The organism is uncultured Tateyamaria sp. (assembly GCF_947503465.1).
GTDB lineage: Bacteria > Pseudomonadota > Alphaproteobacteria > Rhodobacterales > Rhodobacteraceae > Tateyamaria.
Genome location: NZ_CANNDN010000001.1, coordinates 1 through 56,579 on the forward strand (window position 1 = coordinate 1; position 56,579 = coordinate 56,579).

53 protein-coding genes, 1 tRNA gene and 1 riboswitch (1 of these 55 running past the window's edge) are annotated in these 56,579 nt (G+C 62.5%); of the genes, 33 read left to right on the top strand and 21 right to left on the bottom strand.

What is annotated here, in order from left to right; all coding sequences use genetic code 11:
- From ftsY to Q0844_RS00015, 3 genes are all read left to right on the top strand, one after another.
- On the top strand, nt 1-1,146 hold a 1,146-nt coding region (gene ftsY / locus Q0844_RS00005), incomplete at its 5' end, for a signal recognition particle-docking protein FtsY (RefSeq protein ID WP_299040848.1).
- A 48-nt stretch (nt 1,147-1,194) separates the two neighbouring features.
- Nucleotides 1,195-2,097, top strand: a complete 903-nt coding sequence (locus tag Q0844_RS00010; RefSeq protein ID WP_299040849.1) for an EamA family transporter — start codon at nt 1,195-1,197, stop codon at nt 2,095-2,097.
- Nucleotides 2,098-2,110: 13 nt separating this feature from the next.
- Entirely contained in the window at nt 2,111-2,719 is a 609-nt protein-coding gene (locus Q0844_RS00015) for an inner membrane-spanning protein YciB (protein ID WP_299040850.1), read from the top strand.
- Here the strand turns inward: Q0844_RS00015 and Q0844_RS00020 are convergent.
- Genes Q0844_RS00020 through Q0844_RS00030 form a run of 3 tightly spaced genes read right to left on the bottom strand, consistent with a single transcriptional unit; the run spans nt 2,716 to nt 5,112 of the window.
- A complete protein-coding gene (locus Q0844_RS00020; RefSeq protein WP_299040852.1) occupies nt 2,716-3,432 on the bottom strand; it encodes a cyclic nucleotide-binding domain-containing protein in 717 nt (238 codons plus the stop codon). The two genes, Q0844_RS00015 and Q0844_RS00020, sit on opposite strands and share 4 nt — an antisense overlap.
- Nucleotides 3,433-3,462: 30 nt before the next feature.
- The gene (locus tag Q0844_RS00025) at nt 3,463-4,149 is read right to left on the bottom strand and encodes a glutathione S-transferase N-terminal domain-containing protein (RefSeq protein ID WP_299040854.1); all 687 of its coding nucleotides are present in this window, start codon (nt 4,147-4,149) and stop codon (nt 3,463-3,465) included.
- A gap of 24 nt (nt 4,150-4,173) precedes the next feature.
- Nucleotides 4,174-5,112 (bottom strand): alpha/beta hydrolase, encoded by a 939-nt coding sequence (locus Q0844_RS00030; protein WP_299040857.1) that lies wholly within the window; start codon nt 5,110-5,112, stop codon nt 4,174-4,176.
- Between the two features lie 115 nt (nt 5,113-5,227).
- Nucleotides 5,228-5,305: riboswitch (SAM riboswitch) on the top strand.
- 70 nt (nt 5,306-5,375) lie between these two features.
- Here Q0844_RS00030 and metZ point away from each other — a divergent pair.
- From metZ to Q0844_RS00055, 5 genes are all read left to right on the top strand, one after another.
- Nucleotides 5,376-6,563, top strand: coding sequence for an O-succinylhomoserine sulfhydrylase (metZ, locus tag Q0844_RS00035; RefSeq protein WP_299040859.1), 1,188 nt, complete (start codon nt 5,376-5,378; stop codon nt 6,561-6,563).
- 152 nt (nt 6,564-6,715) lie between these two features.
- The gene (folE2, locus tag Q0844_RS00040) at nt 6,716-7,819 is read left to right on the top strand and encodes a GTP cyclohydrolase FolE2 (protein ID WP_299040860.1); all 1,104 of its coding nucleotides are present in this window, start codon (nt 6,716-6,718) and stop codon (nt 7,817-7,819) included.
- Between the two features lie 193 nt (nt 7,820-8,012).
- On the top strand, nt 8,013-8,240 hold the full coding sequence (locus Q0844_RS00045; RefSeq protein WP_299040862.1) for a hypothetical protein: 228 nt from the start codon (nt 8,013-8,015) through the stop codon (nt 8,238-8,240).
- Nucleotides 8,241-8,338: 98 nt separating this feature from the next.
- Nucleotides 8,339-9,787 carry a TrkH family potassium uptake protein gene (locus Q0844_RS00050; RefSeq protein WP_299040864.1) on the top strand — a complete coding sequence of 483 codons (1,449 nt, stop codon included), beginning with the start codon at nt 8,339-8,341 and terminating at the stop codon, nt 9,785-9,787.
- Nucleotides 9,787-11,466, top strand: coding sequence for a thiamine pyrophosphate-binding protein (locus Q0844_RS00055; protein ID WP_299040866.1), 1,680 nt, complete (start codon nt 9,787-9,789; stop codon nt 11,464-11,466). Before Q0844_RS00050 ends, Q0844_RS00055 begins: the two co-directional genes overlap by 1 nt.
- A 93-nt stretch (nt 11,467-11,559) precedes the next feature.
- Here the strand turns inward: Q0844_RS00055 and Q0844_RS00060 are convergent, their stop codons facing one another.
- Both Q0844_RS00060 and Q0844_RS00065 read right to left on the bottom strand, forming a co-directional pair.
- A complete protein-coding gene (locus Q0844_RS00060; RefSeq protein WP_299040867.1) occupies nt 11,560-11,832 on the bottom strand; it encodes a hypothetical protein in 273 nt (90 codons plus the stop codon).
- A 131-nt stretch (nt 11,833-11,963) separates the two neighbouring features.
- Nucleotides 11,964-13,700 (bottom strand): serine protease, encoded by a 1,737-nt coding sequence (locus tag Q0844_RS00065; RefSeq protein WP_299040868.1) that lies wholly within the window; start codon nt 13,698-13,700, stop codon nt 11,964-11,966.
- 175 nt (nt 13,701-13,875) lie between these two features.
- Here Q0844_RS00065 and Q0844_RS00070 point away from each other — a divergent pair, with 175 nt between their 5' ends.
- From Q0844_RS00070 to glmM, 9 genes are all read left to right on the top strand, one after another.
- Nucleotides 13,876-14,817 (top strand): glycine--tRNA ligase subunit alpha, encoded by a 942-nt coding sequence (locus tag Q0844_RS00070; RefSeq protein WP_299040869.1) that lies wholly within the window; start codon nt 13,876-13,878, stop codon nt 14,815-14,817.
- On the top strand, nt 14,814-15,173 hold the full coding sequence (locus tag Q0844_RS00075; RefSeq protein WP_299040870.1) for a glyoxalase superfamily protein: 360 nt from the start codon (nt 14,814-14,816) through the stop codon (nt 15,171-15,173). The genes Q0844_RS00070 and Q0844_RS00075 overlap by 4 nt, the downstream gene beginning before the upstream one ends.
- Nucleotides 15,170-15,685 (top strand): DUF6446 family protein, encoded by a 516-nt coding sequence (locus Q0844_RS00080; protein ID WP_299040871.1) that lies wholly within the window; start codon nt 15,170-15,172, stop codon nt 15,683-15,685. The genes Q0844_RS00075 and Q0844_RS00080 overlap by 4 nt, the downstream gene beginning before the upstream one ends.
- Nucleotides 15,685-17,913, top strand: a complete 2,229-nt coding sequence (glyS, locus tag Q0844_RS00085; protein ID WP_299040872.1) for a glycine--tRNA ligase subunit beta — start codon at nt 15,685-15,687, stop codon at nt 17,911-17,913. The genes Q0844_RS00080 and glyS overlap by 1 nt, the downstream gene beginning before the upstream one ends.
- 171 nt (nt 17,914-18,084) lie before the next feature.
- Nucleotides 18,085-20,661, top strand: a complete 2,577-nt coding sequence (locus tag Q0844_RS00090; RefSeq protein WP_299040873.1) for a putative PEP-binding protein — start codon at nt 18,085-18,087, stop codon at nt 20,659-20,661.
- Between the two features lie 190 nt (nt 20,662-20,851).
- On the top strand, nt 20,852-21,457 hold the full coding sequence (locus tag Q0844_RS00095) for a cell wall hydrolase (protein WP_299040874.1): 606 nt from the start codon (nt 20,852-20,854) through the stop codon (nt 21,455-21,457).
- A 94-nt stretch (nt 21,458-21,551) separates the two neighbouring features.
- Entirely contained in the window at nt 21,552-22,481 is a 930-nt protein-coding gene (locus Q0844_RS00100) for a dihydroneopterin aldolase (RefSeq protein ID WP_299040875.1), read from the top strand.
- Entirely contained in the window at nt 22,481-23,458 is a 978-nt protein-coding gene (gene folP / locus Q0844_RS00105) for a dihydropteroate synthase (protein ID WP_299040876.1), read from the top strand. Before Q0844_RS00100 ends, folP begins: the two co-directional genes overlap by 1 nt.
- A 1-nt stretch (nt 23,459) precedes the next feature.
- Entirely contained in the window at nt 23,460-24,812 is a 1,353-nt protein-coding gene (gene glmM, locus Q0844_RS00110; protein WP_299040877.1) for a phosphoglucosamine mutase, read from the top strand.
- A 44-nt stretch (nt 24,813-24,856) separates the two neighbouring features.
- Here the strand turns inward: glmM and Q0844_RS00115 are convergent, their stop codons facing one another.
- From Q0844_RS00115 to Q0844_RS00125, 3 genes are read right to left on the bottom strand one after another with little or no spacing between them, the layout of a single operon-like run.
- Entirely contained in the window at nt 24,857-25,774 is a 918-nt protein-coding gene (locus tag Q0844_RS00115; protein ID WP_299040878.1) for a DMT family transporter, read from the bottom strand.
- A complete protein-coding gene (locus Q0844_RS00120; RefSeq protein WP_299040880.1) occupies nt 25,764-26,111 on the bottom strand; it encodes an antibiotic biosynthesis monooxygenase in 348 nt (115 codons plus the stop codon). Before Q0844_RS00120 ends, Q0844_RS00115 begins: the two co-directional genes overlap by 11 nt.
- A complete protein-coding gene (locus tag Q0844_RS00125; protein ID WP_299040882.1) occupies nt 26,108-26,431 on the bottom strand; it encodes an NIPSNAP family protein in 324 nt (107 codons plus the stop codon). The genes Q0844_RS00120 and Q0844_RS00125 overlap by 4 nt, the downstream gene beginning before the upstream one ends.
- Nucleotides 26,432-26,501: 70 nt before the next feature.
- Between Q0844_RS00125 and Q0844_RS00130 the strand changes: the two genes are divergently transcribed.
- The gene (locus tag Q0844_RS00130) at nt 26,502-27,188 is read left to right on the top strand and encodes a winged helix-turn-helix domain-containing protein (RefSeq protein ID WP_299040884.1); all 687 of its coding nucleotides are present in this window, start codon (nt 26,502-26,504) and stop codon (nt 27,186-27,188) included.
- Nucleotides 27,189-27,219: 31 nt separating this feature from the next.
- Here Q0844_RS00130 and ilvC read toward each other — a convergent pair whose 3' ends face one another.
- The gene (ilvC, locus tag Q0844_RS00135) at nt 27,220-28,242 is read right to left on the bottom strand and encodes a ketol-acid reductoisomerase (RefSeq protein WP_299040886.1); all 1,023 of its coding nucleotides are present in this window, start codon (nt 28,240-28,242) and stop codon (nt 27,220-27,222) included.
- 132 nt (nt 28,243-28,374) lie between these two features.
- Here ilvC and Q0844_RS00140 point away from each other — a divergent pair, with 132 nt between their 5' ends.
- From Q0844_RS00140 to Q0844_RS00155, 4 genes are read left to right on the top strand one after another with little or no spacing between them, the layout of a single operon-like run.
- Complete coding sequence (locus Q0844_RS00140) at nt 28,375-28,830, top strand: Lrp/AsnC family transcriptional regulator (protein WP_299040887.1); 456 nt, start codon at nt 28,375-28,377, stop codon at nt 28,828-28,830.
- Nucleotides 28,827-29,285 (top strand): Lrp/AsnC family transcriptional regulator, encoded by a 459-nt coding sequence (locus Q0844_RS00145; RefSeq protein ID WP_299040889.1) that lies wholly within the window; start codon nt 28,827-28,829, stop codon nt 29,283-29,285. The genes Q0844_RS00140 and Q0844_RS00145 overlap by 4 nt, the downstream gene beginning before the upstream one ends.
- A gap of 47 nt (nt 29,286-29,332) precedes the next feature.
- Nucleotides 29,333-29,659, top strand: coding sequence for a hypothetical protein (locus Q0844_RS00150; RefSeq protein WP_299040891.1), 327 nt, complete (start codon nt 29,333-29,335; stop codon nt 29,657-29,659).
- A gap of 57 nt (nt 29,660-29,716) precedes the next feature.
- On the top strand, nt 29,717-30,844 hold the full coding sequence (locus tag Q0844_RS00155) for an aminotransferase class V-fold PLP-dependent enzyme (RefSeq protein ID WP_299040893.1): 1,128 nt from the start codon (nt 29,717-29,719) through the stop codon (nt 30,842-30,844).
- Nucleotides 30,845-30,873: 29 nt separating this feature from the next.
- Here the strand turns inward: Q0844_RS00155 and Q0844_RS00160 are convergent, their stop codons facing one another.
- Nucleotides 30,874-32,079 carry a UbiH/UbiF family hydroxylase gene (locus tag Q0844_RS00160; RefSeq protein WP_299040895.1) on the bottom strand — a complete coding sequence of 402 codons (1,206 nt, stop codon included), beginning with the start codon at nt 32,077-32,079 and terminating at the stop codon, nt 30,874-30,876.
- A gap of 63 nt (nt 32,080-32,142) precedes the next feature.
- Nucleotides 32,143-32,790: a pyrimidine 5'-nucleotidase gene (locus tag Q0844_RS00165; protein ID WP_299040896.1), complete on the bottom strand. Its 648-nt coding sequence runs from the start codon at nt 32,788-32,790 to the stop codon at nt 32,143-32,145.
- A 104-nt stretch (nt 32,791-32,894) separates the two neighbouring features.
- Here Q0844_RS00165 and Q0844_RS00170 point away from each other — a divergent pair, with 104 nt between their 5' ends.
- Nucleotides 32,895-33,548, top strand: a complete 654-nt coding sequence (locus Q0844_RS00170; RefSeq protein WP_299040898.1) for a GntR family transcriptional regulator — start codon at nt 32,895-32,897, stop codon at nt 33,546-33,548.
- Here Q0844_RS00170 and Q0844_RS00175 read toward each other — a convergent pair.
- Complete coding sequence (locus tag Q0844_RS00175) at nt 33,545-35,443, bottom strand: glycosyltransferase (RefSeq protein ID WP_299040900.1); 1,899 nt, start codon at nt 35,441-35,443, stop codon at nt 33,545-33,547. The two genes, Q0844_RS00170 and Q0844_RS00175, sit on opposite strands and share 4 nt — an antisense overlap.
- Before the next feature lie 81 nt (nt 35,444-35,524).
- Nucleotides 35,525-36,673, bottom strand: coding sequence for a glutamine-hydrolyzing carbamoyl-phosphate synthase small subunit (carA, locus tag Q0844_RS00180; protein WP_299040902.1), 1,149 nt, complete (start codon nt 36,671-36,673; stop codon nt 35,525-35,527).
- Nucleotides 36,674-36,879: 206 nt separating this feature from the next.
- Between carA and Q0844_RS00185 the strand changes: the two genes are divergently transcribed.
- Nucleotides 36,880-37,347 carry a GatB/YqeY domain-containing protein gene (locus Q0844_RS00185; protein ID WP_299040904.1) on the top strand — a complete coding sequence of 156 codons (468 nt, stop codon included), beginning with the start codon at nt 36,880-36,882 and terminating at the stop codon, nt 37,345-37,347.
- On the opposite strand, the gene Q0844_RS00190 is transcribed toward Q0844_RS00185, so the two are convergent.
- The 4 genes from Q0844_RS00190 to ctaD all read right to left on the bottom strand — a co-directional run bounded on the left by Q0844_RS00190 (nt 37,344) and on the right by ctaD (nt 41,169).
- Nucleotides 37,344-37,826, bottom strand: coding sequence for a DUF2244 domain-containing protein (locus tag Q0844_RS00190; protein WP_299040906.1), 483 nt, complete (start codon nt 37,824-37,826; stop codon nt 37,344-37,346). The genes Q0844_RS00185 and Q0844_RS00190 overlap by 4 nt on opposite strands.
- An 87-nt stretch (nt 37,827-37,913) precedes the next feature.
- The gene (locus Q0844_RS00195; protein WP_299040908.1) at nt 37,914-38,519 is read right to left on the bottom strand and encodes a peptidoglycan-binding domain-containing protein; all 606 of its coding nucleotides are present in this window, start codon (nt 38,517-38,519) and stop codon (nt 37,914-37,916) included.
- A 304-nt stretch (nt 38,520-38,823) separates the two neighbouring features.
- Entirely contained in the window at nt 38,824-39,372 is a 549-nt protein-coding gene (locus tag Q0844_RS00200; protein ID WP_299040910.1) for a hypothetical protein, read from the bottom strand.
- Nucleotides 39,373-39,495: 123 nt separating this feature from the next.
- Nucleotides 39,496-41,169 (bottom strand): cytochrome c oxidase subunit I, encoded by a 1,674-nt coding sequence (gene ctaD / locus Q0844_RS00205; RefSeq protein WP_299040912.1) that lies wholly within the window; start codon nt 41,167-41,169, stop codon nt 39,496-39,498.
- A 375-nt stretch (nt 41,170-41,544) separates the two neighbouring features.
- Between ctaD and Q0844_RS00210 the strand changes: the two genes are divergently transcribed.
- Nucleotides 41,545-44,025 (top strand): Hint domain-containing protein, encoded by a 2,481-nt coding sequence (locus Q0844_RS00210; RefSeq protein WP_299040914.1) that lies wholly within the window; start codon nt 41,545-41,547, stop codon nt 44,023-44,025.
- Between the two features lie 93 nt (nt 44,026-44,118).
- Here the strand turns inward: Q0844_RS00210 and lipB are convergent, their stop codons facing one another.
- On the bottom strand, nt 44,119-44,775 hold the full coding sequence (lipB, locus tag Q0844_RS00215; RefSeq protein WP_299040915.1) for a lipoyl(octanoyl) transferase LipB: 657 nt from the start codon (nt 44,773-44,775) through the stop codon (nt 44,119-44,121).
- Nucleotides 44,776-44,779: 4 nt separating this feature from the next.
- On the bottom strand, nt 44,780-45,439 hold the full coding sequence (locus Q0844_RS00220) for a DsbA family oxidoreductase (protein ID WP_299040916.1): 660 nt from the start codon (nt 45,437-45,439) through the stop codon (nt 44,780-44,782).
- Nucleotides 45,440-45,598: 159 nt separating this feature from the next.
- Here Q0844_RS00220 and Q0844_RS00225 point away from each other — a divergent pair, with 159 nt between their 5' ends.
- The 4 genes from Q0844_RS00225 (at nt 45,599) to Q0844_RS00240 (ending at nt 49,738) form a co-directional block, all read left to right on the top strand.
- Nucleotides 45,599-46,963: a peptidoglycan-binding domain-containing protein gene (locus Q0844_RS00225; protein ID WP_299040918.1), complete on the top strand. Its 1,365-nt coding sequence runs from the start codon at nt 45,599-45,601 to the stop codon at nt 46,961-46,963.
- Between the two features lie 123 nt (nt 46,964-47,086).
- Nucleotides 47,087-47,173, top strand: a tRNA-Leu gene (locus Q0844_RS00230).
- 271 nt (nt 47,174-47,444) lie between these two features.
- The gene (locus Q0844_RS00235; protein ID WP_299040920.1) at nt 47,445-48,563 is read left to right on the top strand and encodes a CaiB/BaiF CoA-transferase family protein; all 1,119 of its coding nucleotides are present in this window, start codon (nt 47,445-47,447) and stop codon (nt 48,561-48,563) included.
- Complete coding sequence (locus Q0844_RS00240) at nt 48,560-49,738, top strand: FAD-dependent monooxygenase (RefSeq protein ID WP_299040922.1); 1,179 nt, start codon at nt 48,560-48,562, stop codon at nt 49,736-49,738. Before Q0844_RS00235 ends, Q0844_RS00240 begins: the two co-directional genes overlap by 4 nt.
- Here Q0844_RS00240 and Q0844_RS00245 read toward each other — a convergent pair.
- Together Q0844_RS00245 and acs are read right to left on the bottom strand one after the other, a co-directional pair.
- Nucleotides 49,735-50,742 carry an AraC family transcriptional regulator gene (locus Q0844_RS00245; protein ID WP_299040924.1) on the bottom strand — a complete coding sequence of 336 codons (1,008 nt, stop codon included), beginning with the start codon at nt 50,740-50,742 and terminating at the stop codon, nt 49,735-49,737. The two genes, Q0844_RS00240 and Q0844_RS00245, sit on opposite strands and share 4 nt — an antisense overlap.
- Nucleotides 50,743-50,824: 82 nt before the next feature.
- Entirely contained in the window at nt 50,825-52,777 is a 1,953-nt protein-coding gene (gene acs / locus Q0844_RS00250) for an acetate--CoA ligase (RefSeq protein WP_299040925.1), read from the bottom strand.
- A gap of 396 nt (nt 52,778-53,173) precedes the next feature.
- Between acs and Q0844_RS00255 the strand changes: the two genes are divergently transcribed.
- From Q0844_RS00255 to Q0844_RS00270, 4 genes are all read left to right on the top strand, one after another.
- The gene (locus tag Q0844_RS00255; protein WP_299040927.1) at nt 53,174-54,190 is read left to right on the top strand and encodes a C4-dicarboxylate TRAP transporter substrate-binding protein; all 1,017 of its coding nucleotides are present in this window, start codon (nt 53,174-53,176) and stop codon (nt 54,188-54,190) included.
- Nucleotides 54,191-54,302: 112 nt separating this feature from the next.
- Nucleotides 54,303-54,932, top strand: a complete 630-nt coding sequence (locus Q0844_RS00260; protein ID WP_299040929.1) for a TRAP transporter small permease — start codon at nt 54,303-54,305, stop codon at nt 54,930-54,932.
- Nucleotides 54,932-56,329, top strand: coding sequence for a TRAP transporter large permease (locus tag Q0844_RS00265; RefSeq protein WP_299040931.1), 1,398 nt, complete (start codon nt 54,932-54,934; stop codon nt 56,327-56,329). The genes Q0844_RS00260 and Q0844_RS00265 overlap by 1 nt, the downstream gene beginning before the upstream one ends.
- 18 nt (nt 56,330-56,347) lie before the next feature.
- Nucleotides 56,348-56,579 carry the beginning of a Tm-1-like ATP-binding domain-containing protein gene (locus tag Q0844_RS00270; RefSeq protein ID WP_299040932.1) on the top strand. 1,001 nt of this gene lie beyond the right edge of the window, so the window shows 232 of its 1,233 coding nt (coding positions 1-232); its start codon is at nt 56,348-56,350; its stop codon lies beyond the right edge, outside the window.

Consider the following 56,579-nt stretch of genomic DNA (forward strand, 5'->3'; position numbering starts at 1 on the left):
GAGCCAGAGCCAGAGCCAGAGCCAGAGCCAGAGCCAGAGCCAGAGCCAGAGCCAGAGCCAGAGCCAGAGCCAGAGCCGATCAACGTCCCCGACCCGGAACCGGAGCCAACGCCGCGTCCCACTGATGTGGCAATGGAAACGCCCGCCGCGGCAGCAGCAGAGTTGCCCGAGGCGGTTGATCCCGAACCGGCCCCCATACCTGCGGCCGTCAACCCCTCTGCGCTTGTTGAAACGACCCCGGCGCCGGCGCAACCCAAGCGCGGCCTGCTTGGACGCCTGCTGGGCCGCCGCGATGCGACCCCGGTCATGCGCCGCACCCTTGACGATGACATGCTCGAACAGCTGGAAGAGCTGTTGATCACCGCCGACATGGGCGTCGATACCGCTTTGCGCGTGACCGCCAACATGGCCGAGGGACGCATGGGCAAGAAACTGTCGGTGCAGGAAATCAAGGAACTGATGGCGCAGGAAATCGCCCGCATCATGGAACCCGTTGCGAAACCCTTGCCGCTTTATCCCCAAAAGCCCCAGGTGGTGCTGGTTGTGGGCGTGAATGGGTCGGGCAAGACGACGACCATCGGCAAGCTGGCCAGCCAGTTCCGCGCCGCAGGCAAATCGGTGGTGATTGCTGCCGGCGACACGTTCCGCGCGGCGGCGGTCGAACAGCTACAGGTCTGGGGCGATCGGGCAGGGGTGCCGGTGCTCACCGCGCCCGAAGGTACCGACCCTGCCAGCCTCGCGTTCGACGCATTGACCAAGGCGCAGGCCGACGGCGCCGACCTCCTGATGATCGACACCGCAGGCCGTCTGCAAAACCGCGGCGACCTGATGGAAGAACTGGCCAAGATCGTCCGCGTCATCCGCAAGATCGACCCCAGCGCGCCGCACAACACGCTGCTCGTTTTGGACGCGACAACAGGCCAGAACGCCTTGGCGCAAGTGAAGGTCTTCCAGGAGGTCTCCGACGTCTCCGGCCTTGTGATGACCAAGCTTGACGGCACCGCCAAGGGCGGGGTGCTGGTGGCGCTGGCCGACAAGTTCGGCCTGCCGATCCACGCCATTGGCGTGGGCGAACAGATCGATGACCTGTCCCCATTCGACCCCGAGGATTTCGCGGCTGCATTGACCGGCTTGGAAAATGAATAGTAAAATAGATCAATGGGTTAAGCCTGTCCCCGCGGGGACAGATCCTGAATGACCGCTTGGTTGGCAAGCATCGAGGGCACCGAAACCGGTCACAATGTGGCCCTGTGTCTGGCGATCCTTGCGGCTTTTCTACACGCGGTGTTCGGGGCCTTGCAGAAGGGCCGGCACGATCCCTGGCTGACGCGTGGCGCAATCGACGCGTCCTATGGCGTGATGGCAGCGCCATTTGCCCTGTTTGTTGTGCCATGGCCCGAACCGCATATGTGGCCCATTTTCGGCGTCGTTTTCGTGATCCACGTGGCCTACAAGGTGTTGCAGGCTTGGGCCTATACCAAGGGCGATTTCACGGTGGTCTACCCGGTTGTTCGAGGCACCGGCCCGCTCTTTACGGTGATCGGCGCGTATCTGCTGTTTTCCGAGACATTTACGCTTGTGCAATGGCTGGGTGTCGGGGTGCTGCTGACAGGTATCTACGGGCTTGCGCTGTACAATCTGCGGTATCTGCAGACCAACCGTGACACGCTGCCCATGGCCCTCGGCCTCGCGGTCATCACGGGCCTATTCGTGGCGCTTTACACCACTTATGACGCCTATGGCATCCGGGCCACGGAAAATCCGTTTACCTTCCTTGCGTGGTTTTTCATGATCGATGGGATCTTCATGCCGCCCGTCGCCTACATGCGCTGGCGGCGGATGGCGAACCCGCCCGCTGTGCCGCCGCTGATGTTACGCGGTGTGATTGGCGGCGTCGTTGCCTTCTTCAGCTTCGGTTCCATCATGATGGCCACGCGTCTTGACAAGGTGGGCGAGGCGGCGGTGCTGCGGGAAACGTCCACCGTCTTTGCTGCAATCATCGGTTGGCTGGTGCTGAAAGAAACGGTAGGACCGCGCAGAATTGCCCTGATGGCGCTGATCGCCGCCGGGGCCGTGATCGTCGAGATGGGCGGATAACAAAGGGCAGAGCATGGCAGACGCACGCGAGATCAACCCGCTTTTGAAACAGGTCCTCGAACTGGGCCCGCCGCTGGTCTTTTTCCTGATCTACCTGCGCATCCGCGACAACACCTATGAATTTGCGGGCACCGAATATTCCGGCTTTATCGTTGCGACACTGATTTTCGTGCCGATCATCCTGATTGCCATGGGCGTTCTTTGGGCGCTGACGGGCAAGCTGAGCCGGATGCAGGTCTTCACCGCCTTCATGGTCATTTTCTTCGGCGCGCTCACGGCATGGTTCAATGACGAACGGTTCTTCAAGATGAAGACCAGCATCGTCTACGGCATGTTCGCCCTGTTGTTGGGGATTGGCCTGTTGCGCGGGCAAAGCTGGCTGGCGTTTGTTCTGTCCGATGCGGTGCCGATGCGACGAGAAGGCTGGATGATCCTGACCCGGCGGCTGTGTGCGATGTTCGCGACACTGGCCGTCGCAAACGAGATCATCTGGCGCACCATGTCCACGGACACATGGGTCAAGATCGAAACCTTCGGCTTTCCCATCGCGATGATCGCGTTCATCTTCCTGCAATTTGCGGCCCTTCAGGACCACATGATTTCAGAGGAAGACGAAGCTTAGGCCCGCTTGGGCCGCGCATTGGCTGCATCCTCGTTCCAGTTTTGGGAATGCGGCGCCACGGCAAAGGCCACTTTCAAGGCGAGGTCCTTGGTGATCATCGCCTCGATCGCGAGGGCAAAGCGCGAATTTTTCCTGGCGCGTTTGCGCAGGCTCGCCACGTCCCATTCCAACACCTCGCTGCCTGCATCAAGCCGTGTGGTGGCGGCGCTGGTCTGCTGGGTGGCATAGGCGACCTCGCCCACAAACAGGTTCGGGGGCATGGTGAACCGCTCGCCCCGCTTGGTGATGTGGATCGGTCCCGAGATGACGTAATAGAGCTTGTCCGGCTGGACCCCTTCGGTGGTGACCTGGATGCGCTCTTCCAGAACATGGCGGCGGGCGCGTTTGACCAGATCGCGGAAATCACCGGGCGGCAACCCCTCGAACAGGGGGTAGATGTCGCGGTGGGCCGCGGGGACTGCAAATCTCGACCGGTGCCAGAGCAGACTGCCCAGCCCGATCAGGTTGGCGGTGCCCATGACCAGGGAGGTATAGATCGCCTCCCACAGGGGCGTGTCGGCGGCGGTCAAATAGTAATAGATGTAAAGACATGTCCCCAACAGGATCATCAGCCGCAGCACGATCTGGTTGGTGATCAGATAGCCGATGGTAAACACCGCACCCGCCGTCAGAATCACCGCCTCCGGTGCGACATAGTCGCTGACCATGAACATTCTTTTCCACTCCAACCCGTGACCCTACGGTCAAGTCTTGGGCTTGAATAGCGTATCCTGAGCCGATTTGTCTTGTTTCGTCGTGCGCAAGTCGAGGTGCAGGGCGTGGCCGCGCTGCACGGCCGGGCGGCTGCCCACCAGATCAAGCCAGCGGGCAAGGTTGGGTTTGTCATCCAGACTTTGCTCTTGCCCTTCCCAAAGCGATGCCCAGGGCCAGATCGCCATGTCGGCGATCGAGTAGTCGCCCGCCACATATTCGCTGTCGGCGAGTTGCCGGTCCAGCACGCCATAAAGCCGCGCGGTCTCGTTGCGATAGCGGTCCTTGGCGTAAGGAATGTCGTGGCCCATTTGCGGGGCGTATTTCAAAAAGTGATGCGTTTGACCGGCCATCGGACCGACCCCGCCCATCTGCCACATCAACCATTGATCAACGGCGATCCGGTCGCGTTCTGTGCGCCCACCGAACTGGCCGGTCTTTCGTGCGAGGTATTGCAGGATCGCGCCGCTTTCAAAGATCGAGACCGGCGCGCCGTCAGGCCCGTGGGGATCCGTGATCGCGGGCATCCGGTTGTTGGGGGAGATCCTGAGAAAGTCGGGCTGAAACTGGTCCCCCTTGCCGCTGTTGATCAGGTGCACCTTGTAGGGCAGCCCGAATTCCTCCAGCGCGATAGAGGCTTTCCAGCCGTTGGGCGTGGGCCAGTAGTACAGGTCGATCATCAGGTCCTCCGGGCAGTCCGGCGGTCATGATGCGGTTTTCTGTCCTTCAAACAAGGGCACAGGCAGGGGCGGCACAGCAAAGATACGTGACCAGCGCGGGGCCGGACGGTTGGGCAATACATCCTGCAACCCCTCAAGCGGCACGCGGTCGGCGTGGCGCAGGGCGCGGGCGTAAAAGCGCAGCGCACCCGGGCGGGTGTATCCCGACCAATGGCAGACGCGGCGCTGCGGGGCACTGATATGTCCGCCAAAGCGGGTCAGCGCACCCAGCGTGTCCGGGCAATCCAGTTGAATATTCACGGCATGCGGCAGGCAAAGGCCCGCACCCAGCGCGCGATCGCCCGGCACATCCGGGGCGATCAGCCGTTCGAACATCAGATCGAACAGGTCGTTTTCGCGGCTGATCACATTCAGCACCTCGGCGCTGCGACCTGCCGGGGTCTGCAATGCCACATGCGCTGTGCTGGTATAGCTTGCGCCGGTAATGGCCACGATCCGCTGGATCGCGTGCGCGGGCAGATGATGCAGCGCTTCGAAGATGACTTCCGAGCCCATCGAATGGGTGATGGCATGGATCGGGCGTGTCGGTGCAATGGTGCGGATGGTCCGGATAACCTCGGCCAGCGCCGCCCCGGCACAGCGGGCCGACCGCTGGGCCCGCCACAGGTTGCCGCGCGCACGCCAGCCAAATGCGATGGCCAGCCCTTCGTCCGGCTGGCCGGTGCCAAATCCAAGGTGGCGCAGCCATTGTGTGCGGTTCGATTTGTCCTGATGCGGCACCCGGCCGAAAATTGTGCTGTGGGGTGAGCAGGTCGTTGATTCGGGGTCATATTTGAACCCGTGCACCAGGATCATCACCGGGCCGGTGCCTGCGGCGGCGGCCCGCGTGGCCGACAGCGCCGAAGCGGGTGAGCCGTGGACCCGCAGACCGGCGGGCCCGGCGTTCAGTCTCAGGATGGGCATGTCTGCGCCTCCTACCACATATTGTGGTGCCGCTATGACGTAGGCATATGACGAAGCCATGAATTTTAGGTTACAGCACCGTGACGGTGTTGACGTGCAACACCCCCGGGCGTACTTCATGCGGCGTGGCGATTTGTTACCGGATTGCGGGCCACGTTAAACACTTCCGCTAAAAGGTCAGGATGAAAGCCCCCTTTCGCTTGACCCGCGTCTGGGGGTTTTTTGTGGCCTGACCCCTTTCAGGCCCGCGATGGAGTTTGAACATGTCCGACACATGGAATGCCCGCACCCGCGCTGTGCACGGTGGGGTCCGCCGCAGCCAGTATGGCGAGGTCAGCGAGGCGATCTTTCTGACCCAGGGTTTTGTCTATGACAGTGCCGAGGCCGCCGCGCAGCGGTTCGAGAAGGCGGGCGAGGACGAATTTATCTATGCCCGTTATGGCAACCCGACCGTGCGGATGTTCGAGGAACGCATGGCGCTGCTGGAAGGGGCCGAAGACGCCTTTGCCACAGCCTCCGGCATGGCGGCGGTGTCCGGCGCGCTGACCGCGATGCTGAAGGCGGGCGATCGGGTTGTGTCGGCCCGCGCGCTGTTCGGGTCCTGTCTCTATGTGCTGGAAGAGGTGCTGACCCGCTACGGGGTCGAGGTGGAATTTGTCGATGGTACCGACCTGGACGCGTGGGCCGCGGCCATCACGCCCGACACGACGGCGGTGTTCTTCGAATCCATCTCGAACCCGACGCTGGAAGTGGTGGACATTGCGGGGGTGTCGAAACTGGCCCACGCGGTCGGGGCGACTGTGCTGGTGGACAACGTCTTTGCCACGCCTGTCTTTTCCAATGCAATTGCGGATGGCGCGGATGTGGTGGTCTACTCCACCACCAAACATGTGGACGGGCAGGGCCGGGCGCTGGGCGGCGTGATCATGGGCCGCCAAGAGTTCATCCGCAAAACCGTTGAACCCTACATGAAGCACACGGGCGGTTCGATGTCGCCGTTCACCGCATGGGTGATGCTGAAAGGGTTGGAAACGCTGGACCTGCGGGTCAGGGCACAGGCGGCGACGGCGCTGCAACTGGCGCAGGCGTTACACGGGCACGCTGCCCTCGCGCGCGTGATCTATCCCGGCCATCCCAGCCACGCCCAGCACGACCTTGTCACCCGTCAGATGGGCGGGGCAGGGGGCACGGTGCTGTCGCTCGACCTGAAGGGCGGGCAGGCGGCGGCCTTCAAGTTTCTGAACGCACTGACAATTCCGGTGATTTCCAACAATCTGGGCGATGCGAAGTCCATTCTGACGCATCCGGCCACCACCACACACCAGCGGTTGCCGCAGGATCAAAAAGATACGTTGGGGATCACGCCAGGGCTGGTCCGCATGTCCGTGGGCATCGAGCATGGCGATGACCTGGTGGCGGATATCCTGCAAGCCTTGGAAAAAGCACAATAATGCACAATAACGGCGGATTGTTAAAAGACGCCCCGATCGCCCCCCTTTAGTCATCCATGTTGCAGGTTCACACGTAACCGTTAGCGATATTGGAAATGTGCCGCACGACGTTTACCTTCGTCTGGCACGCAAACAGAAAGGGGGGCTACTTTATGAACATTCATACGCCCGACATCACCGCAATACCCGAACGTGACGAAGCCGAAGCAGCGCTGGACCTTTTGCGCCGCTGGGCCAAGAACGCGACAACCACAGACATCATCGAACTCGACCCGTCGGTGGCGCGGCTTGTGCCGGGCGGCGATGGAGTCGATTACCCGGCCTTTACGCGCGAATACCCCGAAGGGTTCCGCGTGGATGCCGATTACAAGGACACGCTGCCCGACCTGCAAAACGGGCCATCCAGCCTGATCCGCGGTGCCAAGACGCGCATCCAGCATGTGGGCATCTCGAATTTCCGCCTGCCACTGCGCATCGAAAGCCGCGATGGCGCGCCGCTGACGCTTGAGACATCGGTCACGGGCACTGTCAGCCTGGAGGCCGACAAGAAGGGCATCAACATGTCCCGCATCATGCGGTCCTTCTACAAACACGCCGAGGAAACCTTTTCCTTTGGTGTGATCGAAGCGGCGCTGGACGACTACAAGGCAGACCTTGAAAGCTTTGACGCCCGTATCCAGATGCGGTTTTCCATGCCTTTGCGGGTGGACAGCCTGCGTTCGGGCCTGTCGGGCTACCAGTATTATGACATCGCTCTGGAACTGGTCGAGCAGGCGGGTGTGCGCAAGCGCATCGTGCATCTCGACTATGTCTATTCATCGACCTGCCCCTGTTCGCTGGAATTGAGCGAACATGCCCGCGCCACCCGTGGGCAACTGGCGACGCCGCATTCGCAGCGGTCTGTCGCACGGATCTCGGTGGCGCTTGAGGATGGCACGGATACGCTGTGGTTCGAGGACCTGATCGACGCGTGCCGCCGCGCCATTCCCACCGAGACGCAGGTGATGGTCAAGCGCGAGGACGAACAGGCCTTTGCCGAGTTGAATGCCGCCAACCCGATCTTTGTCGAGGACGCCGCGCGACTGTTCAGCGAACAGCTTCTGGCGGATGTGCGCATCGGCGATTTCCGCGTGGTCGCAAGCCATCAGGAAAGCCTGCACAGCCATGATGCCGTATCGGTCCTGACCGAGGGTGACACGTTTGCGGGAGAGAGCATCGACCCGCGCATGTTCCAGACCCTGTTCCATACCGGGTAAACCCCCGGAGCGCGGCGGACACCGCCGACATAACCGTGCAAAAACGCGCCCCATGGGGCGCGTTTTTCTTTTGTGATCACAACGCGCGTGCAACCCCGCCATGCACGAATGGCATTGGTCATTTCGGGGTGCACCCCTTATGTACGGGGCAACGGGAGGACAACAATTTACGCATGATTTGCGAGGTACTCCAATGGCTTACGTCACACACTCGAACACATCTTTCCTGAGCGCGCTTCTGGACCGCGTCACCGCGTTCCTTGCGGCACTGGGTCATTCCGCGTCCATGTCCGCCGCGGCCGAAAACCGGTTCCGCCGGATCGAAGCCCTGCGCGCCAAATCCGACGAAGAACTGGCAGCAATGAACCTGCGGCGCGAAGACATCGCGGCCTACGTGTTCCGCGACCTGATGCACCTCTGACACGCAAGCGGTCCAACCGTGGGCCACATGCACGCCGGGCCGGTGGTGCGGTGTCTCCTGCTTGACACCGCCCGCGCGGCCCGCCAACGCTGAGCGCGATGATCGACCTGCGCCCTGTTGGATATGTGATTGGCCTGTTGGTGGCCGTGCTTGGTCTGGCCATGATCCTGCCGATGCTTGTCGATGTGGCCGAAGGGCGGGGGCACTGGCCCGTATTTGCCGAATGCGCGCTGGTCACGGTCTTGACAGGCGGCATGATCGCGCTCAGCTGTCAGAACGGCGTGCGCGAAGGTCTGACAATCCAGCAAACCTTCCTTCTGACCACCGGCGTATGGTTGGCCCTGCCCATCTTTGGCGCGTTGCCTTTTGTCGTCGGCGCCACCGAATCCCGCTTTGTCGATGCGTTCTTCGAGGCGATGTCGGGCCTGACCACCACCGGGTCCACGGTGCTGTCCGGTCTGGATACTTTGCCCAAGGGGCTGCTTTTGTGGCGCGGCATCCTGCAATGGCTGGGCGGTATCGGCATCATCGTGGTGGCCATGGTTTTCCTGCCCGAATTGCGGGTCGGCGGGATGCAGATTTTCCGCACCGAAGCCTTTGACACCTTTGGCAAGATCCTGCCCCGTGCAACGGAAATCGCAAGCCGCATCTCGGTCATTTACGTGGCGCTGACCCTGATTTGCGCCCTGTGCTATATCGCGGCTGGCATGGGGGCATTTGACGCCACGGTGCACGCGATGACCACCATCGCGACGGGCGGGTTTGCCAATTATGACGCCTCCTTTGCGGCCTTCGGACCTGCGCCGTCTTACGTTGCGACCGTTTTCATGGTGTTGGCGGCGCTGCCTTTTGTCCGCTTCGTGCAACTGAGCGCGGGAACGGCACGTCCCTTGCTCCTTGACCGGCAGATCCATGTGTTCCTGGTCACGGCCTTTGTCATCGTGATCATCATCGCGGCCTGGAACCTGTGGCAGCAAAATGACGTGACCGAAGGGGCCGTGCGCACCGCCCTGTTCAACACCGTGTCGCTGATGACGGGCACGGGATACGCCAATGCCGATTATGGCCAATGGGGCAGTTTTGCCGTGGCGATCCTGTTTTTCACCGGTCTGATCGGTGGCTGTGCGGGCTCGACCGCCTGTTCGATCAAGGTGTTCCGCTATCAGCTGCTGTTTGCTTCCATCAAGGCGCAGTTGCAAAAAACGCGCAGCCCGCACGGCATCTTTACCCCGCGCTACGCAGGTCGCCCGGTGGGTGAGGACGTGCTGAATTCGGTCATGTCCTTCTTCATGTTCTTCGTGGTGACATTGGGCATGTTGTCCGTGGCGCTGGCAATGACCGGTCTTGATTTTGTCACTGCGCTGTCGGGTGCCGCCACGGCGCTGGCCAATATCGGCCCGGGCTTTGGCGAACAGATCGGTCCGACCGGCAATTTTGCAGGCCTTAACGACACGGCCAAATGGCTGCTGGCGGCGGCCATGTTGATCGGACGGCTTGAGCTGATGGCCGTCTACGTGATCTTCACCATCCAATTCTGGAGAGCCTGATGTCCAGCGGTACTCCCCTGGTCCGCCCCCTCGGTGCGCAAATCTCGCATATGCTGAAAGACCGCGGGGTCGACGTGATCTTTGGCATCCCGGGGGTGCACAATCAGGAAATGTACCGCGGGATTGAAGAGGCGGGGATCACCCACGTGCTGGCGCGACACGAACAGGGGGCCGGTTTCATGGCCGACGGCTACGCGCGGGCGACGGGGCGTCCAGGCGTGGCCTATGTGATCACCGGCCCAGGCCTGTGCAATATCATGACACCGATGGGGCAGGCCTATAGCGACAGCGTGCCGATGCTGGTGATTTCGAGTTGCCTGGACGAAACGGCGGCGAAGAAAGGCCAGTTGCACCAGATGAAGGACCAACGCGCGGCGGCAGAAGCCGTGTGTGATTGGTCGGAAGAGGCGCGAACGGCGGAGGCGGCCTATGCGTTGATCGACCGGGCATTCACCGAGTTCAGCACCAGGCGCAAGCGCCCGAAACACCTTCAGGTGCCTATCGCCCGGTTGGAAGAAAACGCGGCTCAAACCTATGCGAACTGGAAACCGCAGGCGCGCGCGCCGCAAGGGCATTTCCAGATCAGCCGCGTGCCCGGCCCGATTCAGGGCCCCGCACCATCAACCCTGGCTGACCAATTGGCTCTAAAGCTGCTGCATGCGGAACGCCCCCTCTTTGTCTTCGGCGGGGGGGCAACCCGGGTCGGAGGGGACGGTGGCCCATTGCCTCGCCTGCTCGAGCAAACGCGCGCGGCCACGTTCATGACCTACGCGGGGCGGGGGATCGTGCCGCCGGGCTGGGAGCTCTCTTTTGGATCGACCCTCGCCAGACCCGAAAGCGCGGCGGTGCTGGAGGCCAGCGACTGCTTTGTCCTGGTCGGAACCGACATGGCCGAGGTCGATTTGTGGCGTGATCCGCCTGCACCAACGCCCGACACCTATCACATCAACATCGACCCGGAGGTTTTGGCGCGTGCGCATCCCCGGTCATGGTCGGTTCAGTCGGATGCGGCGACCTTCATGATCGCATTGGCCGCCGCCGTCGAACGGCATGCGCCCACCATATCGCGCCCGCCCAAGTCGCACTGGTCTGCGGACCTGGTCGCGGGCTACCGCGACAAATGGCGCGCCGAGGTCGACGCCGAACGTCCCGGCATCGTGCCCGTCTGCGACGCCCTGCAGGACTGCCTGCCCAAAGGCACCATGATCTATTCGGACATGACCCAGTTTGCCTACACCGCCAAGGAAGTCTGGGACATGGACCGCCCCGGCCACTGGCACCACCCCACGGGGTTCGGCACCCTTGGCTACGCAACACCTGCCGCCATCGGCGGTGCCGTCGCGCGCAAGGGTCTGCCCACAATGGCGATCATCGGCGATTACGGCTTTCACTACACCATGCAGGAACTGGGCGTGGCGGTCGAACTCAAACTCCCCATCCCTATCATCCTCTGGGACAACGGCAAACTGGCAGAGATCGAGGACAGCATGGTCCGTGCCCAGATCGCCCCCAATGCGGTTGTCGCCCGCAACCCCGACTTCTGCAAACTGGCGCACGCCTTCGGCGCCCATGCCGCGGCGCCCAAATCTCTCGAAGAGATGCAAGAAACCGTCCGCGCCGCATTCGACGCAGACGGTCCGACACTCGTCTACCTGACGCCCGAAATCGCACGACCCTGATCATCTTCTTCTGGCCGGAAATACTTCGGGGGCGCCCGCAGGGCGGGGGCAGAGCCCCCTAAACTGTCGTGTCGCCGCACGGCGCCCTTTGGATCACATCTTCGACCCTTCAGCACGGTAGATACCGCCCCAGGTGTTGCCCGAGATATAGCTGGGACAGCCTTTCCTACGGGTGTTGACGATCAGGAACCACATGGTTTCGCCCGGGCGCCCCGCGCGGCTGTATTCACAACCCAGCGGATGCGTCCACCACTGCCCCTGATGCGAGGCGGGCGGTTTCACGACGGCCGTGGCCGCCACGGCCTCGGCTGCGGGTACGACAACGAATGCAGCCGCAGCCACGGTTTTGATAAGGGATTTGAACATGACACACTCCGATCACTGAATAAGGTCCAGCGCCCCCACGCCTTGGCCCCAGTGATGTCGGTTTGCCGTTAACAGCGGCCTAACGACCGTGATCGGAATGCCTGTGATTTTAACGAATTGCGCCCGGGTGTTCAGTCCCAGCAGCTGACCAGAACGGTCATGCCCGTCGCGGCCTCGGTCAGGTCAACGGGATCGATCGGCGTTGCACTATTGGTGCCCGCGGCGGCCATGCCGGCCTGCGACAGCACGTCCTGCAACACGTCGCGATCCAGGGCAAAGCGAACCCCCTCCGGCAGCGCACGCCCGTCCTGCGCCTCGGGCAGCAACATGCCAAGCACACCGCCCCCCGCATCCAGAACCGGGCCTCCCGCATCGCCCGGCAGGGTGTTCATCGCCAGACGCGCCAGATCGGTCTCTCCGTTCAGACCGCGCACATCGCTGAGCGTGCCAAAGGTCATTGACGGCGCCCCAAGCACACCTTCGAAACTGAAACCGGCTGCGGCCACCTCTGATTGCAGGCGTGGCTGGGCGTCGGCAAAGCGGGCAAACGCCCGTGGCGCAAGGGCATTCGTGGGCTTCAGGACCGCAACACCCCGATCCGCGTCCAGCACCGACACTTCGGCCTCGACATCCGTGTCCAGGGTGACACGGCTGCAGCTGTTCACCGCTTCGGCAGTTGTGACGACGGTCCCCCGGCTGTCCACGAAGAAACCGGACCGCGACAGGCGCGGCTTGCGGATCTCAAGGCCCGACACAAGGTCAATCGCCTGGTCCTGGCTGCTTGCACTGGCCGGGATCACACCGCCTGTCCGGACAAAGCTTTTTTCCATCTCGTCCAGCAGGCGCGTGCGCCGCTCTTCGTCTCCGGCGGGCCACACGACAGTGAACCCCTTGATCTGTCCATCTTCCAGCGCGACGCGCGTCTCTGACACGCGATTGGCGTCACGACCGACAAGGGTAAAGGACCGTTCCTTGCGCTCGCGCGGCCCATCCAGGGGCACGATGTCCAGGGTCTGCATGATGTCATAGAGGCCAAACAAAGTGGTCTGGTCGCCGGCCTGGCTGATCAGAAGGACGGTCGCATCAATATCCCCGGTCGCCGCATAATGGGCAAAGGGATACTCGTATTTTTCAAACGTGACCGCAGCCGTCGGCATCAGGATATCAATGCCCGCGGTGTCGTCCGACACCAGCTCAAGGCCCAGCCCGTCCAGTACGGAATTGTAGTCCTGCAACAGGACGGCCCGCTGCCGCGTGGTCAGGATGCCGGTGACATCGAACCCCTTGCGCTCTTGCCAGGTTGCCATTGCATTGCGTGTGCCGCGGCCAAAGGCGCCGTCGATGGCCCCCTGGTAGGTGCCCGCCCATTGCAGGGCGATTTGCAGGTCCTCCCGTTCGGCCCGCGTCAGTTGCCGTTCGCTGCGCTGCGCCTGCGCGGGTGTTTCATCTGCGGGCTCCGGCTCCGGCGCTGCCGTGACGGGGGCGGGCGCCTGGGGGGCTGTGGGCAGGGGCGCATCCACGACGCCGCGGTTCAGCACATTGGCCCCAATGGGCCAGAATTGCTGACGGAAGGCAGAACTGAACGCGATATAGCTGTCGCGCGGGATCACCCCTTCGGACCGGTAGACCCGCAAAACCTGTTCGGCATCGGACCGCGCGTAGGGGCCAAGGGCCACGCCGTACCAACCGCCACCCAGCGAAAACCCGTTCACATCAGGCAATTCGGCGGCATAGGCGCGTGCGCGCTCTGTGGCGGCGTTCAGGCTGGGTTGTGCCTCGATCTGGATCCACACCGGGTCGTCCTGGGCAACCGCACCCACAACCGACGCAAGCAATACACCCCACGCCAGCATCATACGCTTCAACATCCGCCCATATCCCCTTGGTTGGTCTTGGTGCCAGTCTTCCGTTTCGGCGCAGAATAAGCAGGAATCCGCCGCGATGGAAATGGTGGAATACCGGTAAAAAGCCACCCCACGCGCAATTGACCATTCGGGGGGCGGGCCGTAGGTAAGGCACGCAATTCCAACCGATGGCGCATGCATGTCAGAAACCGTTTCCACGCCCCGTTCCTTTCAGGAGATCATCCTGCGGCTCCAGACCTATTGGGCCTCGAAGGGCTGTGCGGTGCTGCAACCCTATGACATGGAAGTGGGGGCGGGCACGTTCCACCCGGCCACAACGCTGCGTTCGCTTGGCACACAGCCCTGGGCCGCGGCCTATGTGCAACCGTCGCGTCGGCCGACCGACGGGCGCTATGGCGAGAACCCGAACCGCTTGCAGCATTATTATCAGTACCAGGTGCTGATCAAACCCAGCCCGCCGGACCTGCAGGACCTTTACCTTGGGTCCTTGCGCGCCATTGGCATCGACATGGACCTGCACGACATCCGCTTTGTCGAGGATGACTGGGAAAGCCCCACGCTCGGCGCCTGGGGCCTCGGGTGGGAGGTCTGGTGCGACGGCATGGAAGTGTCGCAATTCACCTATTTCCAACAGGTTGGCGGCCATGACTGCCACCCGGTTTCGGGTGAGCTGACCTACGGCCTCGAACGCCTCGCGATGTACATCCTGGGCGTCGATCACGTGATGGACATGCCCTTCAACGACCCGCAAACGCCCATTCCGCTCAGCTACGGCGACATCTTCAAACAGACGGAAGAGGAATACGCCCGCTGGAACTTTGACACCGCCAATACCGACGTCCTGCTCGATCACTTCGTCGAGGCGGAAAACGAATGCAAGGCGATCCTTGAGGCCACCCATGACGACCCCAAGACGGGCAAGCGCATCATCATGGCGCACCCCGCCTATGATCAATGCATCAAGGCGTCCCACATCTTCAACCTGCTGGACGCGCGCGGCGTGATCTCGGTCACCGAACGGCAGGCCTACATCGGCCGCGTTCGCGCGCTGGCCAAGATGTGCGCCGACGCCTTCGTGCAGACGCGGGCCGGGGGCTGGCAGCCGGAGGACGCGGCATGAGCTATACCAATGCCACCCCCGTCCTGCGCGTTTCTGATTACCAGCGGGCCAAGGCGTTCTACATGGATGTCCTTGGTTTCGAGGTGATGGAAGAGGCGGGCGAGCCGGTCACCGGTTTCGGCATATGCCGGGCAGGCGCGGCCCAGATCTTCCTGATGGCCTGGAACGGTCCCGAAGCGGCCTATGAAAACTGGCGCGTCTACCTCTACCCGCAGGACCTTGATGCCCAACTGGCCCACATCGCCACCACGGGCACCCCGGTCAAAGGCCCCACCATCACCGAGTATGGCATGCGCGAGGTCGAGGTCACCGATCCCGACGGCAATGTGCTGTGCCTGGGCGAGGATGCCGGATGAACGGGAAGATCATTGGGATTGTCATCGTGCTGAGTTCGATCATCGCGGGTGTCGCGCTGTATTACCTCCAGATCTACGGTTTCTACGAAGAGGTGACAGACGCCGAGGTACAGCTTGTGTCCGTCGTCTCGGATCAGCCGGAACCGATCCCATTTGACAACTTCCAAGCCATCGACGCCGACAGCTCGCCCATCCGCTACCGCGCATGCTTCACCACCGACATGTCGCTGGCCCTGCTGACCGAAACCTATGTCGGGCTCGAAGATGCCACCCCGCGCAATGCCCCCGGATGGTTTGATTGCTTTGACGCTGCCGCCATTGCGGCGGAATTGGATGCTGGCACGGCGCTGCCGTTCCTCAGCCAGAAAAACGTCGATTTCGGCGTCGACCGCATCGTCGCCATCACCGAAGACGGGCGCGGCTATGTCTGGCACGAGCTGAACGATTGCGGCGAAAAAGCCTATGACGGAACAATCGTGGGCGAAGAATGCCCAGGACGGGAAACTGAATAATGCCTGATCTTCTGATCGAACTCTTTTCCGAGGAAATTCCCGCGCGCATGCAAAAGCGTGCCGGCGAGGACCTGCAAAAGCTGGTCACCAACGGACTGGTCGAGGCCGGGCTGACCTACGCCTCTGCCGCCGCCTTCACCACGCCCCGCCGCCTGTGCCTGACGGTCGAGGGGGTGGTGGGTGAATCACCCACCCTACGCGAAGAACGCAAGGGACCGCGCGCCGACGCCCCCGAAAAGGCGATCGAAGGGTTCCTGCGCGGTGCAGGGCTGACACGCGATCAGGTCGAGGAGCGAGAGACGCCCAAGGGCAACGTGCTGTTTGCCGTGATCGAAAAACCGGGCCGCCCGGCGGCCGAGATCATTGCCGAGGTGTTGACCCACACCATCCGCACCTTCCCCTGGCCCAAATCCATGCGTTGGGGCGACGGTGCCCTGAAATGGGTCCGCCCGTTGCACTCGATCCTGTGCATCTTGACGGATGAGGTAGGCACAGACATGGTGCCCGGCGACGTTGACGGCATCACGTTCGGCGACACGACAGAAGGCCACCGTTTCATGGCGCCGGGCAGGTTTTCTGTAACCTCTTTCGAGGATTACGAGCGGAAGCTCAAGCGCGTACACGTGGTTCTGAACGCCGCCGACCGCGCTGAGACCATCTGGCACGACGCCACCAACGCGGCCTTCGCCAGCGGGCTCGAAGTGGTCGAAGATCAGGGCCTGCTTGCGGAAGTCGCGGGTCTTGTCGAATGGCCCGTGGTCCTGATGGGCAAGATCGGGAGCGACTTCCTCGATCTGCCGCCCGAGGTGCTGCAAACCTCGATGAAAGAGCACCAAAAATTCTTCTCGGTCCGCAACCCCAAAACGGGCCGGATCGAACGGTTCATCACGGTGGCGAACCGCGAAACGGCGGATAACGGGGCCACGATTTTGGCGGGCAACGAAAAGGTGCTGAGCGCACGTCTGGCGGATGCCAAGTTCTTTTGGGAAAATGACTTGCGTATCGCCAAATCCGACATGAGCGTCTGGACGCAAGCTCTTGAAAACGTGACGTTCCACAACAAGCTGGGCAGCCAAGCCGACCGCATCAACCGCATCGCGGCACTGGCCCGGGAACTCGCACCCGTGGTGGGCGCAGACCCCGACCAAGCCGAAGAGGCCGCCCGCTTCGCCAAGGCCGATCTCAGCAGCGAAATGGTCTACGAATTCCCCGAACTTCAGGGGCTTATGGGGCGGTATTATGCCGAGGCGGCAGGCCATCCGACAGAAATCGCAGCGGCGGCGGAAGAGCACTACTCGCCTCTGGGTCCGTCCGACGATGTGCCGACAGCACCAGTGTCGGTCGCCGTGGCATTGGCGGACAAGTTGGACACGCTGACGGGCTTCTGGGCGATTGACGAGAAGCCGACAGGATCGAAGGACCCGTTTGCGTTGCGCAGAGCCGCATTGGGGGTGACACGTTTGATTTTGACTAACGCGTTACACCTAGATCTTGGATTAAAATTTAGGTCAGAGGTGGCATTCCGATTTGGCTATTCTCGATTGGACGCCGAAAGAAAGCCATTCGAGAAGTTTGCCAGAGCGGCCTACGCGTCCGGTCATGACTTTATTGGGGACGACATAATAGGTTACCTTGAAAATGCAGAACTCGAGGTCGAACTCGACATTGTCGAGGCGGCTAAGTCTGAAGTACCGCCCATTTCGGAGGACCTCCTCTCCTTCTTCCACGACCGCCTCAAAGTCTACCTCCGCGACCAAGGCATCCGCCACGACATCATCGACGCCTGCATCGCGATGCCACAAAACGACGACCTCACCCTGCTGGTCAAACGGGCCAAAGCCCTCTCCGAAACGCTCAAAACCGACGACGGGGAAAACCTCATCCAGGGCTTCAAACGCGCCAACAACATTCTCACGCAAGCCGAAGCGGCGGATGGCGTCGAATACTCCTACGGCGCCGACGTCAAATTCGCCGAAACGGGTGAAGAACGCGCACTCTTCGCCGCCCTCGACGCAGCCGAGACAAAAATCGCCCCCGCGATGGACTCCCAGGACTTCGCAACCGCCATGTCTGCCATGGCCACCCTGCGCGGCCCCATCGACGCCTTCTTCGAGGCGGTCCAGATCAACGCCGACAACCAGACCGTCCGGCGCAACCGCCTCAACCTGCTCAGCCGCATCCGCACGCTCTGCCTCTCGGTGGCCGACCTGACCAAGATCGACGGCTAAGGTCTTCTTTCGACCAAAAATACGACGGGGGGTCAGGGGGGCTGGCCCCCCTGTCCGACGGAGGCAAGGCACCCGGCCGGTGCACGGGGCGCACGGGCGCCGTGCATGCCCTGATTGACACATGTGCGCCGTTGACCTCACGCCAGACCACGTAAGCCCCTTGCCACACCCATGCCAACGGCTATGGTGCCGGGCGAAAGGATCGCCGCAGTGCAGAATAACCCGCATACAACCCTGGTGACACCCACCGCGCCCATCGCCACGGACTCCCATGGCGGGCGTGCGAAATGCCTGCAGCGTCTGACCCGGCTTGACCTGCCGGTTCCGCCCACCGTGGCCCTGTCCTTTGACGCCGTGCATGACATCGCCAAGGGCCACCTGCCTGATATTCCAGCGATTCTCGACCAGTTCCCGGCCGAGGCGCTGTTGTGCGTGCGCCCGTCCTCCGAGGACCCGGATTGGGGTGGCCCGTCCGCGATCCTCAATATCGGCATGAACGACACCCGGTTCGAAGCGCTGTGCGCGACGCTGGGCACCGATGCGGCAGCCGCATTGTTCACCCGCTTCGTGCAAAGCTATGCCATCCATGTGGACCGGCTTGATCCCGACATGTTTGACGATGTGACTGGCGAGGGGCCGTACGCCCTGCAACAAACGCTTGAAGCCTATGAAAACGAGACAGAGTTCCCGTTCCCGGCCACCCGCGCCGAACAGCTGGCTGGTGTTTTGAAATCCATGGCCCGCGCCTGGGAAGGTACCTCTGCCCGCCTGCTGCGCCAGGCCAAGGGCGCACCCGCGGATGCGGGTCTGGGCCTGGTGGTGCAACAGATGGCCTTTGGCGTGGGGCAGGGCGAAAGCGGGGCGGGTGTCCTGCAACTGGTGTCGTCGAAGACCGGGATGCCGCAGATCACCGGGCGCTACCTGCGCCAAAGCCAGGGGCGTGATGCGCTGCGCAGCGACGCCAAGAGCCTCTATATCACCCGCGATCCGCGCGGCCCCTCGCTCGAGGATCAGGTGCCCGACGCCTTTGCCCAGCTTGTGGATCATGCCCGCCTGATGCGCACCAGGCTGCGCGAGGAAATGCAGGTCGAATTCACCATTGAAAACGGGCATCTGCACATCCTTGACGGCGTGCGCGTGGCGCGGTCCTCTCGCGCGGCGGTCCGCATCGCCGTGCAACTGGCCCGCGACGGGATCATCCCGCGCCAAGAGGCGCTGATGCGGATCGAACCACGCACACTCAATGAACTGTTGCACCGTCAGGTCGACCGCCACGCCAAACGGGACCTGCTGGCCACCGGCATTGCCGCCAGCCCCGGTGCCGCCACGGGCCGCCTCGTGTTTTCCGCCAATGAAGCCCAGGCCAGTGCGGCCCGAAACGAAGACTGCATTCTGGTGCGCCGCGAAACCTCGCCCGAGGATATCCGGGGCATGCACGCCGCCAAGGCCGTGATCACCGAACGGGGCGGCATCACCAGCCACGCCGCCGTCATCGGGCGCGGCATCGGGCTGCCCTGCGTTGTGGGGGTCAGCGACATGCGGTTCCAGACCCGAAATGGCCTGCTGACCACCAAGGACGGGCGGACTGTATCGGCCGGTGACATCGTCACCGTGGACGGCACCAATGGCACGATCCTGCTGGGCGCGCCTGCCATGCAGGAAGCGGCCCTGGATGACGCGTTCACCGACCTGATGGACTGGGCCGATGCAGAACGTGACATCGGCATCCGCGCCAATGCCGACACGCCCGCCGACGCCCAGACCGCCAGCAATTTCAACGCGCAGGGCATTGGCCTGTGCCGGACGGAACACATGTTCTTTGAACCGGGCCGCCTGACCGTGATGCGCGAAATGATCTTTGCCGCCACCAGCGACGACCGGCGCGCGGTGCTGGAACGGCTGCTGCCGATGCAACGGGCCGATTTCATTCAGCTGTTCAAGATCATGCAGGGCAAACCGGTCTGCATCCGCCTGTTCGACCCGCCCCTGCACGAATTCCTGCCCACGGACCGGACCGGCCAGAACGAATTGGCCGACGCGCTGAACCTGCCCCTGTCGGACGTGACCCGCCGGATCGAGGCGATGGCCGAATACAACCCGATGCTGGGCCTGCGCGGTGTCCGGTTGGGCGTCACCGTGCCCGAAATTTACGAAATGCAGGCCCGCGCCATTTTCGAGGCGGCCTTGGATGCGGGCCGCGATGGCGCGCCGGTGGTGCCCGAGATCATGATCCCGCTGGTCAGCGCCAAGCGCGAGGTGGAACTGGTGCGCTCGCGCGTCGATGCCATCGCCGCTGCGGTCGCCGCCGAAAAGGGGGCCGAGTTCGACTATCACCTCGGCGTCATGGTCGAAACGCCCCGGGCTGCGTTGCGGGCAGGTGATATCGCCCAGCACTGCAGCTTTCTGTCCTTCGGCACCAACGACCTGACACAGATGACCTATGGTCTGTCGCGCGACGATGCGGGCCGGTTCATGTCCGACTACGTGCGCCAGGAGGTCTTTGTCGAGGACCCGTTCCATTCACTTGATATCGACGGCGTGGGCGAGTTGCTGCGCCTGGGATCGGAACGCGGACGGGCGGCGCGGCCCAACATCACCCTGTCCATGTGCGGCGAACATGGCGGCAATCCCGAATCAATTGCCTTCTGCCGAAATGCCGGATTCGACTATGTGTCCTGCTCTCCGTTCCGGGTTCCGGTGGCTCGGCTGGCTTCCGCTCAACTGGCAATTGCCCACAAAATCGGGTAGCAGCGCCCACCGTACGCCACAGTATCTAAGGGTTATCCACAAGCCGTATCTCGCCTGTGCATAGCGGGCATGTGCGACCAAAACGCCCAAAAACTGGACGACATGTCGAATTTTCCCTAAATGGCGCGGATCGGAAACGATCCTGGGGTGATCTATGCGACTTTTGGTAAAGGCGATGTTGGCGTGCTGCATGCTGACTGGCACTCAACTTGCCGCGGCGGATGGCGACGACACGGCTGCCACGGGCGACGCGTTGCGCAAAGCCGAAACACGTGGGTTGCGCGGAGTGTCCCAAGCCCGGCTCGAGGGGCTGCTGAGCGAACCCAATCTTGCCACCGACGTGTCCTTTTCCCGAAGCTGGGTGGATGCCCAACCCAAGGCCAAGGGCGGCGCTCACTGGAAATGCCTCAGCGAAGCGCTCTACTTCGAAGCACGCGGAGAGACGGTCAAAGGGCAGTTTGCCGTGGCCGAAGTCATCATGAACCGTGTGCGTAGCGCCCGTTTCCCCGACAATGTCTGCGGCGTGATCAACCAGGGCACCGGCAAACGGTATCAATGCCAGTTCACCTATACCTGTGACGGAAATCCCGAAACCATCCATGAACCCCGCGCCTTCGAACGCGTGTCCAAAGTGGCCCGCGCGGTGCTGGATGGTCGTGCGCCCGACCTGACCAAGGGGGCTACGCACTATCACACCACGGCGGTGCGCCCGCAGTGGGCCCGGGTGTACACCAAGACGGCGGCCATCGGCGTGCACGTATTTTACCGTCACACCTTCCGCACCGCATCGAACTGACGTTTTCAGGCCCGGGGGCGGCGTCTTTGGCCCTGTCCCCGCGGGGACAGCTTGGGTAGAAGGGCGCAACTTTTCCATCCAAAGGCCCTGCTCCATGGCGTCTGAAATCCGTCTTGCCTTCTCCCACCCCTCTGAACGGTCCGAGGCAACGGCGACATCCGCCCCGCTTGACCGCATTTCGGTCCGTGACCACATTGTCGAAGTCGAGATCGGCGCGTTCCAGGCCGAACGTGGGGTGACGCAGCGTATCTGCTTCAACATCGTGGTCGAGGTGCGCCCGCTCACCGGTCCCATCGATGACGACGTGGACCGCATCCTGTCCTATGACAAGGTGACCGAGGCCATCGCTTACGAGTTGGCCGCCGAACGTCTGAACCTGCTGGAAACGCTGTCCGAACGCGTCGCCGACCGTATCCTGATGGAACCGCAGGCGATGCGCGTCTTTGTCCGCATCGAAAAGCTGGACCGTGGTCCAGGTGCGCTGGGGGTCGAGATTGTGCGCAGCCGTGGCACCGCCCGGCCCGTCGCCGTGGAGGACATGGAAGAGGACGTGATGCACCCCGAACTGGTGTATCTGTCCAACGACGCGATCGCTTCGGACCATCTGAGCGGCTGGATCGACCAGCTTGAGAACATGGGCCGGCCGCTGATCTTTTGCGTCGGGCCCGCCGCAATCGACGCACCACAGGCGAGCCATCCGCTGGCGCAACGGCGCATCGACTTGCTGGCCATCGAACAAAACGCCTGGGTGCTGGCCGCCCGCGATGCCCGCTGCAAGGTGGTGGACACACGGACGGAACTGGATTGGGCAATGCGCAACGGGCAGGCCTGTGTCTGGGCCCCGTCCAAGATCGTGCTTGACGCGGTCGACGGCCCGTCAGCCAAGGGGGCGGATGCGGTCGCTTTGGCGTCGTGGTTCGCGGCCACGTTCGACGTGCTGGAGATGCTGGTCATCGGTGACGACGGCCCCACGGACGCGCCCGTTGCCCTGCGCGCGGTCCCGGTGGATCAGGCCACGCTCTGATGCGCTATATCCGGCCCTTGATGCAGGTGGGGCCAGCGCGGCCCGCCGGTGCCGTGACCTGCGGTGGGTGCTGGTTCAGCCATGTGGAGGTGCTGTCGCGCACCGAAGATCCGCATGTTCTGTCGGTTTCGGCTCTGACCGCAGAAGAGCTTGCGCCGTTCGACCGCGACTGGGGCGCACCGCGGATCATGGGCATCCTGAACACAACGCCCGACAGCTTTTCCGACGGGGGCCAGCACAACGCGCGGGCCGATGCCGTTGCCCATGGGCAACGTCTGATCGCGCAGGGCGCCGACAGTCTTGATATCGGCGGAGAGAGCACGCGGCCCGGCGCGCATGTCGTTGAGGTCAAGGAAGAAATCGCGCGCACCGCGCCTGTGATCCGTGTCCTGCGGGCGGCGGGTGTGACCGCGCCGATCTCGATCGACACGCGCAAGGCTGCTGTGGCAAAGGCGGCGCTGGATGCCGGCGCCACGGTGGTCAATGACGTGTCCGGCTTCACCCATGATACGGAACTCGCACCGCTGTGCGCCGCGCGCGGTGTCCCTGTGTGTGTGATGCATGCGCAGGGTGATCCGCAGACGATGCAAGACAATCCGACCTATGATGATGTGCTGCTGGATGTTTATGACTTCCTGGCGGAGCGGATGGAACTGCTGCAAGCCGCTGGCATCGCCAAAGCAAACATCATTGCCGATCCGGGCATCGGTTTTGGCAAGACGTTGGACCACAACCTTGCCCTGCTGAACCGCATCAGCCTGTTTCACAGCCTGGGCGTGCCGATCCTTCTGGGGGCGTCGCGCAAGCGGTTCATCGGCACCATCGGCAACGCGCCCGAGGCATCGGCGCGGGCCCCCGGGTCAGTGGCGGTGGCCCTTGCCGCCTTGGCACAGGGCGTCCAGATCATCCGTGCGCATGACGTTGCCGATCATGCGCAGGCCATTGCGCTTTGGCGCGCCTCTGTGGCACATCGCTGACATGAAAAAGCTTTTCGGGACGGACGGCGTCCGGGGCACGGCCAACCTTGCCCCCATGACGGCCGAGATGGCGCTGCGTATCGGCGCGGCAGTGGGGCGGTACTTTCGCAGGGACAGTGCCGGTGTGCACCGCGTCGTCATTGGCAAGGACACCCGCCTGTCGGGCTATATGTTCGAGAACGCGCTGACGGCGGGCCTGACCAGTACGGGCATGAATGTTCTGCTGCTGGGGCCCGTGCCGACGCCCGCCGTCGGCCTGCTGACCCGGTCCATGCGGGCCGACCTTGGCGTGATGATTTCAGCCAGCCACAACCCGGCCCATGACAACGGTATCAAGTTCTTCGGTCCCGACGGGTACAAGCTGAGCGATGCGGCGGAAGCCGAAATTGAAAACCTTGTTTCTCAAGGGGTTGAGCCTGTCCCCGCGGGGACAATCGGGCGCGCCAAGCGGATTGATGACGGTCGGTTCCGTTATGTGGAGCGGGTGAAATCCTCTTTCCCACGCCAGATGCGCCTGGATGGTCTGAAGGTGGTTGTGGACTGCGCCAATGGCGCCGCTTACCGCGTGGCGCCCGAGGCGCTGTGGGAATTGGGGGCCACGGTGATCCCTGTTGGCGTGTCGCCCAACGGGCACAATATCAACGAAGGCTGCGGGTCAATGCATCCGCAAACCGCCGCCGAAGCGGTTGTGGCCCATGGGGCCGATGTCGGCATCTGTCTGGACGGGGACGCGGACCGGGTGATCTTGCTGGATGAAAAGGGCCGTGTCGGCAACGGCGATCAGTTCATGGGGCTGATGGCGGCCCGTTGGGCATCCGAGGGGCGCTTGAAAAACAACGCGCTTGTGGCGACGGTGATGTCGAACCTGGGGCTCGAGCGGTTCCTGCAAGGTCATGGTGTGCGTCTGGAACGCACCGGCGTCGGCGACCGCTATGTCGTGGAACGCATGCGCCAGGGCGATTTTAACCTGGGCGGCGAACAGTCGGGTCACATCGTGATGACGGATTATGCCACGACCGGTGACGGCTTGATGGCCGGATTGCAGTTTCTGGCCGAGTTGGTGCAATCCGGCAAACGTGCAAGCGAGGTCCTGCACGTGTTCGACCCGGTGCCGCAGCTTTTGAAGAATGTGCGTTTTTCCGCCGGCCAGGCTCCGCTGGAGATGGAGACCGTGCAGGCTGCAATTTCCGAGGCCGAAGACCAGTTGAACGGCAACGGTCGCCTGCTGATCCGCAAGTCGGGGACCGAGCCGCTGATCCGGGTGATGGCGGAAAGCGAGGATGAGGCGGTGCTGAATGCCAGCGTGGACCATGTGGTCCGTGCTGTCGAGGCGGCTGTCGCGCCGCGAGGCTGACGGACCCTCCGGGGGGAGTATTTCAAGCCAAGTGAAGCCTGGACCTAGCGCGCGAAGAGCCTGCGCAGCGCGCCGTATTGGCTGAGGCCGACGCCAGTCAGGATCAGGGCCATGGCCAGCAAGAGGCTGGACGGGAGCGGTTCGTCCAGAAGGACGGCACCCATGAGCACGGACCAGACCGGCACCTGGTAATTGGTGATCGACATGAACACCGGGCCCGCGCTGCGGATGACAAGAACCCGCAACATGTTCGCCGCCGCCGTGGGGATCAGCCCGAGACCAGCAATGACGACAAGGGTTTGCGTGTCGGGCAGGGGCGGTGGCCCTTCGACGATCCAGGCCGCGGGCAGCACGATGCAGGCGGCGATCAGCAACAGGATGGTCGACAGGCCGATCGGGTCAACCGCTGGCAGCCGCCGCATCAGGATCGACGAGACGCCATAGCAGCTGGCCGCGCCGATACAGGCGATCCGACCTGCGGTTTCCAGCTGCGCGCCGCTGGCCTCGAACGCCTGACCGCCGATCAGGATACACACGCCGACAAAGCCGATCACAAAGCCCAGCGTGCGCCGCCAGGTCATTCGTTCGCCCGGCACGAAGAAATGCGAAAGTGGCAGCACAATAAGCGCAACCGACGCCATCGAGACACCGGCAAAGCCCGATGTGACATATTGTTGTCCCCACGCCAGCAGGATGAACGGGATGGCCGAACTGAAGGCGCCGATGGCAATCAACGCCGCCCAGGTGTCCGCATTTGCGCGGCGTTCAAACAGCTTTGGCCCCAATGCGCGCCAGATCGCCACCATCAGGACGGCTGCAAAGCAGATGCGCCCGGCGGCCAGCCAGAACGGAGTGATGCCCCTGAGCGCGATTTCTGTGACCAGAAACGTACCACCCCAGGTGACACCCAGAATGGCGACCATCAGCCAGCTTTTTGCCGTGATCGTGGGGCTATCTGTCATGCAGGGCCTTGCTGTCGGCGGGGGCCTGATCCCGTTCCGTCATGCCGTAGTCGCGGATCACGCCTGCCACGCGCAGGCGGTAGTCGTCGAAATGGATGTCGCGGCCCGCGCTTTGCGCATCGCGGTGTTCGGGCAGCTTGCGCCACTGTTCCAGCGCCGCCTCGTCCTCCCAGAACGACAGGGACAGCAGCTTGCCGGGCTCCATCAGGCTTTCGAACCGTTCGACCGAAATGAAGCCGGGGATCTCGCCGAGGTGGTCCTTGAGCGTCGCGGCCCGGTTCAGGTAGGGGGTGCGGTGCCCGTCCTTGGGCCAGACCTCGAAGATGACTGCGATCATGTGGAACCTCCCTGCGGTGTCGAAACATTGGTGAGCCATGTCCTGTCTTCCTTGAGTATGAATTTCTCGGATTGTGCAAACAGGTAATTTTCGCGCCCCAATGGATCTTGGGCGAGGCGGGCGCGGTAGGTTTCATAAGCGGCAAGGTTTTCAATGTGATAGATGCCATAGGCGAGGGTGGAGGACCCTTCGTGGGGTGCATAATATCCCACGAGGTCCGCGCCGCAGCGCGGGATGCACTGGCCCCAGCGGGCCCCATATTCAGCAAAGGCGGCGCGTTTTGTCGGGTCGATCTGGTACTGGATGATGCAGGTCAGCATGAATGATCCTTTCAACGATGCGTGTTCATAGCACTTTGACGCGCGGGAATACTTCGGCTACGGTCGAACTATGAAAGAAGGCCCAGATATTTCCCAGATTGCGGCATTGATCGGAGATCCGGCGCGGTCGAACATCCTGACGGCGTTGATGGATGGCCGTGCGCTGACGGCGTCCGAGTTGGCGGAGGAAGCGGGCGTAGGCCTGTCCACGGCCAGCGGGCATTTGTCAAAGCTGACCGATGCGGCGTTGATCACGCCGCGCAAATCCGGGCGGCACAAGTATTTTCACCTGGCCGACGCCGAGGTGGCTGCTGTGCTTGAGGCGCTGATGGGCCTTGCGGCGCGCCGGGGGGCCACGCGCGTGCGTACCGGGCCACGCGATGCGCAGATGCAGGTGGCGCGCGTGTGTTACAACCATCTGGCCGGGCGCATGGGCGTGCAGATGTATGGCAGTCTGATCGGGCGCGGCTTGGTTGTTGAGACAGGTGAAGACGCGACGTTGACGGGGGCCGGGCGTGCCTTTGCCGAAGCGTTTGGGATTGATCTGGTCGGTTTGGAAAAGGGGCGGACGCGGTTGTGTCGGACGTGCCTCGATTGGTCAGAGCGGCGCAATCATTTGGCGGGGTCTTTGGGGCGCGCCATGCTGACCCGGATGGAAGATCAGGGGTGGATGCGCAGGGATGCGGGCAGTCGCGCGGTTCTGGTGTCCGAAAAAGGAAAGGCCGCTTTTGCAGCGGCCTTTCCGGAAGTTGGGTGATGGTGCGCAGTGAATGCACACCCTACGGGTCTTAGTTCTTGGATTTGTCGACCATTTTTCCAGCTGAAATCCACGGCATCATGCCGCGCAGGGTTTCACCTGTCGCTTCGATCTGGTGCTCGTCATTGATGCGGCGCGTGCCTTTGAAGAAGGGTTGGCCGACCGCGTTTTCCTGCATGAAGTCACGCACGAATTTGCCGGTCTGGATGTCCGTCAGGATCGCTTTCATCCGTGCCTTTGTCTCGTCATAGGGCAGCACGCGGGGTCCGGAGACGTATTCGCCGTACTCCGCCGTGTTGGAGATCGAGTAGTTCATGTTGGCGATGCCGCCTTCATAGATCAGGTCCACGATCAGCTTCACCTCGTGCAGGCATTCGAAATAGGCCATTTCGGGCGCATAGCCTGCCTCGACCAGCGTCTCGAACCCCATGCGGATCAGTTCCACGAGGCCACCGCACAGAACAGCCTGTTCGCCGAACAGGTCGGTTTCACATTCTTCGCGGAAGTTGGTCTCGATAATGCCCGAACGGCCACCACCGATGGCGGAGCAGTAGGACAGGCCGATTTCCAGCGCGCGGCCTGACGCATCGTTGTCGACAGCCACAAGGCAGGGCACGCCGCCGCCCTTGACATATTCGCCGCGCACCGTGTGGCCGGGGCCCTTGGGCGCCATCATGACTACGTCGATGCCTTCCTTGGGCTCGATCAGGCCGAAATGCACGTTCAATCCGTGCGCGAACGCGATGGCCGCGCCCTCGCGGATGTTGTCGTGCACATATTTGCGGTAGGTTTCGGCCTGCAGTTCATCGGGCATGGTGAACATGATCAGGTCGGCCCAGGCGGCGGCTTCGGCGATGCCCATGGTTTTCAGGCCTTCGCCTTCGGCCTTGGCGATGGAGGCCGAGCCCTCGCGCAGGGCGACGACAACGTTCTTGGCGCCGCTGTCGCGCAGGTTCAGGGCGTGGGCGTGGCCTTGGCTGCCGTAGCCGAGGATGGCCACGTTCATGTCCTTGATCAGGTTGATGTCGCAATCGCGGTCGTAGTAAACGCGCATGGTTTTCTCTCCGTTGGAATGTCTGGGGTGCTGTATAGCGGCGTCAGCGCGCGCAATCAGTGTTGTGTTTTGCATATTTTTGGAACAATGAAGGATAAGTCATTCATTGTTCTTCAAATATGCAGATAAATCATGCTTGATGATGTGGATCGCCGTATCTTGCGGCAATGGCAGGCGGACCCGTCGCTGGCACCGGCCGAATTGGCGGAGCGGGCGCGGCTGAGTTCCGGCCAGTTGGCGCGGCGACAGGCCAGGCTGCACGAGGCAGGGGTGGTCAGGTCGGTGCAGGCGGTCATTGACTGGGCAGCCCTGGGCTATGCGGTCGAGGTGTCGCTGCGTGTGACGCTGGACAAGACGCAGGCGCGGGCCTTTGACGATTTCATCGAAGCGGCGCGCGATGTGCCCGAGGTGATAGAGATCCAGACCTTTCTGGGGCGGGTTGATGTGCGTCTGTCCGTGATTGCGCGGGATATGTCGCATTACCAGCACCTTTACCGCAGCCGCATCCTGACCTTGCCGCATATCGCGGATATCGAGGCGCTGATGCATGTGGCGCGGATCAAAAGCGACGAGGCGCTGCCGCTGTGATCGATCTGGACGATCTGGATTTCGCAATTCTGCGTCTGCTTGCCGAAGATGCGGGGCAGGGCGCCGGTGCCATTGGGCGGGCTTGCGGCCTGTCCCAGCCCAGCGCGTGGCGGCGCATCAAGCGGTTGCGCGATGCTGGCGTGATCCGGGGACAGAGGCTGAGCCTTGATGCCGGGAAGCTGGGCTTTGGGGTGACCGTGTTTCTGGGCGTCAAGCTGGCGACAAAGGGGCGGGTGAGCCTGGAAGACTTCGAGCGCGCGGTGTCGGCCATTCCCGAGGTGCAGACGGTCGAACATGTGCTGGGTCTTTATGATTACCGTCTGCGCGTCGTGGCACGGGACTTGCCGGATTTCGAGCGGGTGTTACGCCGTCGGATCATGACCCTGCCCGGAGCGGGCGAGGTTGAGGCCAACGTGCTTCTGAGCGAAGAGCGCCGTCCGGGACCGTTGATGTGACGCAGCATCCCAGCCAACGGAATCGCGTCTGGATTTTGCTGTCGGAGTTGTTTCTTGACACCGATGTGACCCGTTCGATGGACCGTCTGGCACGGGAACTTGCCGCGACGCCCTATGACGAAGACGAGTTGGAACGGATCCTGCTGGAAGAGGTCTATCCCGTATGCATCTGGAACCTTTACGCAACGGCGGGCAACTGGACGGGATTTGACGAAGAGGAGTTGATCCGGCGGATCGAGGACACTCGTGCGCGCCCGGGCCTGTGGCGTCGTCTTTGGAGGCCGGTGCATATCTGGTCCATGGCGCGGATGGTCCCCGAGTGGCGCGAAATTGCACACCGCATTGCAGTTATCCGTGGTGGTATACCCAAGTAGACTTTGTCCCCGCGGGGACAGGTCTGTATGGGTTGTGAAAAGTGAAAGGGAGAGACCATGCCAGCGTTGCTAGATACCGTGGACCCAAGCGGGCTCGAAGAATTTTCCGTCGTGTTCACGGACCGGTCGCTGAACCATATGAGTGCGGCCTTTCAGGCCGTGATGAACGACATCTCGTCCATGTTGAAAGAGGTCTATGCCGCCGATGCCGTCGTGGTTGTGCCGGGTGGCGGCACCTTCGGGATGGAGGCCGTGGCGCGTCAGTTCGGGCGTGGTGCGGATGTGCTGGTGGTGCGCAACGGGTGGTTTTCCTATCGCTGGTCCCAGATCTTTGAAACCGGGGGCTTGACCGCCAGCACCACCGTGTTGAAGGCGCGCCAGACCGGCAACGCGTCACCGTCGCCCTTTGCGCCTGCGCCGATTGACGACGTTGTGGCGACGATTCGAGAGCAGAAGCCGGATGTTGTCTTTGCCCCGCATGTCGAGACCAGTGCAGGTGTGATCCTGCCGGACGCGTATGTGGCTGCGATGGCCGCAGCGGCGCACGACGTGGGCGCGTTGATGGTGCTGGACTGCATCGCCTCTGGCTGTGCCTGGATCGACATGCGCGCGCAGGGGGTGGATGTGCTGATCTCGGCCCCGCAAAAGGGGTGGAGCGCGTCGCCTTGCGCGGGCCTGGTGATGCTGTCGGACCGCGCCGTTGCGCGGATGGACGAAACAACATCCGACAGCTTTGCCATCGACCTCAAGAAGTGGCACCAGATCATGGCGGCGTATGAAGGGGGCGGACATGCCTACCACGCCACGATGCCCACGGACGCGCTGCGCGATTTCCGCGATACGATGAAGGAAACGCAGGCGTATGGGTTTGACACGCTGAAGGACGCGCAGTGGGCGCTTGGGAATGCTGTCCGGTCCCTGTTGGCGGACAAGGGTGTCACGTCCGTCGCCGCTGACGGGTTTGGCGCGCCGGGCGTCGTGGTCAGTTACACCAACGATCCCGATATCCAGACGGGCAAGCGCTTTGCTGCTGAAGGCATGCAGATCGCGGCCGGTGTGCCGCTGCAATGCGATGAACCCGCTGATTTCCGCACCTTCCGGTTGGGGCTGTTCGGTCTCGACAAGCTTTATGACGTGGACGGGACTGTCGCGCGTCTGAAGCGCGTCGTTGACCAGGTGCTCTGATCCAATCGAAAGGCGGAAATGTCCTTTGCCTAATGCGCCCGTGTCACGCCGAGGCCCAGTTGCATCAGTGTCTTGCGCACGGGCGCGACCTCGTGCAGGGCGTTCAGGCCGAATGCGCGCGCATCGCGGGCCATGGGGGACGTGGCCTGGCTTGCACGGTTGAGCAGGTCGATCCCTGTCACCCGCATCCGGATGTCGCTGAAACGCGCCTTTTGATAGGCGGTCAGCATGTCCGCATCGCCCAGGGCGTCGGGGCGGGCCTGGGCCAGGTCCAGAAGTGTTGCCGTGTCGGCCAATGACATGTTCAACCCCTGCGCACCAATCGGCGGCACCACATGTGCCGCTTCTGCGATTAGGGCAAGTCGAGTGCCTGTCAGGCGCTCGGCCATCTGGCTGATGATGGGCCAGATCGTGCGGCGCGAGGCGAGGGTGAGTGGCCCGAGGATGTGACAGCTGCGTTCGGACATCTCGGCCTCGAATGCGGGCGTATCCAGCGTCATGCGGCCCACTGATTTCGGGCCGTCGTCCATCCACACCACCGCTGAACAGGGCAGCCCGTCGTGATCGGGCAACGGCACCAGTGTGAAGGGCCCCCCGGTCCTGTGCACCTCGGTCGAGACGTTTTCATGCGGGATCGGGTGCGTAACGGCAAAGGCCAGCGCCTTTTGGCCATAGCGCCTGGTTGATGCGCCGATACCGGCGGCGGTGCGCATGGGCGAACCGCGGCCATCCGCTGCAATCACCAGCCGGGCCCTGACCGCCGATCCGTCACTCAGGGATACGCGCGCCTCTGTTGTGCGGCCCAGAAAGCGGGTTGTGCCGGTGCCAGGGCGAAAGTCGACATTGGGCAGGTCGGCCAACCGTTCCGTCAATGCGCGCCGTAAGCGCCAGTTCGGGAAATTCCACCCGAAGGGCAAGTCCGAGACATCCGAGGCGCGAAATTCCTTTACTTCGCGCGCCGTGCCGGTGTCCGTCGCGGCATCCGCGATGCGCATGACCTCGAGCGCTGCCCCGTAGGGCGCAAGCGCGTCCCAAACCCCGGCCCGGTCCAGCAGCGCGCGGGCCGGTTGCAACATGGCGGTGGTGCGCATGTCGGCCCCGTCGGCCTCGCGGTCCGTCACCGGTCGGGCCGGGTCCACGCAGATCACGTGGAACCCGGCGGTGCCGAACGCCGCCGCCGCAGTCAACCCGGCAATGCCGCCGCCGGAAATCAGGATGTCGCAGGTCTCGGTCATGTCATGTCTCCGTCGCGTGTAAACCTATGACGACCGGCGCGCGGGCCAAGGTGGCATCCTGTCCTACCCCACCAGCCGCGACAGAAAGTCCGACAGGTTGTCGGTGTGGTGATGGATGTGATCGCCGTCCGCTCGCGCGGGTGCCACATGCACCGTTTTCATCCCCAGCGCATGGGGCACCGCCAGATTGCGGGCCTCGTCCTCGAACATGGCGGCGATATCGGGCCGCAGATTGTCACGGGCAAAGACGCGATCAAACGCGGCCCGGTCTGGTTTGGGCTGAAAATCGGCATGTTCCACGCCGTAGATTGCATCGAACAGCCCCGTCAGGCCCCGCGCGTCCAGCACCCGCTCTGCATAGGGCGCACAGCCATTGGTATAGACGATCTTGCGTCCGGGCAGGGTGGCGATCCGGGACCTGAGCGCAGGATCCGGCGTGAGCTGGTCAAAGGAGATGTTGTGCACATCGTCGAGGAAGGGCAGCGGATCGAGCGCGTGTTCGCGCATCAGCCCCGCCAGCGTCGTGCCGTGTGTGTGCCAATAGTGCACGCGCAGCCTGTCCGCCTCGTTCCGGCTGACCTTCAGCGCGTCCATGACATAGGCGGTCATTCGCGCCTCGATCTGGTCAAAGAGGCGTACGGCGGGTGGGTAGAGCGTGTTGTCGAGGTCAAAGACCCATGTCCGTACATGGGCAAAATCTTGGGCTGGCATGGCGCCGTGGATAGGGGCGCGCGCGCCTTTGCGCAAGCGTCGGGGTTGCGCGGCAAGGGGTGCAGGCACTACGGTGTTGAAATTCAATGACTTGCGAGGATGCCATGCCCGCCCCACGCCCCAGTAACACCGATGCGTACTCCTTGATTCTGGAGGCGATCGACATCGGGACGTACCGCCCCGGTGACCGGCTGGTGGAAAGCGAGTTGGCGGAACGGTTTGGCGTCTCCCGGACGCCGGTGCGGGAAGCCTTGCAGCGGCTGGAAACTCAATCGCTGCTGTCGCGCGATGGCCGCAGCCTGATCGTGGCGTCGCTGGATCACAACCAGATGTCCGAACTCTATGTCGTGCGACGCGAGTTGGAGGGGCTGGCCGCGTCGCTGGCGGCCCAGCACGCCACCGCCGAAGAGGTGCGTATCCTGCGCGAGATGGTCGAGGCGGACAACGAACTGGTCAATGATCCGCCGGCCTTGTCCCGTGCCAACCGGCGCTTTCACACACAGATCCACCTGGCGTCCCACAACCGTTACCTTGTGCAACAGCTGGATCTTGTGCACCGCACGATGGCGTTGATGGCGACCACATCGCTGGCGGCGCAGGGGCGCACGCGCATCGCACAGGAAGAACATGATCGCATCGTGCGCGCGATCGAGGCAAAGAACGAAGCCGAGGCGGGTCAGGCGCTGCGCGATCATATCTCGGTCGCGTTCATGACGCGGCTGAAACAGGATGCCGAAACGCGGCGGGACGAAGCCTAGTCCAGCGCGGCGGGGTCGATGACATCGCCGCTTGCGGTGCCGTGCTGTGTCTTGTCCCAGTAGAACGGCGCGCGGATCAGTTCATAGATCGCCTTGTAGCTGGCGACTGCCCCCAACGAAAAATAGAAGGGCAGGGTGATCACCCACGGCATCAGGTGCCGGTGATTGCGGTCCGACACGGCCACCAGACCGATGGTAAGGGTCACAACCTCGGCCACGACAAAGAGTGTCGCAAGCGGCCAGATCACCCCGGTGCCCAGCGTGGAGGTTACCGGGTGGGGCAGGCCCACGGCAGGCAACCAGAAGGTCCATAGCAGCGGGAAGGCCGCGAATTGCGACACGGTCGCCAGAAACATGGCCTGAATGCCCAGAAACCGCATGACCCCCAGATCACGCAGCAGGGCGCGGGGGCTGCGCATGTGCACGCAGTAGGTGATGAAAAAGCCCTTCAGCCATCTTGAGCGTTGTTTGATCCAGGCCCAGGCGTGGCAATTCGCTTCTTCATATGTGACGGTCGGGATCAATTCGGTACGGTAGCCGCGCCGCGCCAGACGCAGACCCAGATCCGCGTCCTCGGTCACGTTGTGGGCGTCCCAGCCTCCCAGCTGTTCCAGGATGTCGCGGCGGAAGAACAGCGTTGTGCCGCCCAGCGGCAGCACCAGACCCAGCCGCGATACACCGGGCAGCACAAGCCGCCACCAGCTTGCGTATTCGATAGTGAAACAACGGGCGAGCCAGTTGTGCCGTGCGTTGTAGTAATCAAGGATACCCTGAAGACAGGCCACATCCGGCGCGGCGGTTTCGAACTTCGACACCACCTTTTCGACCTGGTCCGGTTCCGGCGCATCCTCGGCATCCCAGATGCCTATGATGTCGCCTTTGCAAAAGTCGAGCGCATAGTTGAGCGCGCGCGGTTTGGTCGTGATGGTGCCGTCATCCGGCACTTCGATCACGCGCATCCATTGTGGCAATTCGGTGCGCGCCAGCGTGTCGCGTGTGACGTTGTCCTTGGCTTCCAGCACCAGGACAACATCCAGCAGCGCCTTGGGGTAGGTCAGCCGGGACAGGCGCGCAATCAGCGCCTCGGCGATCCGTTCTTCCTTGAACAGGGGGACCATCACGGACACGCGCGGCAAGCGGGCGGGCGGGCCGGCAGAGACGGGTTCGGTCTGTGCCGGCAGGCGGTGCAGAAGGCGCGCGATCACAGCGGCAAACTTCAGGCCTGTCGTCAGGATCAGCGTCACCACGGCCCATCCGGTAGCAATGGTCGCAGCCCAGGCCGGTGCAAGGCACAGTCCGATCAACAGCAGGGCCGCCAATACGCAGGCCACGGCGGTATGTTGTCTGCCCTTGCGCGCCCAGGTGCGGCAACTGACCTCCTCCGGTACCTTGCACGCCGCTTTTTCGGCCAGGCGGGCACCGTAGAGTTCGGTGATCTTGTCATGGATCTGATCAATGGGGGAAATGACCGGCAGAACGGACCACGGCGCTTGATCCAGCGCGCGGGTGAGGTCCGGCACAAGGTCGGGTCGTGTCGTTGCCACCAAAAGCGTATTGCCAATCCAGCGCCACGGCACGACGCCGTAGCTTTGGCAGATATGCGCGGGCACGGCATGGGCCATCAGGGGCGAGGGTGGGTCGATGGTCAGGTCAACCCGGTCTGCGTCATGCTGCACCGCGAGCGCATCAAGCACGTCATCGGGCGCCACGTGGCCTTCGGCCACCAGGATCTCGCCCAGTGGCGCATCGAGCCTGTGCTGCTGCGTCAGCGCCTCAAGCAGGGCGGTCTGGCTGATCAGCCCGGCATTGACCAATTGACGCCCCACCGGAACGGCGGGACGTGCGGGCCGGGTCACCGGCTGGGGGGAAGACAGGCGTAATAGCGGATCGCTCATCGCAGGGTCCTGGGATCAGGCCTTCAGCAATGGCTGCCCGTGGTTAACAATCGGTTAAAGCCGACCGATGTGCGGGTGGTTTCAACCTGTGCGGGCGGCCATTGCCTCGGCGAACCGCTCAAACAGATAGTAGCTGTCCTGCGGGCCCGGGCTTGCCTCGGGGTGGTATTGAACCGAATAGACCGGTTTGTCCTGCACCCTGATGCCACAATTGGACCCGTCAAAAAGCGACGTGTGCGTTTCAACGACGCCGTCGGGCAGGGTCTGGGCATCGACGGCAAAGCCATGGTTCATCGACGTTATTTCCACTTTGCCCGTCTCAAGATCCTTGACCGGGTGGTTGGCCCCGTGGTGGCCGTGGTTCATCTTGATCGTCTTGGCCCCAAGCGCCAGAGCCAGCATTTGGTGGCCCAGACAAATGCCAAAGACCGGAATGTCGCGCGACAGCACATCCCGGATCATCGGAACAGCATATGCGCCCGTCGCCGCCGGATCGCCCGGGCCATTGGACAGGAACACGCCATCGGGGTTGTGCGCCATGACCTCGTCTGAGGTGGCGGAGGCCGGCAGCACGGTGACGTCACAGCCGGCCGAGGCCAGGCAGCGCAGGATGTTGCGCTTGGCGCCATAATCGACAGCCACGACTTTGAACTTGGGATCGTTCTGCGGTGTATAGCCGTCGGGCCAGGCCCAGCGTTTTTCGTTCCAACGGTAGGATTGGGCGCAGGTGACGTCCTTGGCCAGGTCCATGCCTTCGAGCCCTGCGAACGCGCGCGCGGCGGCCACCAGCGCCTCGATGTCAAATACGCCGTCAGGGTTGTGCGCGAGGGCCACATGTGGCGCACCCGCCTGGCGGATGGCACGGGTCAGACGGCGGGTGTCGACGCCGCCGATGGCGATGCGCCCGCGCGCCGCCAGCCAGCCCGACAATTCTTCGGCAGCGCGCCAGTTCGACGGTTCGGTCGGCATCCACTTGACCACCATGCCCGATGCGACCGGATCGCTGGTTTCGTCATCTTCGGGGTTTACGCCCACATTGCCGACGTGGGGGAACGTGAATGTCACCACCTGCCCGGCATAGGATGGGTCGGTCATGATCTCCTGATATCCGGTCATCGCGGTGTTGAAACACAGCTCTGCCTCGGTCTGTCCGGTGGCGCCAAACCCTTGTCCGTAAAACAAAGTTCCGTCGGCAAGGGCAAGGCAGGCGGTAGGGGCAGCAGGGGTCATGGCAAGGCTTCCAAATGCGAGCGAGAACAGCAGGGTGCGGGCAAATTGCGCGGAAACTAATGTGGGCGCGCGCTGTGGTCAAGGGCGTTTGCGAATTTACTTTATGCAGCAAAAACAAGTGGTTAGCGTCGTTACAAATTCTTGCCACAACCCTGCGTATGACCTACCTTAGGCGCTCAACACGTGCCCATGGGGATGGACATCAAATGGATTTGCGCACCAAGATTTCGGCCGCGCTCAAGCAGGCCATGAAAGACAAGGATGCAGACCGACTATCGACCTTGCGGCTGATCAACGCCGCGATCAAGGACAAGGATATCGATGCACGCGCCGCCGGACAGGATGATGGCGTGGCAGAGGATGAGGTTCTTGCGATCCTTGGCAAAATGGTCAAGCAGCGGCGCGAAAGCGCCAAGACCTACGAGGAAGGCGGGCGCCTTGACCTTGCTGAACGAGAGATGGCCGAGATCACGGTGATCGAAGAGTATTTGCCGCAGAAGATGGACGCGGATGCGTCGGCCAAGGCGGTGGATGATGCGATTGCCGAAGTTGGAGCCGACAGTATCCGCGATATGGGCAAGGTGATGGGCGTGCTGAAGTCGAAGTACACCGGTCAGATGGATTTCGGAGCGGTTGGGCCGATGGTCAAGGACCGTCTGTGCGCCACGCCTTAGCGCCGGAGCGCGCGGATGAGGTCGTCATAAAGGGCGATCCTTTCGTCCTCGCTTAGGAATGCGCCGATTTCGACCTCGCGCCCCTTGCCCTTGAGCGTCACGTAGTGCGGCACGGGGCCTTCGGCCTCGTATTTCGTGACTTGCGTCCAGTATCGATTGCAGTCCCATTCCCGCACCTGGCCGTTGGCGTCGGTGCGGGTGAGGTGGGTTTCGTCGGCATCCAGTGTCAGCACCTCGATGATCTGGCGGGCGCGGCGGTTGCGGCGCAGGGCGAAATACATGGCCCACACAGCCCCAAGCACAAAGGGCAGCAGGCCCCACAGCACGACGGAGCCCAGCAGCGGCAGGGCAGGGATCAGGATGAGGGTGAACGTCGCAAGGACAAAGGCGGCAAGCCCGCGCTGTGGCAGGGAATTGTGCGGCCACAGCTGCAATTCCTGCACCTGGGCATCTGGGTCTGTTGTCCAGCGATAGGGCATGTATTGGTTATACGTCGCCCCGGGCCCGTGTCGAAGGGCAGGATGTCGCGGGGCGGCCATGTTTGGCCACCCCACCTGCGTGGCGCGTCAAAGGTCGGTATAGGCCGTCGATGGTTCAGGCCGCAACGTGCGCTGCTGTGCACTGCCCGCCGCAAGGTCCTCGCGGTAGATCTTCAAAAGACCGCGCGTCCCGTCAGGGTGCGATGCGATGTCCTGAAATGTCCTGTTGCCGCCCGCTTCGGCCCGGAAATAGGCCGAGGTCAGCAGGTGCTGCTGGAAGCTGGTCAACTGACCTGTGCCTTCGTACCCCATGTAGCGCTGGTAGTCCGTGATGGCGCTGCGGGTCTTGGAGCCCACCCGACCGTCAACGGAACCGGCGTTGAACCCGAAGTAATTCAGCGACGACTGGATGTCGCGCCCTTCCGGGGTGGCAGGGATCGAGGGGCGATAGGTTTTCTTGGCCGGCGCGCGGTAGGTGCGCGGCTTGGCGGCATAGGTGCGCGGTGCAACGGCGCGTTGGCGCGCGGCATTGCGTTCCTTGTTCTTGCGCACCTCGTTCTGGATGATGGCACCGCCGATGCCACCGATGATGGCGCCCGCGATGAAATCCTTGCCGTCTGCGGCCGCACGCGTGGCGGGCACAAGGGCAAGCGACGCCGCGATGGCGGCGGAGATAAGTGTTTTGGACAGCATGAGATGCTCCTTTCGTCGTATCGCCGTGATCACGTGTTCGGGCAGCGCGAAACAGGGCAGCTATGAAGTGGGCATATGGGGCAGGGCGTGTGCCGCGAAAGATGGTTTGTGCCTCGCGCGCGTGTGTGGGCGGCGACCCGCGCGTTTCGGCGCGCAGGTGCGCGGGGAATGGCCGGATGTGGTCGCTTGATATTGCATAACATGCACTGTCTTGGGCGCTGATCTTGGGGCGCTGCCCCAAACCCCGTCGTATTTTTGGTCAGAAGAAGATGACGCTGTGCACCTGTTGGCAAAGGCGCGCGTGCTACTTCGTGGCTGGTCTGCGTGGGCGCAGCCATCGCAAGACGACCGGCAGCAGGAACACCGCAAAGACGGCGATGGCGTAGGCTATGACGGCGGTTCTGTGAATGTCGCGCATATCTTCAAAGCGGGTGATAAACGCTTGCCGCTCCTGGGGCGAAAGGTCTTTGAAGGAAGGGGTGCTAAACGGTGTTCGTCCAGGTTCGATGAGGGCAACCGCCAGCCACGCAATCAGGATCGTCCAGTGCAAAATGTACCAGGTGCGCCGGTGCGGTGCGCCGCGCCAGGACCGCGTCACCGCGTTCCACGGTCCAAGCAAGGCCAGCACGATCAAAGGTACGCTTGCAGATAAGATCAGCGGCGCAACGTGAGTTTGGGCGATGTCCAGGATTGCCCCGGCGCCATTTGTGCGCAACCTTGATCGGCGGATTGTTGGATAAATGATCGATGCGCCAATCGCGAACAAGCCAAGTGCGACAAAGCGTGCTGCGTGCATTTGCACCGATGTTGCGTTGCGAAAGAGTGTCACGCTGACACCCGCGATCAAATCCAAACATACAAGGAGAAGGGGCCAACGCGGGCGGATTGAACACGTGCCGGATCCAGGAAGCTAGTGTTCAAGAAAAAGGGCCCCGGTCGCCACCGGAGCCCTTTGGGTTTTCAGATCAGTCCCAGCCTAATGCGAGGGCTGTTTGTCCCAGTCTTCCTGCTTGGGCAGGATTTCGAACGTGTGCTCGGGCGGCGGGCTGGGCAGGGTCCATTCCAGCGTGTCCGCATATTCGTTCCAGGGGTTGTTCTCGGTCACGATGGCGCCGCGCCGCAGCGAGTAGGCCATGATGCCGAAGAAGAACAGGAACGATGCAAAGGACAGGAACGCACCCCAGGACGACCACTGGTTCCAGTAGGCGAACTGTTCGGGGTAGTCGATATAACGACGCGGCATGCCCTGGCGGCCCAGGAAGTGTTGCGGGAAGAAGGTGATGTTCGCCCCGATGAACATAGTCCAGAAGTGCAGCTTGCCCGCCCATTCAGGATACATGCGGCCGGTCATCTTCGGGAAGTAGAAGTAAACACCCGCAAAGATCGCGAAGACGGCACCCAGGCTCATCACGTAGTGGAAGTGCGCCACAACATAGTAGGTGTCGTGGTAGTAGCGGTCCACTGCGGCCTGGGACAGGACGATACCCGTTACGCCGCCCACGGTGAACAGGAACAGGAAGCCGAAGGCCCACAGCATGGGTGTCTTCAGCTCAACCGAGCCGCCCCACATGGTGGCGATCCAAGAGAACACTTTCACACCCGTCGGTACCGCGATCACCATGGTGGCCAGCATGAAGTAGGCCTGTTGGTTCAGCGACATGCCGACCGTGTACATGTGGTGCGCCCACACGACAAAGCCCAGTGCGCCGATCGCGATGATCGCCCAGACCATCGGCAGGTAGCCGAAGACGGGCTTGCGGCTGAACGTGGCGATCACGTGGCTGATGATGCCGAAGCCGGGCAGGATGATGATGTAAACCTCGGGGTGGCCGAAGAACCACAGGATGTGCTGGTACAGCACGGGGTCGCCGCCGCCCGCGGGGTCAAAGAAGGTGAAGCCGAAGTTGCGGTCCATCAGCAGCATGGTGATCGCGCCCGCCAGAACCGGCAGGGACAAGAGGATCAGCCACGATGTGACAAAGATCGACCACGAGAACAGCGGCACCTTGAAGAGCGTCATGCCCGGAGCACGCATGTTCAGGAAGGTGGTGATCATGTTGATCGCGCCCAGGATCGACGACGCGCCGGAGACGTGCACCGCGAAGATCGCGAGGTCCATCGACATGCCTTGTTCGTTGGTGGACAGCGGCGGGTAGAGAACCCAGCCCACGCCCGAACCAAGCTGGCCATTGCCGCCCGGTGCCAGGACCGAACAGACCGCGAGCGTGGTGCCCGCGACATACAGCCAGAAGGACAGGTTGTTCATGCGCGGGAACGCCATGTCCGGCGCGCCGATCTGCAAGGGCATGAAATAGTTGCCGAACCCGCCGAACAGGGCCGGGATCACGACAAAGAACATCATCAGGATGCCATGACCGGTGATCAGCACGTTCCAGAGGTGGCCGTTGGGTGTACATTCGCCAGCGGCTGCGGCTGTCAGCCGCGCACCTTCCATACACATGTATTGAACGCCCGGATCCATCAGTTCGAGGCGCATGTAAACTGTGAACGCGACCGAGATGAAGCCGACGAAGGCCGACACGATCAGGTACAGGATACCGATGTCTTTGTGGTTGGTGGACATGAACCAACGGGTGAAAAAGCCCCGTTCGTCTTCGTGCTCGTGCCCGTGAATGGCTGCGTCTGCCATGCGGTGCCTCCTGGCTGTTGGTTGCTTCGCGCGCGGGGTTCCCGCTCCGCACACGGATTCTTGAGCGGTTCTAGAGTTTTGGCGTGTCCGCATCAATGGAAGATGCGCCGAAAGGCCGGGATGAATTGTCGCGTGTGAATCATCCTGCATGCAACCACCTGAGTTCGCAAGGAGAACCTGGGGTGAGTTTCTGGCAGTTTCCGGGATGGCCACAATCACGAAAAAGGCCGCTCCGCGTTTCCAATTTGTCGGCAAAGCCTCTGAAAAGTCACATTAAGGGGCCGTTAACGGCCCTGTTCGTCCCACGTTCGGCCCGATTCCGACGGCATTCATGTCCTCAAAGCGCAAACATGCGCATGTGAACGAGTGCAGGATATGGCAACGAACGACAATACGAACCCCGGGACCGAGGGCGATCAGGTCATTTCCGGCACGACAGATGCTGACACGCTGACAGGTGCCTTTGGCAACGACACGATCACCGGTGGCGGCGGCAATGACGTGCTGAGCGGCGACGGCCCGGTCGAAGGGGCCTGGCATTTCGAGACATTCGACCGCGACTTTTCCTCGGCCAACGGTCAGGCGTTCGATATCGAATTGGGCACCCGCACGGGATCGGGTTTTGTCACCGACTTTGACGAGGGCGGATTGACCAACACGGTGCGCGGCACCACGGGCAACGCCGAAGACTTTGGCGTTGTCTATACCAGCACCCTGAATGTGACGAGCGGTGGCACCTACCGTCTCACCACGTCATCGGATGACGGGTCGACCATCCAAATCTTTGATTCCAATGGCAATCCGCTCCAGTTCGCAAACCAGACCGGTGGCACGCTGGATTACCTGAACAACGACTTTCACCAGGGCACGACGACGCGTTTCGGCGACGTGACGCTGGACCCGAACGAAACCTATACGATCCAGATCAGGTACTGGGAAAACCGCGGCGGCGACACGCTGGCGGCCACCATCAGCGGGCCGGACACGGGCGGCGCGACCCAGGACCTGCTGACATCACCGATGATCGGATTGCCACCGGGGCCGGAATATTCAGTCACAGGAACGCCGGCCGGGGTCGAGGGCGATGACAGCATCCTGGGCGGTGACGGCGACGACACCATCATGGGCAACGGCGGCAATGACAGCCTGTTCGGCGAAGGGGACAACGACAGCGTTGACGGCGGCAGCGGCGACGACGTGGTTGATGGCGACGGCGGGGCCGACACACTGATCGGGGGCTCGGGCGACGACACACTGGTGGGGGATCAGGGCAGCGACAGCCTGTCCGGCGGCACCGGCGATGACGAGTTGTACGGCGGTGATGACAACGACACGCTCGACGGGAATCAGGGCTCGGACAGCCTGTTTGGCGGCAATGGTTCCGATGTTCTGGTCGGTGACGACGGGTCTGACACCACGGTTCTGTACGAAGACGACTTTGAAAGCGGTGCAAGCGGCTGGACCAACAGCACCACGGAAAGCGATCCGGGCCTCGGCACATCGCTGGGCCGGTTCGGGGCCGCAGACGGCGTTGTCGCGACGCAACGTACCTTTGATCTGGGTGCGGATTCCGAAGAAGTCCAAATCGAATTCGACGCTCTGCTGCTCGACAGCTGGGACGGCGAAGAGTTCGTGATCACGCTGAACGGCGAAGAGGTGCGCTTTACCCATCTGGCGGGCGATACATCCTCGCCCGCAACGCAAAGCTTTGTCGGCGCGGATGGCGCGACCTACACGTTGGACTTTACCAATGTCCAGACGGGCGAGTTGGGCTACACCTCTGACGGGTCGGTGTCGAACTCGCAGGACACGATCATGAATGTCGTGATCACGGTGACCAACGCACCCGACGCGTTGACCATCGGCCTTGGCAGCACGCTGAATTCCAGCATCGCCAATGAAAGCTTTGCAATCGACAACTTCTCGGTCGAACGGGTGGACACGGCAAATGACACGCTGACCGGCGGCACAGGGAACGACACGCTGACCGGCGGTGCCGGAGACGATGTGTTCGTGTTCAACCCGGGCGACGGCAATGACGTCATCACCGACTTCAACGCCGGTAACACTGGCACAACCAGCGACGGTGATCAGACCAACAACGATTTCATCGACCTGAGCGCGTATTACACGCATATCCATGAATTGCGGGCTGACCTTGCCGACGACGGCATTCTGAACCAGTCGACCGGTGACTTCGGTGACAACACGGCCTTGGGCGGGTCGATCATGATGACCGGTGTGTCGGGCGGTGACCTCACGTTCGACAATACCAACGTGGCCTGTTTCACGGCCGGGACGTTGATCGACACGACCAAGGGTCCGGTGGCGGTCGAGGACTTGCGCCGGGGCATGCGATTGCGCACCTGGGACAACGGGGACCGACCCGTCCGGGCCGTCCTGCGCCGCAAAGTCAATGGGACGGGCGTGTTTGCCCCGATCCACATCGCCGCCGGAGCCTTGGACAACACCCGCGACCTGATCGTGTCACCGGCCCACAGGATGCTGATATCCGATTGGCGGGCACAAATGCTGTTTGGCGCTGACGAGGTGCTGGTGAGCGCGGTGAACCTTGTGCGCGGAGACCTGATCTTCCGTGCGCCGGTGGCAGAGCTGACCTATTACCACATCCTGATGGACCGGCACGAGGTGATCTTTGCCGAGGGTGCGCCAACAGAAAGCTTCCACCTGACCCGCGAAGCCGTCGAGGCGGCAGAGTTCGACCACAGCGAGGAAGGGGCCGTCGCGGCCGAAATCGCGCGCCTGTTTCCCGAATTGCTGATGTGCGCCAGCCGCTGCATCCGCCCGGTGATGAAAGGCTACGAGGCCAAGGCACTGGCCGGAATGATCGGCTAGATCTTTCTTCTGGCTGAAAATACTTCGGGGGAGCCCGCAGGGCGGGGGCAGCGCCCCCCAAAAGCATGGCGTCGCTGTCAAGCGGCCTTTGGATCACGGGTGGTCGGGAAACACGGTCTCGAAGGTCTGGCGCAAGGCGACGTCCACGTCGTCCATCGTGACCGGCAGGCCCAAATCGACAAGCGATGTCACGCCATGCTCGGCAATGCCGCAGGGTACGATCCCGTCAAAGTGGCTCAGGTCCGGTTCGACATTGATACTCAGGCCGTGAAAGCTGATCCATTTACGCAGTCGAATGCCGATGGCCGCTATCTTGTCTTCCGCCAAGCGGCCCTCCGCGGTCCGCGGTCGTTCGGGGCGTTCAACCCAGACGCCCACCCGTCCCGTGCGGATCTCGCCCTTGACGTTGAACGTATCAAGGGTGGCGATCACCCAGGTTTCAAGGCTTTGGACAAACGCCCGCACATCGCGGCCGCGTTGGCCGACATCCAGAAGCGTATAGACCACGCGCTGACCTGGCCCGTGATAGGTGTACTGCCCGCCGCGGCGTGTGTCGAACACGGGAAACCTGTTCGGGTCCGTCAGATCCTGTGACCTGGCAGAGGTGCCGGCGGTGTAAAGTGGCGGATGCTCCAACAGCCAGATGCACTCTGCCGCGTCGCCAGCTGCAATCGCGCTGGCACGCGCCTCCATCCATCGTTCGGCCTCCCGGTACTCGGTCAGACCCGGTGTCGTGATCCAGTCTACCATCGGGTCAGGCCGCGTCCTCTTCGGTGACCTTCTGCAGGATTTGGCTATAGGTGTCGGCCCCTTGCGCGCCCGTGACCAGGTATTTGCCCGCAAACACCATGGACGGAACGCCGGAAATGCCGTGCGCGGCCCAGACCGCCTGTTGGTCGCGTACGGCTTGCGCATGGGTACCTTCGGTCAGGACGCTTTCGGCCTCGCTGCGCTCAAGACCCACTGTTGCGGCAATGTCCAACAGAACGGCGCGCTCCGATATATCGCGCTGATCGGTGAAATGCGCCGAAAAAAGTGCCAGTTTCAACGGGTGTTGCAGCCCCTTGGTCAGGGCGAAATCCAAAAGCTGATGCGCATCAAAGCTGTTGACGATGCGACTGTCAGGCGAAAACACAAAATCGATGCCCAGCGACTTGCCCAATGCCTGCAAATGGGCACGGTTCTGGTCGGATTGTTCGGGGCTGGCGCCATATTTCTGCGAAATATGTTCGGTCAGGTTCTGGCCTTCCGCAGGCATGTCTGGGTTCAGTTCGAACGGGTGCCACCGCACGCGGGCACCAATGCCCGTGGCCGCCAACGCATGTTCCAGTTGCCGAAAGCCGACAATGCACCAGGGGCACATCACGTCCGACACGATGTCGATATCGATTACATCTGTTGGGGCGTCGGCCATGGCGGGGCGGTGTCCTTGTGGCGCGGGGGTTGCCCCTACATCACCCTGGTTGCCCCGAGTTTCAAGGTTTTCTGCCGCTTTACGGCGAGGTAGGGAATTTGTGACTCCCCAAATGCGCTGAATACGGTAGCATGGTGCCATATTTCCGGAGGGTTTTTCATGTTTACCAAGTCCATTGCCGTTTCCTGTGTCGCCCTGTCGATGGCGATTGTCCCCGCCACGCGGGTAACAGCGGATGCAGGAGACTTTGTCGCTGGCGCCATTATCGGCGGCATTGTCGGCCACGCGGCAACCAAGCAGAATCAACGCAAGAAGGCGACGCAGCGCACCTATACCCGCAAGACCTATCGCCCGGGCATCCCGTCCACGCAGGCGGGCCGCGAGATCCAGGCATCGCTGAACTATTTCGGGTTCAATGCGGGCACGGTGGACGGTCAGCTTGGGCGGAGGTCGCGCAATGCGATTTCGGCCTATCAGGCTTATCTGGGCTATCCGGCGACCGGTCAGTTGACGCCGTTCGAGCAAAACCTGCTGATCACGTCCTATAACCGGGCGCAGGCGGGTGGCTATGCGGTCAACCAGCAGGTTGCGGCCAACCCCGATGGCACGCGCGGACTGCTCAAGACCTATCGCGCCGAAATGGCCGGGCAGCCGACCACGCCCGCCTTCCCGCAGCAGGGCACGACCATTGTGGTCGCGCCGCAGCCCGTCGCACCCGCATTGGGTACCACGACCACGACCACCGTAGTGGCCGCCGCGCCCGAGGTGCAGGCACCTGAACCCGAAGCGCCCGTTGCCGAGGCGGGTCTGCCGAACTTCCTTGGCGGTGGGGCCACTGCATCGCTGGCATCGCATTGCAACACCGTGTCGCTGCTGACAAACACCAATGGTGGTTTTACCACCGCCGCGGCGATGACGGACCCGAATGTGGCATTGAACGAACAGTTCTGCCTGGCCCGCACCTATGCCATTGCCAAGAGTGAGGACATGATTGCGAAGGTCCAGGGCTTTACCACTGACCAGATCGCCAGCCAGTGCGCGCAGTTTGGCCCGGCGATGCAAACGCATGTTGCAGCACTTGCCCTGAAATCGCAGCCCGAGGTGGTGCAGGATGTGGCCAGCTTCATCTTGACCACTGGCATGTCGCCCGCGCAGCTCAAGGGCACGGCGCAGATTTGCATGGGAGTCGGATACCGTACCGACAACATGGATGTGGCGCTGGGATCGGCGCTGTTGCTGTTTGCGATGGGTGATCATGTTTATGGTGAGATGATGGGCCACCACCTGGCGCAGGGGTTTGGCACCACCAAGCGGATTGATTCCGCCCGCGTGTGGTATGCCGAAGGGCTGAAGGCCGTGGATGCGGGCGCGCCCGCCGTCTTTGCCCCGGGCCAGCCTGAGCGGGTGGAGTTGCTGCGGCAGGCATCGTTGCAACTGGGCACGTCGAATTCCAGCCTGACGGCTCCGGCCCAGCCCACCGTGCAACCTGCGGCATTGCCCACCTTTGGTGTGTCCAGCAACTGACGTGATCACGCGCTACCTGCAAGACCGGACCGGGGCCCGAAACGGCCCCGGTTTTTCTTTGAGTTTTCGGTCTTGGCAAGGCCCGCGTTCGCCGCTAAACCGCGCCTACCGAAGTCAAGGCGTGCGGCCGTGGCGGAATTGGTAGACGCGCAGCGTTGAGGTCGCTGTGAGGTAACACTCGTGCGAGTTCGAGTCTCGCCGGCCGCACCACGGGCTCTTGCAAAGGAAGATGCGGAAAACGTCGCAACACTAGAATGCTGCAATCGCTCTGCACGGCCAATAAGAGCTTCGGGTTCTATCTTCATCCTCTCATCTGCGCCATGCGTTTCCGGTTCGGAACACGTCTTCTGCTGACACGCCCCGTAGCAACCCGCTTTTTCGCAACCGCGTGGCGGTGTATGCCTGCGACAGGGGAACATGGATGGCGTGGATGCGCGGCGCCGGAGTTGCAATGCGCCGGGCGTCCGAACGAAAGGGCAGAATGACCGGACCGTTGGATGGCTTGAACGTGGTCGAGTTCGCGGGGCTTGGCCCGGCCCCGCTGGCCGGGCAGCTTCTGGCTGATTTGGGCGCGGATGTTATCGTGATTGATCGGGTGTCCGCACCGCAGGACGCCACCGACATCAACCGCAGGGGCAAGCGGTCCATCGCGTTGAACCTGAAGACGTCTGATGGGGTGGGCGTGGCCCGCGACCTCGCGGCACGTGCTGATATTCTGATCGAGGGATTTCGTCCCGGCGTGATGGAGCGTTTGGGCCTGGGTCCGGACGACCTGCCTGACACTGTGATCTATGGGCGCATGACCGGCTGGGGGCAGGAGGGCCCGCTGGCACAGTCGGCGGGCCACGACCTGACCTATCTGGCGCAGACCGGTGTCCTGAGCCTGATGGCTACCGCTGACGCGCCGCCACGCCCGCCGCTGAACCTGATTGCAGATTACGGCGGTGGCAGCATGTTTCTGCTTCTGGGCGTGCTGTCCGCCTTGATCGCCCGGGGCCGGACGGGCCGCGGGCAGGTGGTGGATGCGGCGATGGTTGACGGTGTGCCGGCTATGATGGGGCTGTTGCATGGCTTTGTTGCAGACGGGTTCTGGACCGACCGGCCGGGCGAAAACTGGCTGGACGGCGGAGCCCCGTTTTACCGCTGTTACCGGTGCGCCGATGGGCGCGACGTTGCTGTGGGCGCGCTCGAGCCGCAATTCTATGCGCAGCTGCTCGAAGGGTTGCGATTGGAACAATCAGCCTTGCCCGATCAGAACGACCGCACGGGCTGGCCGGAATTGACCGATCTGTTCGCGCAAACCTTCGCCACCCGTGCCCGCGATGTGTGGGCGGCGCGGTTTGCCGGAACAGATGCCTGCGTTGCGCCGGTCCTGACATTGGCTGAGGCGCGCGCGACGCCACATCTGCGGGCACGCGGAACCTACGTGGCCCCCGGCGGTGTCTGGCAATCCGCCCCGGCACCCCGGTTTGGCGGATCAGCGCCACGCGCGCCGCAACCGCCCGGGGCGCCCGGCGCAGATTTCGAGGCAATCCTGACGGCCATCGGCTATGACGCAAAGCGGATCGCGATCCTCAAACGGGACGGAGTCTTGACATGAGGGCGCTGATTGTCGGGGCCGGTATCGGCGGTCTTGCCGCGGCAGTTGCACTGCGTTTGCGAGGATGGGACGTGGCGCTGATGGAACAGGCCCCCATGCTGACAGAGGTTGGGGCGGGCCTGCAAATCTCGCCCAACGGATGGCGCGTGCTGGATGCGATGGGTGTCGCCGCAGCCCTGTCGGACACCGCGTTCGAGCCCGAGGCAATCGAGATGCGGCTTGGTGTTTCCGGTCGTCGCGTGTTCAGACTGCCGATGAAGGGATATGCGTCGGAACGCTGGGGGGCGCCGTTCATGCATGTGCACCGGGCCGACCTGCAAGCAGCCCTTGCGGCGCGCCTCGACGCCTTGGCGCCGGACGCGGTGCGTACGGATTGCACCGTGACCGGCTACGACTCGACCGGTGCTGTGACACTTGATGATGGTTCTCGCGTTGAAGGGGACCTGATCATCGGCGCGGATGGTTTGCATTCCCGCATCCGGACCCAAATGCACGGAGCGGACCATCCGCGCTACACCGGCAACGTCGCCTGGCGCGCGGTTGTGCCGATTGCCGCCCTCGAGTCTTCGCCGCCGCCAACGGCCTGCATCTGGGCAGGACATAAGCGCCATGCGGTGACAACCCGCCTGCGGGCTGGCCGGCTGGCCAATTTCGTCGGCATGGTGGAGGAACCGGAACCCACATCCGAAGGCTGGCGGATCGAGGGGAAACGCGAGGATGCGGCAGCGGCCTTTGCCGGGTGGGATCCCGTCATTTCGGGCCTGATCGCGGCCGCACCAGCGCTGAACCGATGGGCCTTGTTCGATCGGGCACCCTTGCCGCATTGGCACGACGGACGCGTGACGCTTCTGGGGGATGCCGCGCATCCGATGTTGCCGTCGATGGCGCAGGGCGCGGTTCAGGCGCTGGAAGATGCCTGGACCCTGGCCGCCGTCCTGGATCAGGCGGCCACGATTGAGGGCGGGTTGCAGCGCTATTTCGACCTGCGGATCGACCGAACCGCGCGCATTCAGGCCGGGTCTGCTGCCAATGCGCGGATGTTTCACAAAGGGTCTTTGCCAGGTCGGATCGCCTTTTACGGACCCATGGCGCTGGGCGCGCGGTTGGCGCCGGGACTGATCCATGCGCGCCAGGACTGGGTCTATCGCCACGATGTGACGGCAGCGCCCGTCTAGCTGGCGGCCCCTTCACGCACCGATTGCGGGGTCTGGCCGGTCCATGTGTTGAACGCGCGGTAAAAGGAATTCGGGTCGCGGTAGGCGAGAAGATAGCTGATTTCGGCCACGTTCAGTTCTGTCGACGTCAGATAGGTGCGGGCCAGTTCGGCACGTGTACTGTCCAGCACCTTTTGAAAGGTTGTGCTTTCCTCGCGCAGGCGCCGTTGCAGGCTCCGGGTGCTTAACCGCATGCGGCGCGCCGCAGCGTCCACGGTGGCCTCACCCGCAGGCAGCATTTCGGCAAGGCTCGCGCGCAGGCGCACTGCAATGGGTTGCTCTTCTGTCTGCAACTGCATCTGCCGCTTGAAGCCAGGTTCGAGCTGCGCCCATTGCGCGGGGTCTGCTGACAGCAATTTGCGGTCGGCATCCACGGCCCGCAACGTCATGCAGTTGGGGCCGCCAATCTCGATGGGAATGCCCAGAAACTCTTCGAGCGCATCGTGACAGGCAAGCCGCTCGGGCAGGCGCGCAGTCAGGGGCACCAGATGGTGACCCGTACAGGAGCGTATGGCTTCGGTCAGAAAAGCCAGCTCGGTGGCCGCGAACGTGGCGGGCATGGGCAGTCCCGGCTGGTTCGAGGTCTTTGATATCTCCAGCGATTGGTCCGGGCCACGCCTCAGGCCAAGAAACAGGGGGCCGGTCAAGGGCTTGAACAGCGACAGGCGTTCAAGTCCCACCGCCACCGTCGGGCTGCAGGTAAAGGCGAAAAAGGCCGGATTGAATGGCCCGCGCGCATAGGCGCGTCCGAGAAACAAGGGCGCATCGTCCCGTGCCGCCTCGGCCAAGATCGCGTTCCACCCTGCAAAATAGTCGGCGGCCGCCACGCCGCGCCCCTCGTTGCTCAGAAAGTCGGACGGAAAGCGCATGCGCCGCATGACGGCGGCTGGATCAACGTGCAACAGACCGCACAATTGTTCGGTCGTCCGGGCGATCTTGTAGTAAGTGTCATGCAAGGCGGTCATGCCGCCAGTGTGACTTGAATGCGGAAACCGCGCCAGAGCGGTGGCGCGATTTGCAAGTTGTTTGGCGCGATGCGCGGCTGCGTCAGCCTTTGTTCATCCGGTTCTGGATAAGATCATCAACCACCGACGGATCCGCCAGTGTCGAGGTATCGCCAAGCGCGCCAAAGTCATCCTCGGCAATCTTGCGCAGGATGCGGCGCATGATCTTGCCCGAGCGGGTCTTGGGCAGGCCGGGGGCCCATTGGATCAGGTCCGGCGACGCGATGGGCCCGATTTCCGAGCGGACCCAACCACGCAATTCGGTCCGCAAATCCTCGGTCGGTTCCTCGCCGCTCATCAGGGTGACGTAGCAATAGATGCCTTGGCCCTTGATGTCGTGCGGATAGCCAACGACGGCGGCCTCGGCCACCTTGGCATGGGCTACCAGAGCGCTTTCCACCTCGGCGGTGCCCATGCGGTGGCCCGAGACGTTGATCACATCGTCCACACGGCCCGTGATCCAGTAATCGCCATCCGCGTCCCGGCGGCAGCCGTCGCCGGTGAAGTAATAACCTTTGTAGTCCGAGAAATAGGTCTTTTCGAACCGTTCGTGATCGCCCCATACCGTGCGCATCTGGCCGGGCCAGCTGTCTGCGATGACAAGGACGCCCTCGACCCCGTCGCCGTCGATGATCTCGCCGGTTGCCGGTTCAAGAACCAGCGGCCTGATGCCAAAGAACGGCTTCATCGCAGCGCCGGGCTTGGTGGCGTGTGCGCCGGGCAGGGGGGTCATCAGGTGGCCGCCCGTTTCGGTTTGCCACCAGGTGTCGACAATGGGGCAGCGCCCGCCGCCGACCACGTCATTGTACCAGTTCCACGCTTCTGGGTTGATCGGCTCGCCCACCGTGCCCAGCAGTTTCAGGCTGCTCAGATCGCATTTGGTCACAAAATCATTGCCCTGGCCCATCAACGCACGGATGGCGGTTGGGGCCGTGTAGAATTGTGCCACCTTGTGCTTTTCGCAGACCTGCCAGAACCGCGATGCGTCGGGGTAGGTCGGCACACCTTCGAACATCAGCGTGGTGGCCCCGTTGGCCAGCGGGCCATAGACGATATAGCTGTGGCCGGTCACCCAGCCGACGTCCGCCGTGCACCAATAGATGTCGCCGTCGTGGTAGTCGAAGGTGATCTCGTGGGTAAGAGCGGCATAAACAATGTAGCCGCCCGTGGTGTGCACCACGCCCTTCGGCTGACCGGTGGAGCCGGAGGTATAGAGAATGAACAGCGGGTCTTCGGCGCCCATTTCCTCGGGCGGGCAGTCGGCGTCGGCATTTGCCGCCTCTTCGTGCAACCAAAAGTCCATCCCGTCGCGCCAGGCAATCTGTTGCCCGGTGCGTTTGACAACAAGGCACTTGGTGTCGTCGATCACGTTGATAAGCGCCTGGTTCACATTGTCCTTGAGGTTCGTGACCCGGCCCCCGCGCGGTGCGCCGTCTGCGGTGATCACGACCTTGGCGTCACAGCCCGAGACACGGGCCGCCAGCGCGTCGGGTGAGAACCCCGCAAAGACGATCGAATGGATGGCACCGATGCGCGCGCAGGCCAGCATGGCATAGGCCGCCTCGGGGATCATGGGCATATAAATGACGACGCGATCGCCCTTGGTCACGCCCATGCCCTTGAGCACGTTGGCCATCTTGCACGTCTCTGCGTGCAACTCGCGATAGGTGATGTGCTTGGCATCATCATCGGGGCTGTCAGGTTCCCAGATGATTGCCGTCTGGTCGCCACGGGTCGCAAGATGCCGGTCGATGCAATTGGCGGACACGTTCAGCGTGCCGTCCTTGTACCAATTGATCGACACGTTGCCAAAGTCATAGGACACGTCCTTGACCTGGGAGAAGGGTTTGATCCAGTCGATCCGCAGGCCATGTTCGCCCCAAAAGGCCGCCGGGTCCGCAATGGATTCGGCATACATCTCGTCATATTTGGCGGCGTTGACATGTGCGGCTGCGGCCATTTCTGCGCTGGGCGCGTGGGTTTTGGTGTCGGACATGGTTCCTCCGGATGTTCCTTGGTCTTGTCGGAGGCATACCGGCCACGTGCGCCATCTTACTGGCGACATGTCCTCCTCCCGCTGTTGGCGATAATACGCAACGCGCAGCAGAATGAAACAAATGGGACCATGGTTGTAGAAAGGCGGCCAAAAAGCCGCGCTGTGGTTGTTCGAGGGGTGTTTAACGTATATTTATCAATGGCTTGAATTTTGAACCTGGAACTCGGCAGCTTTTGACCGGAACTGCGATGGCAGAATGCCGGCACGCCGCCGCGATGGCGTTGCCGGGGAATCAAGCCTGTGCGCGGGCATGCCCAACCTCTTGGCATCGCGGCATCGCCACGCTAGCTTCGCCTGCAAGCGGGCCACCACGTCCCGCATTTAGGGAGAAACATCATGAACAAGATCGCAGTAGGCGGCATTGTTGCCGCTGTCTCGTGCACCTTTGCACTCGAAGCCGCAGCCACCGAATGGAACGTGTCCGTCTGGGGCAAGCGCCGCGCCTTTACCGAGCATATCGAAAAGTTGGCCGAACTGGTCAGCGAAAAGACCAACGGCGAATTCACCATGAACATCAGCTATGGTGGTCTGTCGAAGAACCGCGAAAACCTCGATGGCATCAGCATCGGCGCCTTCGAGATGGCGCAGTTCTGTGCGGGCTATCACCGCGACAAGAACCGCGTGATCACCGTTCTGGAACTGCCATTCCTGGGCGTTGAGAACCTGGAACAGGAAGTCGCCGTGTCTTCGGCTGTCTATGGCCACCCCGCCGCCACCGAAGAGATGGCGCAGTGGAATGCGAAACTGCTGATGACGTCGCCCATGCCACAATACAACCTGGTTGGCACCGGAGATCCGCGCGATGAACTGTCCGAATTCGAAGGCATGCGTGTGCGTGCCACGGGTGGTATCGGCAACGCATTTTCCGCTGTGGGTGGCGTGCCGACATCGGTGACCGCGACAGAAGCGTACCAGGCCATGGAATCGGGTGTGGTTGACACCGTGGCATTCGCCCAGCACGCGCACCTGTCCTTTGGCACGATCAATCAGGCCGATTGGTGGACAGCCAACCTGAACCCCGGCACCGTGAACTGCCCGGTGGTCGTGAACATCGACGCCTATGACAGCCTGTCGGATGAACACAAGGCTGCCCTCGACAGCTCGGTGCCCGAAGCGCTGGATCACTACCTGGCCAACTATGCCGAACTGCTGGAGCGCTGGGACAGTGTTCTGCAGGAGAAAGGCGTGCAGAAGGTGGAAATCGACGACTCCGTGATCGCGGAATTCCGCTCTGTCGCCGCTGATCCGATCCGCGACCAGTGGATCGCGGACATGGAAGCACAGGGCCTGCCGGGCCAAGAGCTCTATGACCTTGTGGTCAAGACACTGGCCGATGCCAAGGGTGGCAGCTAAGCTACTGAAAGGGTGGGCAGATTGCCCACCCTACGCTAAAGACTGCGGACCTTTGCAGGCACCGTAGGGTGGGCAATCTGCCCACCACACCCAAAAAAGACAGGACACTGCCATGGCCGGTGCATCCACGGTTCTCGAAGATTCCAGCCTTCTGAGCCGCCTCGACCGGGCGCTCTTGCCCATTGAAAAGATCATGGCCCTGTTCAGCGGACTGGCCGCCTTTTCCCTTATGTTCCTTGCAGCCTATTCCGTGTCGGCCCGCGAGTTTTTCGAGGCGCCGCTGCTGGGCTATGTCGACTTGATCGAGATACTGATGCCGCTGATTGCCATCATGGGGGTGTCCTATGTGCAGCGGAACGGCGGACATATTCGCATGGACATCATCGTCGGCGCGATGCGCGGTCGGCTTCTTTGGGCGGTTGAGCTGTTGATGGTGGTGCTGATCCTGATCCTGATGATCGCGCTGGTCTGGGGATCCTGGGCACATTTCGACCGTTCGTTTGATTGCGCGCGCCCATTTTGCAGCCGTGACAGTTCCATCGACATTTCGCTGCCACTGTGGCCGTCCAAGGTTTTGGTGCCCGTGGCCTTCGCCGTGCTGTGCGCACGGCTTGTCCTGCAAATCGTGGGCTATGCGCGGGCGTTCTGGCTGAACCTTGATAGCCCTGTGGCCGTGCCGTTGATCCAATCGGTGGCGGCCCAGGCCCGGGCAGAGGCCGAAGCGCTGGACGGAGCGGACTGATGGACCCGATTACAATTGGCCTGTGGACCACGGGGGGCATGTTGTGCCTTGTCTTTCTGGGTATGCGGGTCGCGTTCGCTGCGGGTCTTGCAGGGTTTGCAGGCCTTGTCTGGCTGCGCTGGAACGGCTTTGATTACGCCCCGGAACGCTTTGGAAAAGCGTTGGAAATCAGCGTGAAAGTGGCCGGACAGGTGCCGCATTCCAAGGTGTCGGCGCACGCGCTGTCGCTGATCCCGACCTTTATCCTGATCGGTTATCTTGCTTACTACGCCAAGCTGACAACCGCCTTGTTCGATGCGGCCAAGAAATGGATCGCTTGGGTGCCGGGTGGTCTGGCCGTATCCACCGTGTTCTCGACCGCGGGATTTGCCGCTGTGTCAGGTGCGTCTGTCGCGACGGCGGCCGTCTTTGCCCGCATCGCCATTCCCGAGATGCTCAAGATCGGATACAACAAACAGTTCGCGGCAGGTGTCGTCGCCGCCGGGGGCACGTTGGCGTCCCTTATCCCGCCATCGGCGATCCTGGTGATCTATGCCATTATCGTGGAACAGGACGTGGGCAAGCTGCTGCTTGCGGGCTTTATCCCTGGTGCCTTTTCCGCCTTGATCTACGCCGTTCTGATCATCGGCATCGCGGTTGTCTTCAAGACAGTCGGCCCGCCTGTCACCGGCTTCACCTGGAAAGAACGCCTGCTGGCCTTGCCGCCCGCCTTGCCGATCGTAGCGGTCGTGGTGATCATCATCTTCTTTGTCTACAACCCGTTTGGTGATGCCTGGGGCACACCGACCGAAGGCGGGGCCGTGGGCGCGTTCATCGTCTTTCTCATGGCGCTTTATCGCGGCATGCGGCTAAACGAATTGAAGGATGCGCTGATCGAAACCGCCAAGCTGACGGTGATGATCTTTACCATCATCTGGGGTGTGTTGATCTATGTTCGGTTCCTGGGCTTTGCCGACCTGCCTGGCGCGTTTTCGGATTGGATCACGTCGCTGACGATTTCGCCCATGCTGATCCTTGTTTGCATCCTGCTGGCCTATGCGGTGCTGGGGATGTTCATGGATGCCATCGGCATGCTGCTGCTGACATTGCCCGTCGTCTATCCGGCGGTCATGGCCCTGAACGGGGGCGAGTTCGTGAGCGCCGAAGACAGCACATTCGGCATGTCAGGACCCATGTGTGCAATCTGGTTCGGGATACTGGTGGTCAAGATGGCCGAATTCTGTCTGATCACGCCCCCCATTGGCCTCAACTGCTTTGTCGTGGCGGGCGTGCGCGATGACCTGAGCGTTCAGGATGTGTTCAAGGGGGTGACCCCGTTCTTCATTGCCGATGCAATCACGATTGCGCTACTTGTGGCCTTTCCGGCGATCGTCCTGTGGTTGCCCAGTTTGGCCTAGCGCAGACAGGAGGGACCGGTGGCGGACAAGACGATCCTGGTTGTCGGGACCTTCGACACCAAGAATGACGAACTGGACTACATGGTACAACGCATCCGCGCCCAGGGGGGCGGGGCGCTGACGATGGACATCTCGGTTCTGGGGGATCCGGATCAGCCCACGGACGTGTCCAAACATGCGGTGGCCGAGGCAGCGGGCAGTTCCATCGCGGCGGCCATCGACAGTGGCGACGAAAACACCGCCATGCAGA

Excerpts from the sequence above, each read along its gene's own strand:
- Q0844_RS00010 (WP_299040849.1), top strand. The coding sequence starts at position 1,195 with ATGACCGCTTGGTTGGCAAGCATCGAGGGCACCGAAACCGGTCACAAT.
- Q0844_RS00015 (WP_299040850.1), top strand. The coding sequence starts at position 2,111 with ATGGCAGACGCACGCGAGATCAACCCGCTTTTGAAACAGGTCCTCGAA.
- Q0844_RS00020 (WP_299040852.1), bottom strand. The coding sequence starts at position 3,432 with ATGTTCATGGTCAGCGACTATGTCGCACCGGAGGCGGTGATTCTGACG.
- Q0844_RS00025 (WP_299040854.1), bottom strand. The coding sequence starts at position 4,149 with ATGATCGACCTGTACTACTGGCCCACGCCCAACGGCTGGAAAGCCTCT.
- Q0844_RS00030 (WP_299040857.1), bottom strand. The coding sequence starts at position 5,112 with ATGCCCATCCTGAGACTGAACGCCGGGCCCGCCGGTCTGCGGGTCCAC.
- metZ (WP_299040859.1), top strand. The coding sequence starts at position 5,376 with ATGTCCGACACATGGAATGCCCGCACCCGCGCTGTGCACGGTGGGGTC.
- folE2 (WP_299040860.1), top strand. The coding sequence starts at position 6,716 with ATGAACATTCATACGCCCGACATCACCGCAATACCCGAACGTGACGAA.
- Q0844_RS00045 (WP_299040862.1), top strand. The coding sequence starts at position 8,013 with ATGGCTTACGTCACACACTCGAACACATCTTTCCTGAGCGCGCTTCTG.
- Q0844_RS00050 (WP_299040864.1), top strand. The coding sequence starts at position 8,339 with ATGATCGACCTGCGCCCTGTTGGATATGTGATTGGCCTGTTGGTGGCC.
- Q0844_RS00055 (WP_299040866.1), top strand. The coding sequence starts at position 9,787 with ATGTCCAGCGGTACTCCCCTGGTCCGCCCCCTCGGTGCGCAAATCTCG.
- Q0844_RS00060 (WP_299040867.1), bottom strand. The coding sequence starts at position 11,832 with ATGTTCAAATCCCTTATCAAAACCGTGGCTGCGGCTGCATTCGTTGTC.
- Q0844_RS00065 (WP_299040868.1), bottom strand. The coding sequence starts at position 13,700 with ATGTTGAAGCGTATGATGCTGGCGTGGGGTGTATTGCTTGCGTCGGTT.
- Q0844_RS00070 (WP_299040869.1), top strand. The coding sequence starts at position 13,876 with ATGTCAGAAACCGTTTCCACGCCCCGTTCCTTTCAGGAGATCATCCTG.
- Q0844_RS00075 (WP_299040870.1), top strand. The coding sequence starts at position 14,814 with ATGAGCTATACCAATGCCACCCCCGTCCTGCGCGTTTCTGATTACCAG.
- Q0844_RS00080 (WP_299040871.1), top strand. The coding sequence starts at position 15,170 with ATGAACGGGAAGATCATTGGGATTGTCATCGTGCTGAGTTCGATCATC.
- glyS (WP_299040872.1), top strand. The coding sequence starts at position 15,685 with ATGCCTGATCTTCTGATCGAACTCTTTTCCGAGGAAATTCCCGCGCGC.
- Q0844_RS00090 (WP_299040873.1), top strand. The coding sequence starts at position 18,085 with ATGCCAACGGCTATGGTGCCGGGCGAAAGGATCGCCGCAGTGCAGAAT.
- Q0844_RS00095 (WP_299040874.1), top strand. The coding sequence starts at position 20,852 with ATGCTGACTGGCACTCAACTTGCCGCGGCGGATGGCGACGACACGGCT.
- Q0844_RS00100 (WP_299040875.1), top strand. The coding sequence starts at position 21,552 with ATGGCGTCTGAAATCCGTCTTGCCTTCTCCCACCCCTCTGAACGGTCC.
- folP (WP_299040876.1), top strand. The coding sequence starts at position 22,481 with ATGCGCTATATCCGGCCCTTGATGCAGGTGGGGCCAGCGCGGCCCGCC.
- glmM (WP_299040877.1), top strand. The coding sequence starts at position 23,460 with ATGAAAAAGCTTTTCGGGACGGACGGCGTCCGGGGCACGGCCAACCTT.
- Q0844_RS00115 (WP_299040878.1), bottom strand. The coding sequence starts at position 25,774 with ATGACAGATAGCCCCACGATCACGGCAAAAAGCTGGCTGATGGTCGCC.
- Q0844_RS00120 (WP_299040880.1), bottom strand. The coding sequence starts at position 26,111 with ATGATCGCAGTCATCTTCGAGGTCTGGCCCAAGGACGGGCACCGCACC.
- Q0844_RS00125 (WP_299040882.1), bottom strand. The coding sequence starts at position 26,431 with ATGCTGACCTGCATCATCCAGTACCAGATCGACCCGACAAAACGCGCC.
- Q0844_RS00130 (WP_299040884.1), top strand. The coding sequence starts at position 26,502 with ATGAAAGAAGGCCCAGATATTTCCCAGATTGCGGCATTGATCGGAGAT.
- ilvC (WP_299040886.1), bottom strand. The coding sequence starts at position 28,242 with ATGCGCGTTTACTACGACCGCGATTGCGACATCAACCTGATCAAGGAC.
- Q0844_RS00140 (WP_299040887.1), top strand. The coding sequence starts at position 28,375 with ATGCTTGATGATGTGGATCGCCGTATCTTGCGGCAATGGCAGGCGGAC.
- Q0844_RS00155 (WP_299040893.1), top strand. The coding sequence starts at position 29,717 with ATGCCAGCGTTGCTAGATACCGTGGACCCAAGCGGGCTCGAAGAATTT.
- Q0844_RS00160 (WP_299040895.1), bottom strand. The coding sequence starts at position 32,079 with ATGACCGAGACCTGCGACATCCTGATTTCCGGCGGCGGCATTGCCGGG.
- Q0844_RS00165 (WP_299040896.1), bottom strand. The coding sequence starts at position 32,790 with ATGCCAGCCCAAGATTTTGCCCATGTACGGACATGGGTCTTTGACCTC.
- Q0844_RS00170 (WP_299040898.1), top strand. The coding sequence starts at position 32,895 with ATGCCCGCCCCACGCCCCAGTAACACCGATGCGTACTCCTTGATTCTG.
- Q0844_RS00175 (WP_299040900.1), bottom strand. The coding sequence starts at position 35,443 with ATGAGCGATCCGCTATTACGCCTGTCTTCCCCCCAGCCGGTGACCCGG.
- carA (WP_299040902.1), bottom strand. The coding sequence starts at position 36,673 with ATGACCCCTGCTGCCCCTACCGCCTGCCTTGCCCTTGCCGACGGAACT.
- Q0844_RS00185 (WP_299040904.1), top strand. The coding sequence starts at position 36,880 with ATGGATTTGCGCACCAAGATTTCGGCCGCGCTCAAGCAGGCCATGAAA.
- Q0844_RS00190 (WP_299040906.1), bottom strand. The coding sequence starts at position 37,826 with ATGCCCTATCGCTGGACAACAGACCCAGATGCCCAGGTGCAGGAATTG.
- Q0844_RS00195 (WP_299040908.1), bottom strand. The coding sequence starts at position 38,519 with ATGCTGTCCAAAACACTTATCTCCGCCGCCATCGCGGCGTCGCTTGCC.
- ctaD (WP_299040912.1), bottom strand. The coding sequence starts at position 41,169 with ATGGCAGACGCAGCCATTCACGGGCACGAGCACGAAGACGAACGGGGC.
- Q0844_RS00210 (WP_299040914.1), top strand. The coding sequence starts at position 41,545 with ATGGCAACGAACGACAATACGAACCCCGGGACCGAGGGCGATCAGGTC.
- lipB (WP_299040915.1), bottom strand. The coding sequence starts at position 44,775 with ATGGTAGACTGGATCACGACACCGGGTCTGACCGAGTACCGGGAGGCC.
- Q0844_RS00220 (WP_299040916.1), bottom strand. The coding sequence starts at position 45,439 with ATGGCCGACGCCCCAACAGATGTAATCGATATCGACATCGTGTCGGAC.
- Q0844_RS00225 (WP_299040918.1), top strand. The coding sequence starts at position 45,599 with ATGTTTACCAAGTCCATTGCCGTTTCCTGTGTCGCCCTGTCGATGGCG.
- Q0844_RS00235 (WP_299040920.1), top strand. The coding sequence starts at position 47,445 with ATGACCGGACCGTTGGATGGCTTGAACGTGGTCGAGTTCGCGGGGCTT.
- Q0844_RS00240 (WP_299040922.1), top strand. The coding sequence starts at position 48,560 with ATGAGGGCGCTGATTGTCGGGGCCGGTATCGGCGGTCTTGCCGCGGCA.
- Q0844_RS00245 (WP_299040924.1), bottom strand. The coding sequence starts at position 50,742 with ATGACCGCCTTGCATGACACTTACTACAAGATCGCCCGGACGACCGAA.
- acs (WP_299040925.1), bottom strand. The coding sequence starts at position 52,777 with ATGTCCGACACCAAAACCCACGCGCCCAGCGCAGAAATGGCCGCAGCC.
- Q0844_RS00255 (WP_299040927.1), top strand. The coding sequence starts at position 53,174 with ATGAACAAGATCGCAGTAGGCGGCATTGTTGCCGCTGTCTCGTGCACC.
- Q0844_RS00260 (WP_299040929.1), top strand. The coding sequence starts at position 54,303 with ATGGCCGGTGCATCCACGGTTCTCGAAGATTCCAGCCTTCTGAGCCGC.
- Q0844_RS00265 (WP_299040931.1), top strand. The coding sequence starts at position 54,932 with ATGGACCCGATTACAATTGGCCTGTGGACCACGGGGGGCATGTTGTGC.